This window comes from Bacteroides sp. AF25-5LB (assembly GCF_003602965.1).
Classification (GTDB): Bacteria; Bacteroidota; Bacteroidia; order Bacteroidales; family Bacteroidaceae; genus Bacteroides; species Bacteroides uniformis.
In genome coordinates this window covers 118,998-162,539 of the sequence record NZ_QTMC01000012.1, presented here as the reverse complement: position 1 = coordinate 162,539, position 43,542 = coordinate 118,998, and the positions used below count along the sequence as shown (strand labels likewise).

Genomic DNA, 43,542 nt, shown 5'->3' with positions numbered 1-43,542 from the left:
TTGTAGCTGTGATTTAGTTTAAGTCACTTTGCATAATAAATTTGTTGGCATAAGAAATGTTATGCAAACCTTTACATAAAAGTTCCAGCAGGAAGTGTTGTAAGTTATCAAGAATAGATTGCTCCAGATCGTTTTCTGTTACTAAGGCACGTTCATTCAATTCTAAGAACTCTAAGGTAACAGGGGTGTTGATAACATCTTTAGGCTGTAATAAGGTCGCTTGTTGCTGTACTAAAGCGGAGAGGGCTTCTTTATTTTTGGATAGTCCGCTACGCTCATAGTATAAAGACGCTATTTGTTGTTCCAATTCTTTGACAGACCAGCAGCTACGAATTGTTTCCATTTCATAGAAAGCACGTTTTACCGGGTTGTCTATTTTTGCGATATGTTTTAAGTGGGTATAAGGTATTTTATTGAATATCTTTGTTGCTGGATTTATCCATTTATTATACTATTTATCAGATTGTTGTAATTCGGCACTTGCCGAGTGCCGAATTTCATTTCCTGCCATGATGTAGTGTAATACTTGTTCTTTCAGATGTGGATAAACAAGGTATAACCGTCTAAATTCACGGAATCTACGTTCATTCAGACCTTTTGTTTTCAGCCGTTGTTCCTGCTTTTTCAACAGTTGTTCACCGTATGTGGCACGGTCTTCTCCGTTCTGTTCGAATTCCACGATATAGCAACCCATAAACCAGTTACGGGAAGTAAGGGCAAGGTTTACAGCGTGTGCGGCTTGTGCCTGCAACGTGTTCTGTATCGTGCTGATATGTTTTACTAATGCTTCAAAGTTCATAGTCGCAAAGATAATCTTTTGTGGTTAAAACTTTAGTTCAGGCAAGCTGTTTATTGCTTCCTCTTTCAATTTATCCACCACACGGGTGTATTTCTCTGTATGCTTCAATCCGCTGTGTCCTAAAAGATTGGCTAAGATCTTGATATTTGCCCCATTGTTCAGAATGTTCACGGCAAAAGAATGCCGGAAGCAATGCCAGCTTATATGCTTGTCTATTCCGGCTCTTTTTACCCAACGCTTAACCGATTTGCAGCAGCTTTCGTATGTAGGCAAATCGAATATCAAACAGTTCTTATCTGCCGGAGCTTCACCAATGATAGACAATAGAACGTCATTCAAAGAAATAACCACACCTACTGGCAGAATGTCCCTTGGCCTTGCTTTGCTCGAACTTCAATAATCAGTTAGCATAATCCACATTTTTAAAAGTAAGGTCTTTTACATCGCAGAAGCGCAGACCGCAATACAGGCAAAAGATAAACGCTCGTCTGGCTGTAGGGTTTTCGTTGTTATAATGAAAAGCCACCAACTTTTGTATTTCTTCGGGCGAAAGCACATCTTTCCGAAGCATCTGACTATCCACTTTGCAGGTAACATCTTTGCAAGGGTCTTCCAGCATTACATCATGCTCTATTGCATAGCGAATAACTTTCTTGAAACGCTGGTAAATGCTTTTAGCACCTTCACCAATGCTTCGGGATTGCAGATAAGCTACAAACTGTTCCATCATTTCTTTGGTGATGAGTTCCGGTTTAATGCTACACTCATTCATGGGGTATTTCTCTTTCAAGAAGTCTTTGAAACGGCTAAGTGCAATTTGCACCATGCGAATGTCTTTCTTTGTATAACTGTTTATGTATGCTTGATAATAATCCAAGAAATTAACCGTCCTGTCTTTCTTTAAGCGGTAGCCAAGCATACTCTCCTTAAACTCCTGCTCACGCTCTGCGCGTATTTTTGAAGCGAGTTCCAAAGTTTCCTTGTTCTGTTGTCATTCAGCTGGAGTATGTGGCTTGTCTATCAGATACAGGCTAAGGTTTTCTTTTCGCCTGTGATGCTTGACTGCGAACTTTGGCTTTCCTTGCATCTTGCCACTTTCGTAATATACCTGATTGCCGTTTTCATCTAATACGGGCTTTTCCTCTCTACCTAAATAATACTCCAACTAAAGGCTGATTCTGCCATCCGAAAGTTTATTTTGCTCCAATTTCGGATTTTCTTTCGTTTTCCTATGATTTCTATGGTTTGTACCTGGTCTGGGCATGAAAGGATGTAGACAAATCTATTATAAATCAAAATTTTACAAGGGTTTTGTCTTTTTCTACTGAAACATAGCTGAAACATTTTTGTTTTGGGTTTCAATCCCAGTAGATGGGACCAACGTAAAAAGAGGCGGATGAAAAAAATGAGGGAAAGGAACCGGGAGAGGGGTATCCGCAATATTGGAAGGCATTCTTGATAATCTTCTCATTACAACAAAAGTGAAGAATGTAAATGATGAGATGCGCTATACTTTTGGGAATAAAAAGGCAGAGGAACTCTTTGAATATTCGGCCAAAGAGGCTATAGACTAGACGGATTTTGAAACAATGCCAGAGGCTGTAGCTTTAATTAGGAAAGAGGATGAAGAGCAGCTGGTCAAGGCGGGGATTCCGCAAGAGGGTATACGACGTTTTTTTACCAAGAAGAGCAAGGAGTGGTTTTCCTTCCAGAACAATAATTTTGATGGTCGCAAGTGGATTGTTTATACTGCTTAGGACATTACTGATTTGAAAATCATGGAGTGCAAGCTGTGTCTGGCCGAAGAGGAGGCTGAGGAATCCAACCAGATAAAATCGACTTTCCTAGCCAATATAAGTCATGAGATGCGTACTCCGTTTAATGCAATAGTCGGTTTTTTGAGTATTCTGGCCACGGGAGTGTCCGAGGAAGAACGGGTGGAGTATCTCAATATTATAGAACGGAATAATGAACTGCTGTTGCAGCTCATCAATGACATTCTGGATTTGTCGAAGATAGAAGCCAGCACATTGGAATATGTCTATGCCAATGTGGATATCAATAAAATGGTGTTCGAGATAGAGCAGGCCACAAGTATTAGGCTGACCAATAAAGACGTGCGTATGGCCACGGTTACGCTATTGCCCGGTTTGCTGCTGTATACCAACCTGCGCAGAATTATGTAGGTATTTAATGACTTCATCAGCAATGCGTTGAAGTTTACTGCTGCCGGTAGCATTACTGTTGCTTACGGGATGCCCGAAAATGGGTATATCCTTTTTTATGTTACCGATACCGGGACGGGGATATCATCTTATAATGCGCAGGGGATTTTTAATCGCTTTGTAAACTGGCTTCCTTTAAGCAGGGTATCGGACTGGGAGTGGCCATTTCGCAAAACATTGCGAGGGAACTGAAAGAGGAGATAGGGGGACGCAGTTAGGCACGGGCTCCACTTTCTGGTTCACGTTGCCTTTTTATAAGATGGGCGCACACCGTTCTATCTTTCCTTGATGCGGTAAGCTCAATCCAATGAAGGGACATCGATTGTCTGGCTTTCCTCGTTCCAGTTGTCAATGGTGAATTCTCCGGATGATTCTTCGGAAAAGATGTCTCCCAGAGTAAGGGTCAGAGTCAGTTTGGAGTTTGCTTTCAAAGGTTCGTTCAATGTTTGTTTGAAACTTTTTACGTTTCCGTTTTTCAGTATGATGTTCATCTGGAATTCTGATTTCCCGAAAGAAGGGAAAAGCATGACGGTGGCATTGCTCATTTGCGTACCGTCGATGGAACGGACTAGAGGGAAGGCTACTGTGCGCGGGCTTCCCTGAGGAACGGCAGTGTAGAAATTTAGTTCTCCGGCAATATTAGTGATACGCACTACCATGCTGTCGATGCTCGAACTGAGGATGCCGTTATTCTTGTCCTTGATGATTACCTTCAGTCCGGTCACTACCCGTTTAAGGGATGCTTTCAGGTTTTCACTTCCGACGTTGGCAGGTTGGACGGTATGTACCAAGTCGAATACCGGATAATAGGTTGTGTCCGCTTCCATTTTGAATAAGGAAAAGTGTTGCTGGGACATGTCTTCGCCTAAGATGTAGGCCGGGTCCCTCATAAGAGGATGTGCATAAATCGGCTCCTCGTATTTAGGGGTTCCCCAGTAAATCATGTTATAGGGACCTGCGGGTAAGGATAATTCCCGATTGACGCCATCGTTATAGAAAGTTCCGTCTTTAACTTGGTAGTAACCGTAAAAAGGGGTCAGCTTTCGGTTTACATAGTTCCCATAATAAATAGAGGTGCCCGCCTTACAGGGCATGATGGTCAGTATGCCGGTCAGCGGGCTTTGTCCGCTTTCTGTGGACACGTCCATCAAGAGTCGTGGTGATACCAACTCACTGCTTTTTTCTATCTGGGGCGGATTGTCATTGGTGCAGCTTGCCACGATTGCGGCAAGTACTGCAAATACTACTAATTTTTTCATTATCTGTTAAGTTTTAGGTTGTACTTTCCTGAGAACGTTTTTAGAAAGAAATGGTTCTTTGTATTCCGGAGAAAGTATATTGGGGATGGAAAAGTGAGATGAAATCAATTCCAGCATTGAGGGGGATGGGAAGAATCTCCCCCCCCCTCTTTAAAAGGTTTAGAGAAGGGATGGAAAACAAATTATACCTTTTTTAGTAACATTTTAGAAGCCTTGATTAACGAAATCATATACTTTTCGTAACAATTTCTCGACACTCTTTCCTTGTTCCTCCATACTTTTGTATCCAGGTTCTTTGCATTGACAAAGAGCGTTATAAAATCTTTGATATTAACTATTAAACAATGTACAATGAGAAAAACATTCTTGGAAAAGTGCATAAATTTGCATTTGTGCCGCATTGCATGGGTACTGTTGCTATTGGTACCTGCAATCAGTAGCCTTCAGGCTAATCCTTCTCAAAACAAGGCCGTTACAGGAGTTGTGACATCGGCTACGGACAATGAACCGTTGATCGGTGTCAGTGTGCAGGTGAAAGAAACTGCTACAGGTGGTATTACCGATATTGACGGTAAATTCTCTGTGAATGCAGAACAAGGGCAGACGCTGATTTTTTCGTATATCGGTTATCAAACCCAGGAAATTCAGGTTGGTGCTTCATCCGTTATCAACGTGGTTCTGAAAGAAGATACGGAAATGCTAGATGAAGTAGTAGTAGTAGGTTACGGTGTCCAAAAGAAGAAACTGGTAACTGGTGCTACGGTTCAGGTAAAAGGTGATAACATCGCCAAACTAAATACAAACAACCCGTTGCAGGCTATGCAGGGACAAACTCCGGGTGTGAATATCACTTCAACTTCAGGACAACCAGGTGCTGATATGAAGGTGACCATTCGTGGTTTGGGAACTGTAGGTAATTCTTCTCCTCTTTATTTGATTGATGGTGTAGGTGGCGATATCTCCACGCTAAATCCTGCCGATATCGAGAGTATTGACATCCTGAAAGATGCTGCCTCTGCAGCTATTTATGGTGCGCAGGCGGCCAATGGTGTAGTGTTGATTACTACAAAATCGGGTAAGGAAGGTAAGGCTGTAGTTTCATTGGATGCTTATTATGGTATTCAGAATGTGGCACGTAAAGCAAATATGCTGAATGCGGAACAGTATATGGCCATCATGGATGAACAAGCATTGAATAGTGGCAATGCCGCTTATGATTGGAACAGCTTCAAGTCAATTCGCGATGCTAATGGTAACATATATGACACGGATTGGATTGATGCTATGCTCAAGGATGATGCCAAGACGCAAAGTTATACATTAGGTGTGACAGGGGGAACTGCCACTTCTACGTATGCACTTTCTTTAGGTTATATGCAGCAAGAAGGTATTGTTGGTGGTGCTGACGTATCCAATTACGAACGTTATAACTTCCGTATCAACTCCGACCACCAGGTCATCAAAAACCTTTTGAAGGTGGGTGAACAAGTGAGTTTCGTATATAAGAAAAATAATGGTACAAATGTAGGTGACTTGTATAACAATACGTTGCGCAGCGCATTTGCCACTTCCCCGCTGAGTCCTATATATAGTGATAATAATCTGTATGATAGTCCTTACAATGACACTAGTAGTAGCGATTGGCACAATTCTGATGGTAACCCTTATGGTTCCATGATGACCAACACTAATAATGAGAACAAGGCTGCCACTTTCGCCGGTAATGTATATGCGGAGTTGACTCCGATTAAGAATTTGAAGATACGTACTGTATTCGGTGCTACTTATGGTTCCAGTGAGTATCGCAGTTATACTCCCCTTTATCAGTTTGACATCTATACTAAGAATACGGAGAATACAAAAGTAAACCAGAACATGACTCATGGTTTGACGATGGTTTGGACAAATACTGCACAGTATGATTGGACCTTGGGTGAACATTCCTTCAATGCCTTGATTGGTATGGAATCCAGCCGCTATGAAGGCACTTATGTAGGGGCGAGAAATGGTATCCTGAAAGAAGGATTTGATGATTGGGACCACGCTTTTGTCAGCAACGGGTCAGCCACTACTCCCGAGCAGGGATTGGGTGCAGATGGTAAACCGAATGATGAAACACGTACCGTTTCCTACTTTGCCCGTTTGGGATGGAATTGGAAAGAGACTTATATGATTAATGCTACTGTGCGTGCCGATGGTTCTTCCAAATTTGCCAGTGGTCATCGCTTTGGCTACTTCCCTTCTGTATCGGCAGGTTGGACACTGACGAACGAGGCATTTATGGAAAGTACCCGCGAGTGGCTCGACTTCCTGAAACTCCGTGTCAGCTGGGGACAAGTAGGTAATCAGAATATTGATAACTACCAATATACAGCTCCTATCAAGAGCTCTACTACCAATTACTTGTTTGGTACGGGCCTTGGCTCTGCCAATCATGTCTGGGGTGCTTATCCTAGCCGTCTAGCCAACGAGAATGTGAAATGGGAAACTTCCGAGCAATATAATATCGGTATCGATGCCCGTTTCCTCAATGGATGCTTGGGTATGAATGCAGATTTTTATATAAAGACAACCAAAGATTGGCTGGTACAGGCTCCTATCCTTGCCACTGCCGGTACAGGTGCTCCTTACATCAACGGTGGTGATGTAAAGAATACCGGTATTGAACTGGCGCTGACTTGGAATGATGAAATAGGTAAGGATTTCCACTACAACATTGGTGTCAATGGTACTTACAATAAAAATAAGGTAGGAAATATTCCTACTGAAGATGGCATTATTCATGGTAATACAAACCAGCTGTATGACAACTCTCCTGAGTTCTATCGCGCTTCCAACGGCCATGCCATCGGTTACTTTTGGGGGTATAAAACTGCCGGTATCTTCCAGAACCAGCAAGAGATTGACGACTGGATTGCTGCCAAGAACGGTGTGTTGCAAAGTGATGTGAAGCCGGGTGATGTGAAGTTTGTAGATGTAGACCATAACGGAATTATCGATGACAACGACAAGGTGGACTTAGGTAATGGTATGCCGGACTTTACTTATGGTTTCAATTTGGGCTTCGACTATAAAGGTTTTGACTTCTCGCTGAATGCTAATGGTTCTGTAGGTAATAAGATTGTGCAGAGCTATCGTAACCACACTAATAAGAAATCAAATTATACAACTGCTATCCTCAACCGTTGGACCGGAGAAGGTACAAGTAACCGTATACCGCGTGTGACTGATACTAACGTCAACTGGCAATTCTCTGACCTTTATATTCAGGATGGTGACTTCCTGCGTATTAGTGCCATTACGCTGGGTTATGATTTCTCCCGTCTTTGGAAGGGCAAAGCTATTTCGCAGTGTCGTGCCTATATACAAGTACAGAATGCACTTACTTTCACCAAATATGATGGTATGGATCCTGAAATAGGTTTTGGTCCGGAAGACAGCAATAAAAAGAGTTGGGTATCGGGTATTGACTACGGTTATTATCCTCGTCCGCGTACTGTGCTTTTCGGCGTTAATCTTAAGTTTTAATAGAAAAGAGTTCTTATGACTCATAAACCCAAAAACAAGAAAGAAATGATGAAATTCAAATTAAATATACTGGCTTTGGCATTGTTCGGCTTTGGGCTGGCATCCTGCACAAACAGCTTCTTGGATGTGGAATCGAAGACGGAATCTTCCACCGGAAACTATTACAAGACAGAAAGTGACGCTTATCGCGCTTTGGTAGGCTGTTATGACGGATGGCAATGTACTACATCTAATAAGGGAGTAGGTTTTTATCTGGCTTCAGAGATGATGTCGGATGAGTGTTTTGGTGCTACCGGTGTTGCTGATGGACGTAATTATCAAGTAATCGATCGTTTTGATCAGGCACAGTCTACATCTGATTTGAACATATACGAAACAGATTGGAAAAATTATTATGCCGCTGTTTATCGTTGTAACGAGTTGATTTCCCGTGCAGATGACATTAACTGGACGAGTGAAGCAACAAGAGGCACTTATATAGGAGAGGCACGTGCTATCCGTGCACTTTGTTATTTTGATATGGTTCGTCTATGGGAAAATATCCCTTTGTTGGATATTCCTACTACTGATAATATTTCGCAAGCAAATCCGGATGACGTTTACCAGCTCATTATCAGTGATTTGAAATATGCTGCCGAGAATATTCCGGCCAATGCCTATCCGAAAGCACAAGCTGCATCTAACGACGGACATATTACGAAGTATGCTGCTGAGGCTCTTCTGGCACGTGTTTATCTGTTCTATTCCGGTTATTATGGTAAAGAACCTGCTGGGCTTACTAGAGCTGAAGCTTTAGCAGGAGTGGAAGATGTGATTGCTTCCGGGGAATTTGGTTTGATAGATGAGTTCAAGAATCTTTGGCCTGCTGCTTCCGTGACTTGGACAACTAATAATGATGGTAGCCATACCAAGACAAATACGTATGCAGGGCGTGGCAATGTAGAGACAGTACTGGCTCAAAAATTCAACTATACATCAGACTATAATGGTAATGCTGATGGTAATGCTTGGCAGGTGATGATTGCACTCCGTAATTTGATTGCGGTGCCTTATGGACAAGGCTGGGGAGGCTGTACAGTCAATCCGAAATTGGTGAATAGTTTTCAATCTGGTGACACTCGCAGTACGGCGTCCATTATTGACTGCGAGGCTGAGGGCCTTGTAGATCACGATAATTTCTCGTTGCTCTATAATGACCAACGTGAGTATACGGGTTATGCTATCAAAAAGTATTCGCCACTTGCTATTTGGCAACAAGCTGAAGATGGTACTTGGAGTGAAATAAATGAAGTAATGGGAAAGGACATAGGTGCAGGCGAGTATCAACTTAGTCCATATCAGGATTTCATTGTAGTTCGTTATTCGGATGTATTACTGATGGCTGCAGAGCTCGGTAGTCCTAATGCCCAGAGTTATTTGGATGCAGTGCGTGATCGCGCTTTTGGTGGTGATACCAGCAAGCGCGTGACAGCAACAAAGGAGAACATCCTGAAAGAACGCATGTACGAGTTTGCTTTTGAAGGGTTGCGTTACTGGGATCTGCTTCGTCAGGGTGTGGAAGTTGCTGCTTCCGAAATTGCCGAAACTCGTACTGTGCTCAGTGGTGGCGTGGAAGACGTAGTGACTATACAGAGTAGTAAGGTTGTATCAACAAGAGGTTTGTGCCAAATACCTTATAACCAGATAAACCTTTCAAACGGTGTGCTGAAACAGAATGCCGGTTGGTAAATGGATGTATAACAAATAAAAAAATCTAAGGTATGAAATTAAACTATTATATCTATTCGCTTATAGCAAGTGTGATGCTAATATTCAGCGCTTGTTCCCCCGATGAATATGATCTGGGTGACAAAGGAGTGACATCTGATGATCTTGTGGAGGGTATTGCCTATACGATTACTCATGACTCGAAGAATCCGAACATTGTTTATTTGGAAAGTAAGTTAGGTGTCAATTACACTGCTTTGTGGGAGCATCCCCAAGGACGCAGCCAAGAACAGAAAGTGACACTAAAGATGCCTTTTGAAGGTACTTATACTGTGAAATTTGGTGTAGAGACACGGGGTGGTGTTATTTACGGTGAACCTACAACTTTTGATATCAGTACTTTTTGTGCGGACTTTGTAAACGATGAATTGTGGTCATTCCTTACCGGAGGTGTAGACAGTGAGAAAGTTTGGATATTTGACGATGGTTCCTATGGCTATGCGGCAGGTGAGATGACTTATGCTGACCCTTCAAAAACTACTGAATGGAATAATTGGGAAGCTAACTGGGATCCGGGCAAGGGACATACTGGTGATGATGCTATTTGGGCAAGTACAATGACCTTTGACTTGAAAGGTGGAGCTAATGTAAATGTACATTCCGAGTCGGTTTCAGGTACTACGGACAGTAAAGGAACCTTTATGCTGAACACAGAGAACCATACCATCACTTTCACAGATTGTGATTTACTACACACTCCTGGCTGGACTGATAGAAGTACAAACTGGAGAAAAGACCTGAAGATACTGGAACTGGATGAAAACCATCTGCGTGTGGCTGTCATGCGTGATAATAGTGAGGGTGCTTGGTGGTTGATATGGAACTTTGTCTCTAAAGAGTTTGCTGACAACTATGTACCCGAGGATCAGCCTGATCCGGAGCCCACATTGCCCGACGGATGGAAAGATGCTGTATCTCAAACAGTAAGTACCACTATTCAGTGGAATATGTCTGCTGATGTTCCTTTTGACTGGGCAAATCTGGATGGTAGTTTGATGAATAACTTTACAGCAGGCAATTATCCTGACTGGGCAACTCCAGTAGCAGACCTTGATAAACTCTCTCTGACTATGGATTCAAAGGCTATGACCTATGAATTCTCCATGCCCGACGGAACAACCGTAAGTGGTACATATACACTGGATGAAAAAGGTATTTATTCTTTTGAAAGCGGTGTGCCTTCTTATCATATCGGTGGTGGAGACATCATGTTCTTTGCCAATTCTGATAACCAGCTCCGTATTCTTCGCCTGGAGACTATGGCAGGAAATGTGACAAGTATGTGGTTGGGAGTACGTAATGGTGATAAGGAGGAATATGTTGCCTATCATTTTATTCCCAATGCAGCAGGAGGCTCTTCTACTCCCGAACCCAAAGCGGTGGTAGTAGATAACAGTAAGCTGGTGTTCGGACATCTCGAAGGAGAGAAGAATAACTTCCGTATTGAAATCTACAATGATTTTGGTAGTACTAAAAATGATAGTCCGGTAGACCTTTCTGCTCTGACGTTTGATTATTCTATGAAGCTGACTTTCAGTATCAGCGGATTGAGTGGAGATGCACTGACAAAAGAGTATAATGCAGGGTTGATGTACACTGCTCCTGGATGGTGGCCTTCTTACAGTGGTGAGTCCGATGTTAAAATTAAAGGAGACGGTACTTATACTATTACTTATAAGCCGGAAGCAGCCATTAATGGTGCAATCGTATTTGTGATTGATATCTTTGATATCTTCAGTGATATTACCGAACCGGATGCTGTAAAGGTAACAATAGATAACTTGGAGATTTTGTAATCTCCTATGGTGGACGATGCTTTCGTGGCGTCTGTTGTAATAGGTATAAAAGGAAAGGCTACCCGTGAAGGGTAGCCTTTCCTTTTAAATGGAGGATTATTGATCAGTTCAATTTCTGAAGAACGGGTATATGCTTATTTCTCGTAGTCGAAATATTCAAAATCTGCGTACGCCTCTGATCCAGTCGAGCCGGAAGCTGCATATAGGCCCAGCGTGATTTCCGTAAAGCCACCTGGGGTTTCGGTACTGATATAGCAGGCATTCATGCGTCCCATCTCCTTGAAATTCTTTCCGTCCGTAGCATATTCAAAGGAATATATGTCTTTGTCGCCTTTTACACGGAGTTGCACTTTACCTTGAGGCAAAATCACCTCCTTTTCTATATGGGTCATTGCTCCGAGACGGTAGCGTAATACTACAGCTTGTTTCCCGTCTTCCTGCTGTTTGACGAAAAGGTCATAGTGTGCAGGTTTAAACATATAGACCGTCAATCCGGTTTCATCTCCTGCAGAGGCTTTCTGTAGCCGCATGGAAGTAGTAGCGGTAAAATCGATATGTTCTTGTCGGCGGCCGACGAAGATGGGGCTTTCCTTGCTGTTATCCAAATTGACGGGAGTCGCTTTCAGCCGTAACTTGCCGGATGAGAAAGTGTAGTGTTCCGGATGTGCACCCATTCGGCTCCTAATTTACCATCTTTGAATTCTGTGCGGGTAGGTTTTTCTGCAAACGTTTGTTGCGGCAGGGTGGGAACATACATTTGCAGGGCAATGGTCCCGTCTCCATTCACTACAGGCCAGGCGTTGGTGGCCCAGCGCACGGGAGCGAGGAAGGTTTCGCGTCCTAATAGATGGTGGGAACCCGTTTGCGGGCGGAATGCCAAGTAGACCATCCACCAGCTTCCGTCGGGAGCCTGAACAAGGTCAGCATGCCCGGTGCCTTGAATGGGGCTGTTCTAGGCGTTTTTGTTAATGTGTGTCAGAATCGGGTTGGTGGGGGGCTTTCGTATGGGCCGTCTATCGTGCGGCTGCGGGCAATCGTCACCTTATGTCCATATTCCGTACCGCCTTCAGAAATCAGCAGATAGTACCAGCCGTCTTTCTTATAGATATGCGGACCCTCCGGATGGCGTCCTCCCGTACCGTTCCAGATGTGCTTGGATTTACTGAGCTGTTCGCCGGTCATCGGGTTGATTTCGCATAGAAAGATACCTATGTCGGGGTTGCTGACCAGATAACATTTACCGTCTTCGAAATAGAGGGAGGGGTCAATGCCACCTTGTTTCAGCCAGATAGGATCAGACCATTCACCAAGCGGGGCGGTGGTATGGACGATGAAGTTGCCTTTGTCCGATACATTGGTGGTAATCATGTAGAATGTTCCGTTGTTGTAGCGGATGGTTGGCGCATAGATACCTCCCTACTGTTGACCAAGTAGAAGTCATCGCCTACGCGGCAAACGCTTGAGTCGGGATGGTAGCCCGGAATAACCGGATTTTGATATCCCTGCTTGTCTTGTGAATTCCAGGATGGACAAACAGGCTACGCCTAATGTCAGCTATTGATTACTTTCTGACCCTATTCGGTAACAAATCATACTGTTTGGCATAACATGCTGTTTGGCTATTTCTCACTTTTTCCGCTACTTTTGCTATTACTTTTAACCATTATTTAATACCTAAAAACAACATGAAGAATATTATTAAAAGATTCCAGATTAGCTTGGTGCTATTGGCACTTTTCCTCTCTTCTTTTGTGAGTGCGTGCTCCAGTGATGACGAAACAGTGACTCCGGAAATTACTATTCCTGAAAAAATTCTGATGAATGGAATGACTTTCTCCAAGGTCGGAGGAACAAGTACATTGAACATCAAATCGAATGTTGCGCTGGAAGTAACCAGCAGTGCGCCGGATTGGTGTAAAGTCACTGCCGAGAACTCCACATCGAGCACTATCCTTAAATATGCGGTTACAACTGAAGCCAATACGGAACCAAGTGACCGGGAAGCAAATGTGATGGTGAAGTCCGGAGGTAGTGAGGTTGGCCATTTTATTGTGAAACAGACGGCTGCGGATGGACTGGTAGTTGAGTCGACTACTTTCCCGGAAAAGGTACCGGCTGAAGGAGGCAATTATATTGTGACACTGATAACAAACGGTGATGTACAAGTGGCGGTCGATAGTGATTGGATAAAAGAGGTCAGTACACGTGCTGCAATGTCAGAAGCTGTTAAGAGTTTTATCGTTTCAGTTAATTATGGAACTGCTCGTTCGGGACTTATCACTTTGACTTTAGGAACTTTGACAGAGACGGTTGTTGTCAGTCAAATGGCCGGTCAACTGCCTGATGAGGGTATGGAAAGTGATGCAATGACATTGGCGGCAAAGATGTATGCAGGCTGGAATCTCGGAAATACGCTGGAAGCTATTGGAGGTGAAACTGCATGGGGAAACCCGAAGGTTACGGCGGAACTTATCAAGAGTGTGAAAGAGCTTGGTTTCAATGCGGTACGCATACCTTGTTCCTGGGATCAGTATATAGAAGACGGAGGGACATACAAGGTAAAAGATGAATGGCTGAACCGTGTTTATGAAGTGGTAGGCTATTGTGTATCCAATGATATGTATGCCATTGTAAATATCCACTGGGATGGCGGTTGGCTTGAAAACAATTGTACTGCCGACAAGCAGGAAGCTAATAACAAGAAGCAAAAAGCTTTATGGACTCAGATAGCGAATAAATTAAATGTCTATGATGAGCATTTGCTTTTTGCCGGATGTAACGAACCCAATGTGGAAAATACTGCCCAAATGGCTGTATTGAAATCTTATGAGCAGACTTTTATTGATGCTGTGCGTGCTACGGGAGGTAACAATGCTGTGCGCAATCTTATTGTACAAGGACCGTCTACAGATATCGGCAAGACCGACAATCTCTTTGGCGACATGCCTACTGATGTGGTGAAGGACCGTCTAATGGTCGAGGTACATTACTATACCCCTTGGACATTCTGTGGTTTGGAGAAGGATGAAGATTGGGGGAGGATGGCCTACTTTTGGGGAGACTATAAAGTCGAAGGTTCCAACCGTAATGCTACTTCTGGTGATATGACTGAGATGAGTGAATTATTTGCTAAAATGAAATCTCAGTTTGTGGACAAAGGAATTCCCGTTATCCTTGGCGAGTATGGTGCAATGGTGCGTACCGGACTTGGAGAAAATCAAGAGGCTCATAATAAATCTCGCGAACAATTTAATGAGGTAGTAACTCGTGAAGCGAAAAATCATGGTATGGTTCCGTTTTTTTGGGATGGTGGTACGTTTGCTATGATTAAGCGTGCTGATGGAACGATAGGTGATAAATATACCTATGATGGCATTATGAGAGGTGCTAAAGAGGGTAAGTATCCATTTTGATAGAATATAGAACAGTTTTCTAAGTTTCATATAGATAGTTTTTATTAGGTTACAAAATTGTTAATATAGTTTTTTTTTGATTGGTTATGGAGAAGTCTGTCCGTGAGGAATGTACTTCTCCTTCTTTTTTCTGCCCATGAAACAAATGAGGGGGATAAAATGATAAAAAAAGACGGGCTTTTCTTGTTTTTTTTTCGGCTTTTTGCTTCATTTGCAATAAAATATGTGTTCCTTATCTCCGATAGAATGAAAAGATTGCTATTACTTGTCTTATGGGTTTGGGTAGCTTGCTTCACTGCCGCTTCGCACAACTACATGTTTAAACATTTGGAAGTAAAAGACGGGCTTTCCAATAACCAGGTTAATGCCATTTATAAAGATTCACATGGATTCATGTGGTTTGGCACAGCTTCCGGGCTGAACCGTTATGACGGCTATGATACCAGGATATACCGCAGCCTGAAGGATGACGGCAATTCGCTGCCGGATAGCTATATTGAGGACATTCAGGAAGATGCTACTGGAAATTTGTGGGTACGTACAGGAGCGGGATATGCCATTTATAACTCTGTATCCGATATTTTCGACCGCAATGTGGAGGGCTGGATGTGGCATATTGGGATAAGTGGGAATCCTTCCACTGTGTATATTGATAGCGAAAAGATTTTCTGGATTTATGTGGCGGGTAAAGGTATTTACTGTTATAAGCCGGGACAAGAGAATGCGGTGATGGTGGCTGGTACTGATACCTTGTTGACAGAGATGAACATAACAGACATGACGGAATGTAGTGAGGGAATCTTGTTGGCTTTCGGCAATGGAGTTCTGGCTTGTCTGGATAGGGAGAAGTTGAATGTAAAATGGACTTTCGACGGTATTGCCAGTCAATGGGGGAAAAATCAATCAGAAACTTTCACTTTGTTCGTTGACAGTCATGAACGTGTCTGGATGTATAGCGTTGAAGGAATGTGGGTTTACCATCTGCCGAAGAAAAGCTGGGAGGTGCGTTCTGTCAGGAGCGATCGCTCTAACATGGTACGGGCCATTTCGCAGGATAAGTATGGAAACATTTGGATTGGTAGAGACCAGGATGGAATTGAAGTGATAGGTCTGGATGGAGAGAGCGTGCGATTGATGAATGACCCTAATAATGAGCGTACGATTTCCAACAATACGGTGACTGTTCTCTATGAAGATAATGTTGGTACCATGTGGGTGGGCACTTATAAGAAAGGTGTTTCATTTTACAATGAAAGTAGCTTCAAGTTTGGCATTGTCGATTTGGGTGACATTAATTGTGTGGAGGACGGACAAGGGGATATTGTGTGGTTGGGGACCAATGACCGTGGACTGGTGCGCTGGAATATGGTGACGGATGAACGGAAAACCTTTTCGCATACGGCAGATCCCCGTTCCATTTCAAGCGATGTGATTGTCTGTCTTCTTCAGGGTCGTGACGGCCGGTTGTGGGCAGGAACTTTTTGGGGCGGACTGAATTGTTATGACGGTAATCGCTTTATCCATTACCGTGCCAACAAGGATGACAAGAACTCACTGGCTTATGACAATGTATGGGCACTGGCCGAAGACGCTGACCGGAATATCTGGGTGGGGACTTTGGGGCAGGGATTGCAATGCCTGGACCCTAAAACGGGAATTTTTACAACCTATTCTACTGGGAATTCCAATCTGGTGTCGGATTATATCTCATCCCTTTGTGTAGGGCGCAACAATACATTATATATTGGAACTGCAGCAGGCATAGCTGTCATGGATTTGTCCACCAGGAAAATTGCGAACTTTACCGGTACAAAGTCCGGTAAGACCACTCTCTCAAATTTGGTCATCAATCAGGTGTATGAAGACAGTAGAGGACTGCTTTGGCTGGCTACACGCGAGGGACTTAATGTATACGATCCGCAACGGGATGAAATACATGAAGTCCCCATAAAATCCGATTTCTCGAAACTACTGATATTAGGTATCACGGAAGATGATAATAAAGGAATGTGGGTCAGTACGGGAGGGGAGCTGATAAATGTGGTTCTGCTGTCGGACAATAAGACGGGACAGATTTCTTTTCGTTGTTATACTTATAACGATAAGGACGGGTTGCAGACTTGTGATTTTAATCAGCGTTCTCTTAAACGCCTGCATACGGGTGAAATCGTAGTAGGAGGACTGTATGGACTGAACCGTTTCAGACCTGATAACATAAAGTACAACCGTACACTACCTAAAGTAATGTTTACCGGATTTCAACTGTTCAATGAGGATGTAAAGGTGAACGAAGAGTATGCAGGCCATGTGATATTGAAGGAGGCGCTGAATGAAACGAAGGAAGTGGTGCTGACTTATAAGCAGAACGTATTTACGGTGTTTTTCGCTTCGGACAATTATGTGTTACCGGAAAAGACGAGGTATCTTTATAAGTTGGAGGGATTCAATGAGGACTGGTTGACGAGCATGTCCGATATGCACCGTGTGACCTATACGAATCTGGCTCCCGGTACGTATGAGCTGAAAGTAAAGGCTACGAATAGCGACGGATATGCAGGTACTGAAGAGGCTTGCTTGAAGATAGTGATTCTTCCGCCTTTTTGGATGACTCCATGGGCATACACTTGTTATGTGCTGTTATTGCTCGGTAGTTTGTTTCTGGCTTTCTATACGGTGCAGCGTAGGGAGCGTAACAAATTCAAGATACGCCAGATGGAGCGGGATGCCAAAAAGAACGAGGAAGTTAACCAGATGAAATTCCGTTTCTTCACGAATGTCAGCCATGAATTGCGCACTCCGTTGACGCTGATTATCTCGCCGTTGGAGAGTATGATGAAGGAGACGGCAGATGAAAAATGGCAAGACAAACTGGGTATGATTCACCGCAATGCATTGCGTCTGCTGAATTTGGTGAACCAGCTGCTTGATTTCCGTAAGAATGAGATGGCGGGTTTGCACCTTACTCTTTCCGAAGGAGACATTGTGGCGTATGTACGTAATATCTGTAGCTCTTTTCTGATGCTTTCGGAAAAAAAACATGTGCACCTTACTTTCTTTTCGGCGGTGGAATGGCTGAATATGTCCTTTGACGAAGACAAGGTGGGCAAGATTGTGATGAACCTTCTGTCCAATGCCTTTAAGTTTACTCCTAATGGCGGGAGGGTGGATGTTTCGTTGGAAGTGCTGAAGGGCTCTCCGGAAACTCTGGAAATCAAAGTATCCGATACGGGGATAGGAGTCAAGGATGAAGACAAGGAAAGGATATTCGAACGGTTCTATCAAGCGGAGCACGAAGGGGAGGATAATCATTCCACCGGAAGCGGTATCGGGCTAAGCTTGGTGCGTGATTTTGTGACGCTCCATGGTGGTGCTGTGCGTGTGTTCGACAATGTGGGTTCGGGCAGCGTATTTGTAGTGGATATTCCTATCAAGCATTCGGTGGTGAATGTTGCTACGCCTTTGTCGGAAGAAGCGGCCGAAGAAGATGCGGTTGCGCTGGAAGTGATTGGGGGGACAAATCGGGAAAAGGAAGAATCGGCCGGAGAAAAGAAGAAGCCCTTGGTGCTTATTGTGGATGATAACGAAGATTTTGTTGCCTTCATGAAAGACAGCTTGAGTCTTTATTTCTCCATTCAAGTAGCTGCCAACGGACAAGAAGCATGGAATGTCATCCCGGAGCTGAAGCCCGACCTTATTGTCAGTGACTTGATGATGCCCGTAATGGATGGCAACGAACTTTGCCGCAGGGTAAAGACGGACAAGCATACGGAGAATATACCTTTTGTGTTGCTGACTGCCAAACAGTCGGTAGAGAATAAAGTAGAGGGCTTGACTATCGGTGCGGATGATTATGTGACGAAGCCGTTTAATATGGAAGTGCTGATATTGCGTATGCGAAAGCTGATAGACCTTAGCGGTAAGAATAGGCTGCGTACAAAGATTGACCCCGAACCAAGTGAAATAGCCATTACTTCGTTGGATGAAAAGCTGGTGGAAAATGCTATCAAATATGTGGAAGCGAATATTGCACGTAGTGATTTGTCCGTAGAGGAGCTGAGCCATGAGTTGGGTATGAGCCGGGTACATCTTTACAAGAAACTCTTGCAGATAACCGGTAAGACACCCATTGAATTTATCCGTGTCATCCGTCTGAAAAGAGCGGCGCAGATGCTGCGCGAGAGTCAGCAAAATGTATCGGAGATAGCGTATCAGTTGGGCTTTAACAACCCCAAGTATTTCAGCAAATATTTCAAGGATGAATTCGGTGTTTTGCCCTCTGTTTATCAGGAAAGAGAGGGTAAATAACAAAAGATACCCCTTACGGAAACATATTGTCTTTTAGGGTAATCAAAAGCGCCCTTGTGTTTCAACATCGGGGGGACCCGTTTTTGAAGGAAACTTTCTATTTTTACATCGGAGAAAATTCACTTTAAAAACAGTAATATGAAATTGAAAAACACTTCAGTTTATTTGCTTGCCGGATGGATGCTCGCCGCATGTTCCGGAGGCGGATTCCAAAAGACCGAGAACGGTGTTGTTGTGGAAGTCAAGCAGCAGCAACCGACGGATGTGCGTAAAGTAAGATTAGAAGTAATGGGCGAGAAGCTCATTCATGTATCGGCTACTCCTGAGAAGGAATTTTCAAAGGAGCAGAGTCTCATTGTGATCCCTCAACAGAATAAGACCGACTTTAAGGTCGAAGAGCAGGGCGATGAAGTGACTGTCAAGACATCGGAATTATGTGCCATTGTGTCCAAGACAACGGGTGAGGTACGCTTCACGGATGCTGACGGCAAGCAGATTCTGGCTGAAGACTCTGACGGGCGGACCTTTACTCCGGTGGAAGTGGAAGGTACGAAAGGATATACAGTACGTCAAGTATTCCAGTCGGCAGGCAATGATGAGGCTTTCTATGGCTTGGGCCAGCACCAGGCGGATGAGTTCAACTATAAAGGTAAGAATGAGGAACTGTTCCAGTATAATACAAAGGTGTCTGTACCCTTCATTGTGTCTAATAAGAACTACGGTGTGCTTTGGGACAGCTATTCGCTCTGCCGTTTCGGTGACCCGCGCGATTACTCACAGCTGGGTGATGTCTTCAAACTTTATGATAAAGAGGGCAAGGAAGGTGCTTTGACCGGTACATATATTCCGGGCAAGAAAGACGTGGAAACCCTTGTACGTCGTGAGGATTCTCTTTATTTTGAACATCTGGACCGTGCCGCACATCTGAGTAAGGTGATTAATTTGCCTGAGGAGTTCCCGTTCGGAGGGTCCGACGTAGTTTATGAGGGAGAAATAGAACCGGCAGAAAGCGGCTTGTTCCGCTTCATCCTTTACTATGCAGGCTACATGAAAGTATATATTGATAATGAGTTGGTGGTTCCCGAACGTTGGCGTACGGCTTGGAATCCTAATAGCTATAAGTTTGCTGTCAATCTGGAAGCGGGCAAGCGCGTTCCGTTGAAGATAGAATGGAAGCCTGACGCCGGAATTTCTTACTGCGGTCTGCGGGCATTGAGTCCGGTGGCTGATGAAGAACAGAACAAACTCTCCTGGTGGGGTGAAATGCAGAATGAAATAGACTACTATTTCGTTTATGGTGATGATATGGACGATGTGATTAGCGGCTACCGTACATTGACAGGTAAATCCCAGATTATGCCGAAATGGGCGATGGGTTACTGGCAGAGCCGTGAGAAGTACAATACGCGTGAGGAGGTTCTCTCCACCTTGAAGGAATTCCGTGAACGTCAGATTCCTATCGACAATATCGTAATCGACTGGCTGCACTGGAAGCAGGATTCTTGGGGAAGCCATGAGTTCGACCCCGAACGTTTCCCCGATCCGAAAGGAATGGTCGACTCCATCCACGCCATGAATGGACGTTTGATGATTTCCGTATGGCCCAAGTTCTATGCTACGACCGAACACTTCAAGGAATTTGACGAAAAAGGCTGGATATACCAGCAGGCTATTAAAGACAGTATTAAAGACTGGGTAGGTCCCGGCTATCTGGGCTCTTTCTATGACGCATACGATGCCGATGCACGCAAGCTCTTCTGGAAGCAGATGCAAGACCATTACTATCCTCTCGGCATAGATGCCTGGTGGATGGATGCCAGCGAACCGAACATACGCGACTGTACGGATTTGCAATACCGCAAGGACCTTTGCGGTCCGACAGCACTCGGCCCCTCTGCCAAGTTCTTCAATGCATACGCGCTGATGAATGCCGAAGCTATCTATGACGGACAGCGCGGCGTGGAACCGGATAAACGCGTCTTCTTGTTAACACGTTCCGGCTTTGCAGGATTGCAACGCTATTCTACTGCCACCTGGAGTGGTGACATCGCTACCCGTTGGGAAGATATGAAAGCACAAATCTCTGCCGGCCTGAACTTTGCTGTCAGCGGTATCCCTTATTGGACTATGGACATCGGCGGATTCTGTGTAGAGAACCGTTATGTGGCTGGTCAGATGGAATTCAACAAGACTGGACGTGAAAATGCTGATTATAAGGAATGGAGAGAGTTGAATACCCGTTGGTATCAGTTCGGCGCTTTCTGCCCGTTGTTCCGTGCACACGGCCAGTATCCGTACCGTGAGGTTTGGAATATCGCTCCGGCAGGACATCCGTGCTACAACTCCATCGTTTATTATACGAAGTTGCGTTACAACATGATGCCGTATATCTATTCTTTGGCAGGTATGACTTATTTCAATGATTATACCATCATGCGTCCGCTCGTAATGGACTTCACAGCTGATGCAAACGTCAACAATATAGGTGACCAGTTCATGTTCGGTTCTGCCCTGATGGTGGCTCCGGTTTACGAATACGGTGCACGCAACCGCGAGGTTTATTTCCCGGCAAGCTGCGGTTGGTATGACTTCTACTCCGGCAAGTATGTGGACGGTGGCCAGAAGCTGACAGTGTATGCTCCTTATGAACGTATTCCGCTCTACGTTTGCGAAGGTGCCATTGTACCTTATGGTCCGGATATGCAATACAGTGATGAAAAACCGGCTTCGGAAATCACACTCTATGTCTATACGGGTAAGGACGGTGCATTTACACTCTATGAAGATGAAGGTGTGAACTATAATTACGAGAAGGGACAATATGCCACTATACCTTTTGCTTATAACGATGCTGAAGGTACACTGGTTATCGGTGACCGTACGGGTGACTTCCCTGGTATGCTGAAGGAACGTACTTTCAATGTAGTGAAGGTAAGCAAAGATCAGCCGCAACCGTTCGATTTAAAGGCGAAAGGCACAACAGTGAAGTATGCCGGAAAAGCGCAAACTATAAAATTATAATCAGAATGATAGACGACGGTGCCAGGGAGAGAAATCTTCCGGGTGCCGGTCTCGTTGTTCCCCGGTGCCAGAAACTTCCCTGCTTCTGAATAGCTGTAAGAGAGGAATAGGCACTCGATAATCTTTTAGATATTTATTACCATGAATAAAATCATATTGTCTTTGGCCATCGGGCTGTCCCTGCTGGTTGGTTGCAATGCTCCTAAAGAGGTAGCTGGCGATGACCGTAGCTTGGATTTTACTGCCGACTGGGCCTTTCGCTTGGGAGACGATACAGCGGCATCCCGTTCAGATTATAATGACGCAGACTGGCGGAAACTGAACTTGCCCCACGATTGGGCTGTTGAAGGAGAGTTCAGTCGGGACAATCCGTCAGGAACAGGGGGAGGTGCTCTGCCTGGTGGTATAGGTTGGTATCGTAAGACTTTTATTGCCGATAAGGTCGATGAGGGCAAGCGCTATCGCATAGATTTCGATGGTGTCTATATGAACTCCACCGTTTATATTAATGGGCATGAACTGGGAACACGCCCCTATGGATACATCTCGTTTAGTTATGATTTGACTCCTTATATTAAATGGGGGGAGAAGAATGTGATTGCTGTAAGAGTGGACAATGCCGAACAACCCAATTCACGTTGGTATTCCGGTTGCGGTATCTACCGTAATGTGTGGTTGACGAAACTGAATCCGGTGCATGTGGCACAGTGGGGTACCTACGTGACGGCAGAAGAAGTGTCGAAGAACAGTGCCCGGTTGAAGATACGTACCAGTTTACAGTACGATGTAGAGACGCAGACGGAAGATTCCGTGCAGCAGGCCGACGGTACATATGTTGTGTTCGATTCGGAAATTATTCCTCTGATTGATGTCGTCCTGCAAACCCGGTTAGTGGATGCCGACGGTCATGTGGTAGGTGAGGCTGTGTCGGAAGCTCAGCTGATGCCTGTCGCTCCGGCAGAAATGGAGCAGGAAATAGAATTGAAGAATCCTAATCTCTGGAGTATTGATGCACCTTATATGTATGAGGTAGAAAGCATCCTCAAGAATAAAGAGACCGGCGAGGTACTCGACCGTTATTATACTCCTACCGGCATCCGTACTTTCCGCTTCGATGCACAAAAAGGATTTATCCTGAATGGTGAACAAGTGAAGATAAACGGTGTCTGCATGCATCATGACCTGGGTTGCCTGGGAGCTGCGGTGAATACGCGCGCCATCGAACGCCAGTTGGAGATTCTGAAAGAAATGGGTTGCAACGGAATCCGTTGTTCCCATAACCCTCCTGCACCGGAGCTGCTCGACTTTTGCGACCGTATGGGCTTCATCGTGATGGACGAGACTTTCGACATGTGGCGCAAGAAAAAGACCCGCCACGACTATTCACGCTATTTCAACGAATGGCACGAACGTGATTTGACTGACCTTATCCTGCGTGACCGCAATCATCCTTCCATCTTCATGTGGAGTATCGGCAACGAAGTGCTGGAGCAGTGGACGGATGCCAAAGCCGACACCTTGAGCCTGGAAGAGGCCAACCTGGTCTTGAACTTCGGTCATAGTGCGGATATGCTGGCAAAGGACGGAGAAATGTCCGTCAACTCATTGCTGACAAAGAAACTGGCAGATATGGTGAGGGAGCTCGATGCCACACGTCCCGTGACGGCAGGTTGCAACGAGCCGAACCCGAACAATCATTTGTTCCGTTCCGGTGCGCTCGATATTATCGGCTTCAACTACCATGACGACTGGTTTGCAGGTGTTCCCGAGAACTTCCCCGGCAAGCCGTTCATCGTGACGGAAAGTGTTTCCGGCCTGATGACACGCGGTTACTACCGGATGCCGAGTGATTCGATGTTCATCTGGCCCGAACGTTGGGACAAGCCTTTCTATGATGCCTCGTTCTCTTGCTCCTCCTACGACAACTGTCATGTTCCTTGGGGCAACCGTCACGAAGGTACTATGCGTCATGTGAAGAACAACGACTTTATCAGCGGACAATACGTCTGGACGGGCTTCGATTATATCGGTGAGCCTACTCCTTACGGTTGGCCGGCACGCAGCTCTTACTTTGGCATTATCGACTTGGCCGGCTTCCCGAAGGATGTCTACTACATGTATCAGTCCGAGTGGCGTCCGGATAAGGCGGTGTTGCATCTTTTCCCGCATTGGAATTGGACGGAGGGACAAGACATCGATTTGTGGGCATATTATAATAATGCCGACGAAGTGGAGCTTTTCGTGAATGGAAAGTCGCAGGGTGTGCGCAGCAAGGGAAAAGATGATTTCCACGTCATGTGGCGCGTGAAGTATGAGCCGGGTACGGTAAAGGCTGTTTCCCGTAAGGAAGGGAAGACTGTGGCCGAACAGGAAATCCGGACAGCGGGCAAACCAGCACAGATTCGTCTCAGCCCCGACCGCAGTACCATTCAGGCAGATGGTAAAGATTTGAGTTTCATTGCGGTTGAGATTTTGGACAAAGATGGAAATTTGTGTCCGAATGCCGAAAACGATGTGACCTTTGCCGTAGAAGGTGCCGGTTTCATTGCCGGAGTGGACAACGGAAGCCCCATCTCTATGGAGAAGTTCAAGAATAACCACCGCAAGGCTTTCTACGGAAAGTGCCTGGTTGTAGTACAAAATAACGGTGAGCCGGGTGGTGTCAAGGTGACGGCTACGGCTGATGGACTGAAAAAAGCGACGACAACGATTAAAGTAAAGTGATAAGAGTTTATGTACGGAACTGTTTATAGACTTCTTTTGTTGTGTGCTGTTCTTTGCGTTTCTTGTAAGGAAGAGACTGAAAATCATTTGAAGTTATGGTATGATACCCCTGCAGTGAAGTGGGTAGAGGCGCTTCCTATTGGCAATGGCCGATTAGGAGCTATGGTCTTTGGTGGTCCTTCTCAAGAACATTTGCAATTGAATGAAGAAACTGTATGGGCTGGACAACCGAATAGCAATGCTAATCCGGAGGCATTTGCCGTACTCCCCTTAATTCGGAAACTGATTTTTGAGGGGCGTTATAAAGAGGCGCAAGATTTGGTTGGCGTGAAGGTCATTACTAAAACAAACCATGGTATGGCTTATCAGCCGGTAGGAGATTTGTTCTTGGATTTTCCCGGTCACGATAAGTATACTTCTTACTATAGGGAGTTGGATATAACGAAAGCCATAACTACGACCCGCTATACAGTTGATGGGGTAGAATTCGTTCGCGAAACGTTTTCCTCTTTCCCAGACCAGGTTATAGTTGTCAGATTGACGGCCTCAGAGAAAGGAAAGATCAACTTCCGCACCAGACTGGCTTCTCCCCAAAGGACAACCATGTCCATTGAAGATGGTGATTTGGTACTGAGGGGTACAAGTGGTGATATGGAAGGTTTGGAAGGAAAGGTTGATTTTACTGCTCGTGTCAAGATTGTTCTGGATAAGGGACATGCTGGAGTTGAGGCTGACACGCTATTGGCTGTAAAAGAGGCTAATGCAGCTACTCTTTATATATCTATGGGAACTAACTTTGTGAATTATCATGATTTGAGTGCAGATCCGGATAATCGTGCAAATGAATATCTGAATGCAGCTTTGGGAAAAGATTATGATAAACTGAAGTTGGCGCATATAGCAGCCTATCAACATTATTTTAACCGGGTGGAATTGAATCTTGGAAAGACTGATTCTGTTTATAAGCCGACAACCGCTCGTATTCTGGAGTTCTCGAAGGCTGATGATCCGCAGTTGGTGGAACTGTATTTCCAGTTCGGTAGATATTTGTTGATATCCAGTTCCCAGCCTGGTGGGCAGCCTGCTAATCTGCAGGGAATTTGGAATGATATGATGCTGCCGCCTTGGGATAGTAAATACACTACCAATATCAATGTCGAGATGAATTACTGGCCGGCAGAAGTCGCCAACCTTACGGAATTGCATGAGCCGTTCATCAGTATGGTGAAGGAAATTGCAGAGACTGGAAGTAAAACGGCCGAAGTTATGTATGGTGCCCGTGGTTGGGTACTTCACCATAATACGGATATTTGGCGTACTACGGGACCGGTAGATTATTCCGGACCAGGAATCTGGCCTACGGGTGGTGCATGGATTTGCCGCCATCTTTGGGAACATTACCTTTATTCCGGCAATAAGGAGTTCTTGCGTGAAGTGTATCCGGTCATGAAAGGCGCAGCGTCCTTTTTCTTGGATTTTCTGGTGGAAGAGCCAACGCATCATTGGCTGGTTATCTCACCTTCCAATTCTCCGGAGAATTCATTCGCCACGGAAGGATATGAACTGACCAATTGTGCCGGTACCACAATGGATAATCAAATGGTGTACGAGCTATTCACCAACTTGATGGAGGCAACAGATATATTAGGCATTGATAAAGCATTTGCCGACACGTTGATTCAGGTGCGCTCTCAATTGCCTCCTATGCAGATAGGCCGGTATAACCAGTTGCAGGAATGGATGTTTGACTGGGATAGAATGGATGATCATCACCGACATGTATCTCATTTGTACGGACTATTTCCGAGTAATCTGATTTCACCGTATCGTACGCCCGAGTTGTTTGAAGCGGCCCGTAATTCGTTGAATTATCGTGGTGACCCTGCTACGGGATGGTCTATGGGATGGAAGGTTTGTCTTTGGGCACGACTTCTGGATGGTAACAGAGCCTATAAATTGATTACAGACCAATTGCAATTGACAGACAGTAAAGAGACCGAGTACAAACAGAGCGGAGGAACCTATCCTAATTTGTTTGATGCACATCCTCCTTTCCAGATAGATGGGAACTTTGGTTGTACGGCCGGTATTGCAGAAATGCTGTTGCAGAGTCATGATGGGTGTGTGTACATACTTCCCGCACTTCCAGAGAAATGGAACAAGGGGAAAGTTAAAGGACTTGTTGCCCGAGGTGGTTTTATTGTAGACATTGAGTGGGAAAATAGTAGAGTAAAATATCTGAAGGTAAGGTCTGAGTTAGGGGATAATTTAAGAATCCGTACTGTTACGTCATTGAAGAGAAAAGATGGTAAGCCTTTATTGGAAGCTGAAGGTGCTAATGTGAACCCATTTTATAAAGTGCCAGCGATTCCGGAACCACTTGTTTCATCCGGAGCTGATTTAAAATTGGGCTCTATTCCTCAGACGTGGTTATATGATATTCCTACAGAAGCTGGTAAGGAATATGTCTTTTTACCGGAATAGACTAATTATTAATGAATCAAAATAAGAACAATATGAAAAAGAAATTCCTTACAACCTTATTATTGGCATGTTCTATCAGCACTGTGTCTGCACAGATACCGGTCTATATGGACGATGCACAACCTATTGAAGCACGTGTAAAGGATGCCCTCAGTCGGATGACGCTGGAAGAGAAGGTAGCCCTTTGCCATGCGCAGAGTAAATTCAGCAGTGCGGGTGTTCCGCGACTCGGCATTCCCGAGCTTTGGATGAGCGACGGCCCTCACGGTGTCCGTGCCGAAATCAACTGGAATGACTGGGGATATGCCAACTGGACCAATGACAGCATTACCGCTTTCCCGGCCTTGACTTGTCTGGCCGCTACCTGGAATCCGGACATGTCTGCCAAGTATGGCAAGGCCATCGGTGAGGAAGCGCGCTATCGTGAAAAGGATGTGTTGCTGGGCCCCGGCGTCAACATCTACCGCACTCCGATGAACGGGCGTAATTTTGAATATATGGGCGAGGACCCTTATCTGGCCAGTGTGATGTGCGTACCTTACATCCAGGAGTTGCAGAAGAACGGAGTGGCAGCTTGTGTCAAGCACTATGCGCTGAACAACCAGGAACTGTGGCGCGGACATATTGATGTGAATCTTAGCGACCGTGCTTTGCATGAAATCTATCTGCCTGCATTCAAGGCTGCGGTAGAAGAAGGAGGTGCCTGGAGCATTATGGGCGCTTACAATAAGATTCGCGGCCAGCACGCCTGCCATAACGATTTCACACTGAACAAGATTCTGAAAGATGACTGGAAGTTCGATGGCTGTGTCATTACCGACTGGGGCGGTGCCCACGACACCTATGAAGCTGCCGTCAACGGTCTGGATATTGAAATGGGTTCTTACACCAACGGTCTGACGTCCGAGAGTGTATTTACCTATAACGATTATTACCTTGCCAACCCTTACCTCCAGATGTTGAAAGATGGCAAAGTGCCGATGTCTACAATAGACGACAAGGCTTCCCGTATTCTTCGTCTGATATTCCGTACGGCGATGAACCGTCAGAAACCCTATGGTTCGGTAGCTACGGAAGAGCATTATGCCGCTGCCCGCGAGATAGGCAATGAGGGCATTGTGCTCTTGAAGAATGTTCCGGTGGTAAAGAAAGGTGCTCCGTTGCTGCCGATTGATGCAGCCAAGTATCAGAATATCCTGGTGGTGGGCGATAATGCCGTACGCTTGCTGAATCAGGGAGGAGGCTCTTCCGAACTGAAAGTGAAGGATATGGTATCTCCGCTGGATGGCTTGCGTGCCGCTTATGGCGATAAGGTAGCCTATGCGAAAGGCTATGCCGCCGGTCGTCCGATGTACGGCCGTGCAGATGAAATTCCGCAGAATGTGGTAGACTCACTCCGTGCAGAAGCTGTGGAAATGGCGAAAAAGGCAGACTTGGTGGTATTGGTAGGCGGATTGAACAAGAACCACTTCCAGGATTGTGAAGGCGGCGACCGTCTGGAATACGGCTTGCCTTTCGGGCAGGATGAACTGATTGAAGCTTTGCTGGGTGTAAACAAGAATCTCGTTTTGGTACTTCTCAGCGGCAATGCGGTGGAAATGCCGTGGGTATCCCGGGTCCCTGCCATTGTGCAAGGTTGGTATTTAGGCTCCATGGGTGGCAAGTCTCTGGCTGACATCTTGAGTGGTGCGGTAAATCCAAGCGGAAAGTTGCCCTTCTCTTTCCCTGCCAAGTTGACGGATTGCGGTGCACATGCTTTCGATGAACTCAGTTATCCGGGCGACAGCATTAAGCAGGAGTACAAGGAAGATATTCTGGTGGGCTATCGTTGGCATGACACCAAGAAGATTCCGGCACTCTTCCCCTTCGGTCATGGCTTGAGCTATACTACTTTTACATATGGCAAACCGGTGGCTTCTGCCAAGACCATGGCTGCCGACGGTACGCTGACGGTGACAGTTGCCGTGAAGAATACGGGTAGCATTGCCGGAAAAGAGATTGTACAGCTTTATGTAGGCGATGATAAATGCAGTGTGCTTCGTCCTGTAAAGGAGCTGAAACATTTTGCAAAAGTCGCTCTGGCACCGGGCGAGGAGAAGAGTGTGACTTTCACCCTTACTCCGGATGATTTGAAGGTCTACGATGAGGCTTCCGCAGCTTGGAAGTACGAATCGGGTAAGTTCAAGGCATACGTTTGCGCTTCGTCTGCCGACGTCCGTGGTGTAGTTTCGTTCGAAATGCAATAAACTTATAATCAGTGCGTAACCACTGCAAAATCAGTGCAACTATTTTGCAGTGGTACTGCATACCTTTTGCAGCGCTACTGCAATTGCTTTGCAGCGTCACTGCAAAAGGTATGCAGCAATGCTGCAAAGTGTATGCAGTAATGCTGCAAAAGGTATGCGGTAAGTTTGCAGCCTGAAATCAGAATCAAAAAACAATATGAAGACACTTGCCACTCTATTTCTGCTTGCAGCCTCGTTGCTGCTTCGTGCAGCTGATGCGCCTGCCGACAGTTGTAATCATCAGCTATACTATACATCGCCCGCCGCTATCTGGGAGGAGACTCTTCCTTTGGGTAACGGACGCTTGGGCATGATGCCCGACGGAGGCATTCTCCGTGAGCACATTGTGCTGAATGAAATTTCATTATGGAGCGGAATGGAGGCGGATTATAGCAATCCGGATGCCTCGAAGAGTCTGCCTGCCATTCGGCAACTGTTGTTTGAGGGAAAGAACCGAGAGGCACAGGAACTGATGTACAGCAGTTTTGTTCCGAAGAAGCAGGAGACTGACGGGAGATATGGAACCTATCAGGTATTGGGTGATTTGGATATAGATTTTACCTACAATTCTTCATTATCCATTCTCAATTCTCCATTAAACAACTATCGCCGTTGGCTCAACTTACGCGATGCGGTGGCATACACGGCTTTCAGGCTGGAAGATGTCGATTACCGCCGTGAGTATTTTGTTTCCCGTGACCGTGATGTCATGCTGATTCATCTGGTTGCCGGACATGAAGGGACTCTGAACTTCTCTGCCCGTTTGAGCCGTGCAGAACATAGCCTGGTGACTGTCCAAGGGAACACCCTTTTGATGGACGGCATGTTGGAAAGCGGTAAACCCGGTTTGGACGGTATGAAATACCGTGTGGCGATGCAACTCGTGCAGAACGGTGGTGAATCATCTGTCAGCCCGGGAAATGGTATCTGCTTGAAGAACGGGCAGGAAGCCTGGTTGATACTTTCTGCCACTACCTCCTATGCCGCTGCCGGTACAGACTTCCCGGGCGAACGCTATGCGGAAGTCTGCGACAGCTTGCTCCGTCCTTTCACCACCCCCGCTAATTCTCCATGTTCCATTCTCCATTCTTCATTATCCAACCATGTCACTGCCCACCGTTTCCTCTACGACCGTGTTTCCTTGACGCTTCCTGCCACGCCGGATGATACGCTCCCGACGAACGAGCGCATCCTCCGCTTCACACAGCAGGAGTCGCCGGCATTGGCTGCTTTGTACTATAACTACGGACGCTATCTGCTCATCAGCAGTACACGCCCCGGCAGTCTGCCGCCCAATCTGCAAGGACTCTGGGCAAATGGAGTATCGACTCCTTGGAACGGGGACTATCATACGAACATCAATATCCAGATGAACCACTGGCCTTTGGAACAAGCCGGTCTTTCCGAACTCTATCAACCGTTGACAACGTTGATGGAGCGCCTTGTCCCTTCGGGAGAAGCAAGTGCGCATACTTTCTATGGCGATGAGGCAGATGGCTGGGTACTCCACATGATGACCAACGTATGGAATTATACCGCTCCCGGTGAACACCCCTCCTGGGGAGCTACCAATACCGGTGGCGCTTGGTTGTGTGCCCATTTGTGGGAACACTATCTGTATACGCAGGACAAGAATTATCTGCGTCGTATCTATCCCGTCTTGAAAGGTGCCGCCCGGTTCTTTAGTTCCACCACCGTGCAGGAGCCTTCGCATGGCTGGCTGGTAACTGCTCCCACTTCTTCTCCGGAAAACAGCTTCTATGTGCCGGGTGACAGCGTGACTCCCGTCAGCATTTGTATGGGTCCCACTATGGATGTGCAACTGCTTACCGAGCTTTATACCAATGTCATTACCGCCGCCCGCCTGCTGGATTGTGATGCGGACTATGTGGCGAAGCTTGAGGCAGACCTGAAGAAGTTTCCGCCCATGCAAATCAGTAAGGAAGGATACTTGCAGGAATGGCTGGAAGACTATAAGGAAGTGGATGTGCAACACCGCCACGTTTCCCATCTCTACGGCTTGCATCCGGGAAACCTGATTTCGCCGGAGTCCACCCCTGAGCTTGCCGAAGCCTGCCGGATGACCTTGAACCGTCGTGGAGATGAGGGTACCGGTTGGAGCCGTGCTTGGAAGATAAACTTCTGGGCTCGTTTGGGCGACGGAAACCGTGCTTGGAAACTCTTCAAGAGTTTGCTGCATCCTGCTGTCGATACTGCGACGGGAGGTCATGGTAGCGGCACTTTCCCTAATTTGTTCTGTTCGCATCCTCCTTTTCAGATTGATGGCAACTACGGTGGCGCGGCGGGAGTCGGCGAAATGCTGCTGCAAAGTCATGAAGGCTTTATCCATCTGCTTCCTGCCCTGCCGGATAGCTGGACTACCGGCAACTTCCGTGGAATGCGCGTACGTGGCGGTGCTTCCATAGACCTGGACTGGAAGGATGGACGGGCAACGAGGGCTGTTGTTACCGCTCTTGTTCCGGGTAAATTCATCCTAAAGATGCCCACAGGCGCCGTCCGTGCCCAAGTGAAGATAGGAGGACGTACGCATACTTACAAAGAACCGGTATTTCCGTTGGATTTGAACAAGGGAGAGGCGGTGACCATACATTTCTTATAGGAACGTTCCCCTCCGACAAAATTATCAAGTTATTTGTCTTTCGCGTCCGAATACTGTACATTTGCAGTGCATGTAGAACAAATATCTTAGATAATTATGAAAAATAGAGTACGTTTTTTCTTCTTGTTTCTCGGCTTGCTGGGAGCGTTGGCAGTTCATGCACAAATCAATGAGTTGCCACGTTCCACACCCGAGGCAGAAGGAGTCCCTTCCAAGGCTGTCACTGCCTTGTTTGATTCACTGATGGCATTGCCGAAAACAGACATCCACAGCGTGGTGGTGGTGCGTCACGGCAAGGTCATCGGAGAAATCTATCCGGCTCCGTTCGCACCGGAATATCGCCATACCATGTATTCCTGCTCCAAGACCTTTGTCGGGGCTGCCGTAGGGCTGGCCATTGCAGACAACCGCTTGCGCTTGACAGACCGTGTCGGTGCTTTCTTCCCGGAGCTTCTTCCGGATTCGGTTTCCGCTAATCTGGCAGACATGACTGTCCGCGACCTGCTTACCATGACATCGGGTGTCACTCCCGACTGGAATATGCGCAATCTCACTCCCGACTGGATACGTACCTTCCTTGCCAAACCGGTGAAAACTCCGGGCAAGAAGTTTGAATATGATTCGATTAGTACCTATATGCTTTCTGCCATTGTGCAGAAGGTGACGGGCATGACCTTGCTGGATTATCTGAAGCAGAAGCTTTTCATCCCAATGCATATCACGGACGTTGCGTGGGAACTAAGCCCCGAAGGCATCAATACCGGTGGCTGGGGGCTGCATATCCAGAGCGAGTCATTGGCAAAATTCGGATTGCTGCTGCTGAACCGGGGTGTTTGGGAAGGCAGGCAGTTGCTTCCGGCTTCCTGGGTGGAGCAGATGATGACCAGACAGATAGGAGATTATGGCTATCAGATGTGGCTTTGCGAATATCCGGGTGCTGTACGTGCTGACGGGGCTTTGGGACAATACATTCTGATTGTTCCGGATAAGGATATGGTAGTGGTCATTACCGAATGTACATTGATAGACGGTCGTCGGCAGCGTCGTTTGGTCTGGAACCGCTTGTTGCCGGAGACAGGTGACCAGGCATTAGTGCCCGGTAAGGACTACAAGCGCCTGCAGAAGAAACAGCGTTCTTATCAACTGCCGTTAGTGCAAGGAAAGGCTGCTTCCTCCCTTTCACAGAAATACGCAGGCAAGCGCATCCTGCTCGGAGAGAACAAATACGGATGGCAATCCATCGAGCTGCAATTTAAGCAGCAAGAAGTGGTGATGACTGTGGTGGAGAAAGACGGAAAGACATACAGTCTTCCGTTTGGCTATAAGCAATGGTCGAAAGCGGCAATTGATGGCTATCCTCCGTATTCGGTTGCTGCAAAGGGGCGTTTTAAGGGTATAGAAGGCCCTTTCCAGGTAGCAGGCAGTTATGCGTGGGCGTCACCTGATGCTTTGCAACTGAAAGTACATTATGTCAGCTGGATAAGCGCCCTTGGGCTTACGCTCCGCTTTGAGGATAACAAGGTACTCCTGACTGTTACGGAGAATTATTCTTCGGGTGAAGGGGTGACTTTCGAAGGTACATTAGCACATTAAAATAATGAATCATATTTTGCTTACTCTAAAACGGCCTTTTATCTGGCTGTACCGTTTTCGGCACCGTTGCGGCTACGGTGTACATTCTCCTTTTGCCTTTAACCTAATTACGCATGTAATTTACGAAAGTACGGCTTATTATAAATATGAAGAGCTGGCCAAGGCACAGAAGCAACTGGAGCTGGAGAAAGATAGACGTTGGAAGTACGAATCGAAGAAAGTAAAACGTCTTCTGTTCCGTCTGGTAAACTATACCCAGCCGGAGACCATTGTAGATGCCGGTACGCTTGCCGCTTCTGCCCTCTATCTGAAAGCGGGGAAGGAGGGGGCGGATTATACCTCGGCTTCCGACCTTTCCGAGCTCTTTCTGGAGAGTGGCGTTCCCGTTGATTTTCTTTATTTGCACGATTATCGTCGTCCCGGTTTTGTAGAGGAGGTCTTCCGCATCTGTTCCGCCCGTACCAGGGGAAAGTCTGTTTTTGTGATTGAGGGTATCCGTTACACTCCGCAGATGTCTGCCCTCTGGAAACGTATGAAGCAGGACGGGCGGGCGGGTATTACGTTCGACCTTTATGACCTTGGTATCCTATTCTTCGATAAAACAAAGATAAAACAAGACTATATTGTCAACTTTTGATTATCTTTAGGCGTTTCAATAGTGATTAGCGGTTAGTAATTAGTGCTTAGCTCCACTTACTGGCTGCTAAACATTAATCCCTAACCCCTAAACATTAATTCCTTATGAAGATATACACTAAAACCGGAGATAAAGGAACCACCTCTCTTGTAGGTGGAACCCGTGTACCCAAAACCCATATCCGCCTTGAGGCGTATGGTACGGTGGATGAACTGAATTCCAATCTGGGTCTTCTCATCACGTACCTGCCTGACGGGAAGGATAAGGATTTTCTGCAGCAAGTACAAGACAGACTTTTTGCCGTAGGCTCTCATCTGGCCACAGACCGGGAGAAAATGGAGCTGAAAGAAGCCAGTATCATCGGCCCGGAGCAAGTGGAAATGGTGGAGCGGGAGATAGACCGTTTGGATACTCTTTTGCCCCCTCTTTCGGCTTTTATTCTTCCCGGTGGAAGTCGCGGTGCGGCAGTTTGTCACGTTTGTCGTACGGTTTGCCGCCGTGCAGAGCGTCGGATTCTTGCTTTGGCCGAGCAGGTGGAAATCGCTTCGGAATTACTGGCTTACGTGAACCGCTTGTCTGATTATTTGTTCGTCCTTTCCCGTAAAATGAATCAAGACGACAAAAAAGGTGAAATATTTTGGAATAATAGTTGCAAGTGAAATAAATTGTTATACTTTTGCCGAAAAATAGAAATAGGACTTAATATTCACAATTTTAATACTAGAGACTATGTATTGGACATTGGAATTAGCATCTAAACTGGAAGATGCTCCTTGGCCGGCAACTAAGGATGAATTGATAGATTATGCCATGCGTTCGGGTGCTCCGCTTGAAGTGATTGAGAATCTGCAGGAAATGGAAGATGAAGGCGAGATTTATGAAAGCATAGAAGATATTTGGCCCGATTATCCCAGCAAAGAGGACTTTTTCTTCAACGAGGAGGAATATTGATACGCTTTAAAAGAAAAAACTTACCGGTATGTCTGGTAATATTTTGAAACATAGGGAGAAGTAATTCCAAGACCGATAACTATGGTTGAAGAATTACTTCTTTTCTTTTAATCCCCCCTACAATAATAATGGATGTACAAGAAGCAACAACATGTCGGTTGCCGGATTTGAAGGAAAGGCATCTGCCTGAAAACTGCCGCGAAGCCGTGAACACGATTTTAAAGGAGACTTACGGCTACGAACAGTTTCGTAATCTTGAGATTTACGATGATTTGTTCAAGGGAAAGGAAAAGCTTTGCATTTCGCAGGGACAGCTGATAGAGAACGTTATACTGGAGGCTGAAGAGGCTTGGAAAGGTGAAACGAAGATAGACAATATATTGTTGACTGCCCCTACCGGTTCCGGAAAATCCATGTTGTTCCAGCTTCCTGCTATCTATCTGGGGAAAGAATATAATCTGCTTACCATCGTGGTCTCCCCTTTGAAGGCGTTGATTGTAGACCAGGTGGAAAGTCTGCAAGAACTGGGGTATATGCGTGTGGCATATGCCTCGTCCGATTTATCGCCGGAACAGAAGATGGAGGTTTATCGGCAGGTGCGTGAGGGGGAGATTGATTTGTTCTATCTCTCGCCGGAATTGCTTCTCTCTTACGACATCAAGCATTTTGTAGGCGAACGCCGCATCGGTCTGGTAGTGGTCGATGAGGCACATACGGTAACGACATGGGGCAAGGAGTTCCGTGTGGACTATTGGTTCTTGGGACGTTACTTGAATACTCTGAAACAGACTCTCGGTTATAGTTTCCCGCTGTTTGCATTGACTGCTACGGCTGTCTGGAACCCGAAAGGGGGTAATGACATGATATTCGAGACTATCCGTTCTTTGCAGATGGAGCCTTGTGTGCTTTATGTAGGTACGGTGAAGCGCCGGAATATTGGTTTTGACATCCGTCAGATGGAGATGGAGGACGGGGAGACATACGACAAGGCAAAGCAGCGCGTAGTTGCTGCGCGGGTCGAAAACTTCCTGGACGGTCACAAGATACTGCTCTATTATCCTTTTGCGGGTGGCATCGACATGCGCTTGAAGACGTGGGTGAAGCCGGCAGACTGGCGTCTGGTCGCCTCCTATTATGGCAAGAAGGACAAGGAACAGAAAGCTGCCATTGTGCAGGAGTTCAAGGAAGGAACCAAGAAACTGATTGTGGCTACGAAAGCCTTTGGTATGGGAGTAGATATCAGTGATATAGACCGTGTATATCATGTGGCGCCATCCAGTACGTTTGTCGACTATATTCAGGAGATAGGGCGTGCCGCGCGTGATACGGAGATACAGGGTATTGCCGCTACCGACTACCATGAGCGTGACTTCTATTATATGAAGCGTCTGCATCAGACGGGGAACATTGCCCAGGAACAGCTGGTGCTTATTCTGAGAAAGCTCATGGAAGTGTACCGCATGAAAGGGGAAAAAACGGAAATCATGGTGTCTTTGTCTGATTTCGAGTTTGTGGTGAAACTGCCGCGTACAAAGAACAAGTTGGAGTATGAAGCAGAGTTGGGACAGCTCATCAAGACCGCCTTGCTTTGGCTGGAAGACGATTTGATGCAGCGTTATGGAAGGCATCTGCTTGAAATCAGCCCCAAGAATCTGTTGACTGAAGGATATGTCCAGGACAAGACGGGTGATGTCTTTGCCCGTGAATTCCAGAGCTATCTGACAAAGGTAGAAGGGGAGGACGGGGTTTACGTCGCACGTCTGGAAGCGCTTTGGGAAGAGCGTTTCCCGGAGCTTGGCTACAAGGAGTTCAAACAGAAACTGAATAATGGAACGTTGTGGGAGGGAGCCCGTGCCGTGTCTGTAGGCAAGCATGAGGTGCTGTTGAAGGAAGATGCCTCCGTCATCCGTGAACGGATGGATGCCTTGTTCAAGAGCTTGACAACGATGCTGAAAACGGCATTGATAAAGTCGAAAGGACGTTTTGATGAAGAAGAACTGCGGGCTGTCTTTGCCGAGCATGGCATGGACGTGCGCTCTGCCAAACGCTTTATCGGTTCCCTGCTGGAGAGTCGCACGGAGGAAGGCCGCAGTGTAAGCTATATCAGCAGCGTGAAAAAGAAGGATTCCAATGAACTCTCTTTTACGGTGACCAAAGGTTTTGATTTGCTTTTGTCGCGCTATCAAAAACTGTTTAGCCAACGTATAGTGGGCAGTAAGGGAGACCGCCTGCTGTTTTATTGCACTCCTTTCTCGGACTTGAATATGCTGCTTAATCTGCTTTCTATGCTCGACTGCCTTTCGTTCAGTGTGGAGGGTGGCGGTACGCCTTGCGTATTTGTCCGTTTCAATGACCCCGAAACTCTGCAGGAACTTGCGCTTGGCGATGATTACCGCAATCTGATTCTGGACACCAACGAGCAGGTATTCCAGGAACAGATAGATTTATTCTCCTTCTTCTTTGGAACGGATAAACTGACGGATGAACAGCGTTGGGACTTTATCGAGGATTATTTTACGGGAATGGGAGTGGACGACTTGAAGGTGAAGTTTGCGTAAGCTATCGTTCTGTTTTCTGGAATGCCAGCCGTTCGTCCCCATTGGCTAGAAAAATGATGCCGCAATACTGGAAACCATGTTTCTTCAGTATGTATTGCAGGATGCGGTTGTCCCGGTGGGTATCTGCACGTAGGTTGGGGATTTGTTCGTAGCACCATTGCAGGCAGGCATTGGCCACTCCTTTGCTGTGCTCTGTGCTTGCCAGCCGGTGGATGACTCCGTAAGGCTGTGTGTTTTCCAGCCATTCTCCTTCGTGGATATGTGCATATGTAGGGTCGTTTCCACGGATAAAGGCGAAAGTCCCGATGATTTCTCCGGTATCGTCGGTGCATACGTAACTGTTGCCTTGTTCGATGTCTGCCATGACGAGTTCGCGGGAGGGATAGTTACCCGTCCATTGGTGCATGTTGCCATCTTTCCGCATGATGCGCTTGGCCTGCTCAAAGATGTCCATAAGGACTTCCAGTTCTGTGGGTAGTGTCTTTCTGATTTCTATCATAGTTTTTATTTTGTCAGCGTGACATTTTCCTTGATTTATGTTGCAAAGGTAATGTGTTTTGTGATTCATTGTTCTCGTAAATGAACAAATACTGACATATGTTGTTTCTTTAGGAAGAATTTGCATATATTTGTCCCGTAATATTAAACACAATTGATTATGAAAAAGATTTCTAGTGCTTTCATGATAGCTGTATGCTGTATGCTTATGGCTATGCCTGTCCAGGCCCAACTATTGAAGTGGGGTGTTAAGGGTGGTGTGAATATGACGAAAATAGATTGGGATGGCGGATATAAGGGAAACAAGGATAATTCTACCGGTTTCTTTATTGGTCCGATGGCTGAGTTTACCATTCCCATTGTAGGTTTGGGTATCGACGGGGCTTTGCTGTTCTCTCAGCGCGGCAAGGACGAGGTGAAGCAGACAGGACTGGAAGTACCCGTAAATCTGAAATATACCATTGGCTTGGGTAGTTTGTTGGGTATTTATGTAGCAGCCGGTCCCGATTTCTTTTTCGATTTTAAGAAGAAAGACTACGTAGACCGTAAGAAGGCTCAAGTGGCACTTAATTTGGGTGCCGGTGTGAAGCTGCTGAAGCATCTCCAGGTTGGAGTGACCTATCAGCTCCCGATGGGCGACTCATTTACGTGGAAGAATGCGGGTGATGCCATCGGTGCCAAGAATAAGACTTGGCAGGTGTCTGCGGCGTATCTTTTCTAAATGTAGTAAAACGATTTGTGGAATATAATATAAGAAAGGCTCTCCTACAAAAGGAGGGCCTTTCTTGCGTTTTTGATTACTTTTCTATAATTACATCTACTGGGGCAGGTGCATCATCGTGGAGTGGGGTAGCGGCTTCGCGACTAGGCTGTCTGCCGTCTTTGATGGGAATTGAAAAGTTTATCAGATGGCTTTATCACCCATTCCTGAATCTTTCATGCATAATTTCCAATTCCCTAGATAGCGTACTGGTTTAAAGTACCAATTGGTCTTTCTAGTTTCGGTAAAGTAAACGGTGCATCTTACTTCATTATCTTCAGCTTCTTTAAATTGTATATTATCAATTTTATATCTATAGATAGGAAAGAGTTCAAATAATGTTTTAATATGTTGCATGTCTTCATTATCTAAAGGTTCTGGTGCTTGATTAGGAATTTTAGCATCCATTTTGTATAGCATGGCTACAGCTTCGGCATACTCTTTATTTTGGGCTAAAGTCATGAATCGGTTTACAAGCTCAGTCACAGTTGTTGTATCTCGCTGTGAGAGTACCATGATAGAGGATGTTTTGGGGGCAATACTTCCTACTCTTTTCTTTTCTTGTTTACAAGCTGTCATCAAAACAAGTACATACAACAGTATACTTAAAGACTTTATCGTTTTCATTCTTTTATCTACTTTTGTTAGGTGATTTTGGAGGCATATTATTATGATTGGTATCAATAGGCTGGAGCTATATTAAAATATATAGCGAAAAAATGAAAGAGAAATAGCTTCTTCACTTCACTCCAAGTGAACTGACCACATAATTTCAATATGTAGACGTCTTTATAGATTAAAAAGAGTGCCCTCTTTTGAAGGCACTCTTTCTATTGGAGATTTCTATTTAATCTAATGATTAGACAGTTCCGTGAACATCAATAACAATATTAACTTCAATAACACCCCATTTATAAGTTACTTTTACAGGAACTTGAATTTGGTAGCTACCAACTTCATTACCATTGTTCTTATAGTTCAGGATACCCATATGTGTACCATCAATAGGCTCTGTAGACGGAGTATATGTTATTTTAATCTTATTACTCTTAGAGCTCAATAACGTTTCACCCAATGTTCCACCATTCAAATTAGTTGTGATATTAGCTTCATCTACTTCAATCTTCTCAACTCCATAGTAAATATAGTAGTTATATCCTTCCGGACTGAACTCATTTTGTTCCTTGTTATTACGCCAGTCCGTAAATGCTAATACCTTGCTGAAGTCAAGCTTGTCACCGTCATTAATAGCATCTTTCAAGCCTTCATTATCCTTAGAAGTTACATTAATAGGGCGTATAAATTTCACATCAAATTCATAATTGCTCAATTTCAAGTCCTTTTTGCATTCGTTTGTTGCAACAACTTTAACACGACCGCAAAGAGTTTCACCATCTTTCATTTCAGTGCGACCAGCATAGTTCAAGATATCTTTTGCGTAATCAGTTTCTTGATATGTCACAGCAGTATTGCTAATTACTGCTATCTTTTGAGAAGCTCCGGTTGGTTGATTGTTCTCCAACTTAGTTGCAGATAAAGTTAATCCATCCGTAGAAACAGATAATCTGTACTTGTTATGTTTAGAAACGCCATAAACATCCTTTATGCGCGGAGTAACGAACTGGAATGTTTTAGTTAATTTATTATCTTGGAAATCTGCATAAACTGCATCTACTCCACTGATAGTAACCTTATTGCCTTCAAATACATTCAAAAGGTCATTTACATAAGTACACTTATCTGCGCCTTCACCCTTATTGGGTACTTTTACGTTCTGATGGATTTCATCATAACCGCTCTTAGCTTCTGTACTACCACTTGCAAACCAAGCATAGTCAAGTTTTGTAGTATTGGCAATAGTACCAGCTGGAGTAACATTGCGTGGACTCGGTGTCCAGTTGAATGTTACATACACATAGTGTGCAGTTTTATTGCTATTCTCCTTAACAAAACGAACGACAGCATTTATACTTGCTTTTTCTGTGAAAAGTTCATAAGCGTCATTAGCTCCTATTGTCCACTGCAATACTTCTGTCATATGGCCTTCCGTATCAGCAGTTGTTTTAGAAACTACCCCAATCTTCTTCGCAACTTCTACTGCATCTGCACTTGCCCCAGTGAATTGCTTTGCATCGCTATCCGTAGCGTCAAGTTTGTAAGTATTTTCAAACTCTTCCTTAGAAATATCAAGTTTAGCTAAAATTTGTTCTTCCACTTGATCCCAAGTTAATTTCTTAATCAAATTATCTTCAGAGCAATTAACGGTATATCCTTCAGTAAAGTTGAACGGATCAATAACAGTAATTTCATTCTCTTCCGGAGTTGTTGTAATTTCAGCTTTAATATAACCAACGGCTACATTTTGGTTCTGTACAGTATCTTTCAAGATGACACGAATCAACGGCATACGACCTATGGTTGCTTTGCTTTGTTCAGCACCAAATGCCTGTTGCTTACCACCTTTGGTTATTTGAGGTCTCAATATAGCACCCTTCCAATTTGCATGGGCACTTTCTGAAGTCTCATTTTGTCCGGCAAAATAACCTACCAATTCATAAATATACTTGAAACCATCTTTCTCAACAAGACCTTCATTTGCATTTTTATCCCAAGCGATATCTTTATTGGTAGTTGTTGTATAGTGTGTTTGAATATATTCAGCAACATCTACACCTTCGCTGTTCCATGCAACTTGAATTTGAGGTTCATTCTGAATAGCTTCAGCAGCAGTCGTATACAAGTGACCTTCTCCGTCAGCATGATTAGGTTGTACTTTTGCGTTTGCCAATACTAAATCTTTGATTTCTTGCGCTTTTACAGCAGCGTAATCAGAAGTAATTATAGTATCTACTTTGGCATCTTTATAATGAGCTTGCAAAGCCAATACTGTTACGAGTCCATCTTTGTCAATGTCTTTAATGCTACCGTCAGTCAATTTTGCTTTTACTCTCAAAACACCTGGTTGGTTTGGAGCTAAGCTTTTACCAATAACTTCAGCTTTCACTACTGCACCTGCAGCTTTAGTGTATTTCTTATCATCGGAGATAAATGTCAGTTCTGCGATATTATTTATATCTACAGTAGACGGATTCATGTGATAATCTGCAGTCAATCCTGGAGTCAAATAAGACAGCGTAGCTGCAATTGTTGCCGCATCTTTAGAAAAATCCGCATCAGCATTAACAACTTTCAATGTCAAAGCATTATATGCAAATGTAGACGCAGAGATAGCTTCAATACCTTGATAGTAGAAATCAGGCTTAAACACTAAACTAGTCAATTGACGGCCGATCAGATTTAATGCCTCATTTTGTAATTTAGCCACCTTTTCTGCAAGAGCCTTCAATTCTTCTTGACTTGCTTTACCTGCAATAGCATTGGTCAGTTCAGATTTAAGGTTGGCAATTTGTTCCTCAACATCTTTTAAAGCTGCTAACTTAGCTATTTTAGCTTCTAAATCAGTTTTTAGAGCTTCCAAGTCAGCATCTGTAACAGTACCAGCTCCTGTAGCTTTATCTAAAGCTTCTTGAGCTTTTTTCGCTGCATCTTCTGCACTTGACTTAGCAGCAGCAATTTCACTTTCCAATGCGCTTACTTTGCTATTCAAGTCTTCAGCTGTAGCTTTTTTGTCCAATTGCTCCTGCAAATTATCGATGTCATCATCATAGTCCTTGCAAGACGTGAACGTACTTGTAGTAGCCGTCATCAAGGCCCCAAACAAGATTACACTTAAAAACTTTTTGTTCATAATGAAAACTTTAAATTTATAAATTTAAAAAATGAAAAATAATAAAATCTACGATTACAGTATTTTTCCTCACATTTTTATATATGATTTTTTCCGTTACTTCGCAGGTAATGAAATCTTGTTAATTTCATTAATAATCAGGGAATAAGGAGAAAATAGACCGGTTTTGTTTGGAATAGTAAAAATCTGTTCGTTGGGATATTGGAAAGAGGATTGGAAGTCCAGAAAAGTGACAATGGGAAAGTAATGAAATGAGGCCTTCAAAAAATGGAAGTGTGTATTTTTAGCTCAAAAGATTGAATAACAGCATATTGATAGAACCGATGTGAGCTCCGTAAAGACAACACCATTCCGTTCCTCAAAACTCTGTTTGAAGATTCCGGAAAATGTGCGACAAATCTATTCTATCCTATCAAAAGAAGTAACGTCTTTTACACCGTACACACTCCACTTCTTACAAAAGAAATTACCCTTTGATTGGCCTCGTCAATTTTTCTGTTGCTGAAAGGCTTCAGATAGGTTTCCGTCACCGTGATGGAGGAGTGCCCCATGGCTTCCGATATGATTCCGG

The 43,542-nt window shown here is 45.1% G+C and carries 23 protein-coding genes and 4 pseudogenes; 19 read left to right on the top strand and 8 right to left on the bottom strand.

Annotated elements, in window-relative coordinates:
* Nucleotides 1-82: 82 nt before the first annotated feature.
* Both DWY57_RS14200 and DWY57_RS21370 read right to left on the bottom strand, forming a co-directional pair.
* Nucleotides 83-799: pseudogene (locus tag DWY57_RS14200) on the bottom strand (DUF1016 N-terminal domain-containing protein); the annotation flags it as partial.
* A 24-nt stretch (nt 800-823) separates the two neighbouring features.
* Nucleotides 824-2,063: pseudogene (locus tag DWY57_RS21370) on the bottom strand (site-specific integrase).
* A gap of 325 nt (nt 2,064-2,388) precedes the next feature.
* Here DWY57_RS21370 and DWY57_RS20935 point away from each other — a divergent pair.
* The 3 genes from DWY57_RS20935 to DWY57_RS21630 are packed head-to-tail and all read left to right on the top strand — an operon-like array spanning nt 2,389 to nt 3,216.
* A complete protein-coding gene (locus DWY57_RS20935; RefSeq protein ID WP_165491376.1) occupies nt 2,389-2,556 on the top strand; it encodes a hypothetical protein in 168 nt (55 codons plus the stop codon).
* 21 nt (nt 2,557-2,577) lie between these two features.
* A complete protein-coding gene (locus DWY57_RS21365; protein WP_227186442.1) occupies nt 2,578-2,985 on the top strand; it encodes a histidine kinase dimerization/phospho-acceptor domain-containing protein in 408 nt (135 codons plus the stop codon).
* A 27-nt stretch (nt 2,986-3,012) separates the two neighbouring features.
* Nucleotides 3,013-3,216 carry a hypothetical protein gene (locus DWY57_RS21630; RefSeq protein ID WP_323802001.1) on the top strand — a complete coding sequence of 68 codons (204 nt, stop codon included), beginning with the start codon at nt 3,013-3,015 and terminating at the stop codon, nt 3,214-3,216.
* Nucleotides 3,217-3,323: 107 nt separating this feature from the next.
* Here the strand turns inward: DWY57_RS21630 and DWY57_RS14180 are convergent, their stop codons facing one another.
* Entirely contained in the window at nt 3,324-4,283 is a 960-nt protein-coding gene (locus tag DWY57_RS14180) for a FimB/Mfa2 family fimbrial subunit (RefSeq protein ID WP_117599765.1), read from the bottom strand.
* A 351-nt stretch (nt 4,284-4,634) separates the two neighbouring features.
* On the opposite strand from DWY57_RS14180, the gene DWY57_RS14175 reads away from it, so the two are divergent.
* Genes DWY57_RS14175 through DWY57_RS14165 form a run of 3 tightly spaced genes read left to right on the top strand, consistent with a single transcriptional unit; the run spans nt 4,635 to nt 11,374 of the window.
* Nucleotides 4,635-7,811: a TonB-dependent receptor gene (locus tag DWY57_RS14175; protein WP_117964255.1), complete on the top strand. Its 3,177-nt coding sequence runs from the start codon at nt 4,635-4,637 to the stop codon at nt 7,809-7,811.
* Nucleotides 7,812-7,856: 45 nt separating this feature from the next.
* The gene (locus DWY57_RS14170; protein WP_117599963.1) at nt 7,857-9,539 is read left to right on the top strand and encodes a RagB/SusD family nutrient uptake outer membrane protein; all 1,683 of its coding nucleotides are present in this window, start codon (nt 7,857-7,859) and stop codon (nt 9,537-9,539) included.
* A 32-nt stretch (nt 9,540-9,571) separates the two neighbouring features.
* Nucleotides 9,572-11,374 carry a hypothetical protein gene (locus DWY57_RS14165; RefSeq protein ID WP_117599763.1) on the top strand — a complete coding sequence of 601 codons (1,803 nt, stop codon included), beginning with the start codon at nt 9,572-9,574 and terminating at the stop codon, nt 11,372-11,374.
* Between the two features lie 134 nt (nt 11,375-11,508).
* On the opposite strand, the pseudogene DWY57_RS21560 reads toward DWY57_RS14165, so the two are convergent.
* Nucleotides 11,509-12,858, bottom strand: a pseudogene (locus tag DWY57_RS21560) (glycoside hydrolase family 43 protein).
* 201 nt (nt 12,859-13,059) lie between these two features.
* Between DWY57_RS21560 and DWY57_RS14155 the strand changes: the two are divergent.
* The 12 genes from DWY57_RS14155 to DWY57_RS14100 all read left to right on the top strand — a co-directional run bounded on the left by DWY57_RS14155 (nt 13,060) and on the right by DWY57_RS14100 (nt 37,965).
* Nucleotides 13,060-14,787 (top strand): cellulase family glycosylhydrolase, encoded by a 1,728-nt coding sequence (locus DWY57_RS14155; RefSeq protein WP_117964253.1) that lies wholly within the window; start codon nt 13,060-13,062, stop codon nt 14,785-14,787.
* A gap of 246 nt (nt 14,788-15,033) precedes the next feature.
* Nucleotides 15,034-19,092: a hybrid sensor histidine kinase/response regulator transcription factor gene (locus DWY57_RS14150; RefSeq protein ID WP_117599962.1), complete on the top strand. Its 4,059-nt coding sequence runs from the start codon at nt 15,034-15,036 to the stop codon at nt 19,090-19,092.
* A 138-nt stretch (nt 19,093-19,230) separates the two neighbouring features.
* Nucleotides 19,231-22,113, top strand: a complete 2,883-nt coding sequence (locus DWY57_RS14145; protein WP_119961955.1) for a TIM-barrel domain-containing protein — start codon at nt 19,231-19,233, stop codon at nt 22,111-22,113.
* A gap of 141 nt (nt 22,114-22,254) precedes the next feature.
* Nucleotides 22,255-24,837: a sugar-binding domain-containing protein gene (locus DWY57_RS14140; protein WP_119961954.1), complete on the top strand. Its 2,583-nt coding sequence runs from the start codon at nt 22,255-22,257 to the stop codon at nt 24,835-24,837.
* 87 nt (nt 24,838-24,924) lie between these two features.
* The gene (locus tag DWY57_RS14135; RefSeq protein ID WP_242496949.1) at nt 24,925-27,321 is read left to right on the top strand and encodes a glycoside hydrolase family 95 protein; all 2,397 of its coding nucleotides are present in this window, start codon (nt 24,925-24,927) and stop codon (nt 27,319-27,321) included.
* Nucleotides 27,322-27,353: 32 nt separating this feature from the next.
* Nucleotides 27,354-29,567, top strand: coding sequence for a glycoside hydrolase family 3 C-terminal domain-containing protein (locus DWY57_RS14130; protein ID WP_119961957.1), 2,214 nt, complete (start codon nt 27,354-27,356; stop codon nt 29,565-29,567).
* Between the two features lie 196 nt (nt 29,568-29,763).
* Entirely contained in the window at nt 29,764-32,226 is a 2,463-nt protein-coding gene (locus DWY57_RS14125; protein WP_119961953.1) for a glycoside hydrolase family 95 protein, read from the top strand.
* A gap of 96 nt (nt 32,227-32,322) precedes the next feature.
* Nucleotides 32,323-33,819, top strand: a complete 1,497-nt coding sequence (gene bas-suc, locus DWY57_RS14120) for a 3-succinylated cholic acid synthase (protein ID WP_119961952.1) — start codon at nt 32,323-32,325, stop codon at nt 33,817-33,819.
* Between the two features lie 4 nt (nt 33,820-33,823).
* A complete protein-coding gene (locus DWY57_RS14115) occupies nt 33,824-34,456 on the top strand; it encodes a hypothetical protein (protein ID WP_117964247.1) in 633 nt (210 codons plus the stop codon).
* 104 nt (nt 34,457-34,560) lie between these two features.
* A complete protein-coding gene (locus tag DWY57_RS14110; protein WP_117964246.1) occupies nt 34,561-35,115 on the top strand; it encodes a cob(I)yrinic acid a,c-diamide adenosyltransferase in 555 nt (184 codons plus the stop codon).
* Nucleotides 35,116-35,185: 70 nt separating this feature from the next.
* On the top strand, nt 35,186-35,407 hold the full coding sequence (locus DWY57_RS14105) for a DUF2795 domain-containing protein (protein WP_002558131.1): 222 nt from the start codon (nt 35,186-35,188) through the stop codon (nt 35,405-35,407).
* A gap of 128 nt (nt 35,408-35,535) precedes the next feature.
* A complete protein-coding gene (locus DWY57_RS14100; RefSeq protein WP_119961951.1) occupies nt 35,536-37,965 on the top strand; it encodes a DEAD/DEAH box helicase in 2,430 nt (809 codons plus the stop codon).
* 1 nt (nt 37,966) lies between these two features.
* On the opposite strand, the gene DWY57_RS14095 is transcribed toward DWY57_RS14100, so the two are convergent.
* Nucleotides 37,967-38,464, bottom strand: a complete 498-nt coding sequence (locus DWY57_RS14095) for a GNAT family N-acetyltransferase (protein WP_117964244.1) — start codon at nt 38,462-38,464, stop codon at nt 37,967-37,969.
* A 159-nt stretch (nt 38,465-38,623) separates the two neighbouring features.
* On the opposite strand from DWY57_RS14095, the gene DWY57_RS14090 reads away from it, so the two are divergent.
* Nucleotides 38,624-39,184 carry a porin family protein gene (locus DWY57_RS14090; RefSeq protein ID WP_119961950.1) on the top strand — a complete coding sequence of 187 codons (561 nt, stop codon included), beginning with the start codon at nt 38,624-38,626 and terminating at the stop codon, nt 39,182-39,184.
* 183 nt (nt 39,185-39,367) lie between these two features.
* Here DWY57_RS14090 and DWY57_RS14085 read toward each other — a convergent pair whose 3' ends face one another.
* From DWY57_RS14085 to DWY57_RS14070, 3 genes and pseudogenes are all read right to left on the bottom strand, one after another.
* Nucleotides 39,368-39,850, bottom strand: coding sequence for a hypothetical protein (locus DWY57_RS14085; RefSeq protein WP_117964242.1), 483 nt, complete (start codon nt 39,848-39,850; stop codon nt 39,368-39,370).
* 232 nt (nt 39,851-40,082) lie between these two features.
* Nucleotides 40,083-42,971 carry a hypothetical protein gene (locus DWY57_RS14080; RefSeq protein WP_119961949.1) on the bottom strand — a complete coding sequence of 963 codons (2,889 nt, stop codon included), beginning with the start codon at nt 42,969-42,971 and terminating at the stop codon, nt 40,083-40,085.
* Between the two features lie 431 nt (nt 42,972-43,402).
* A pseudogene (locus DWY57_RS14070) lies at nt 43,403-43,542 on the bottom strand (site-specific integrase); the annotation flags it as partial.

What these genes read in the sequence shown, in the direction of transcription:
- DWY57_RS20935 (WP_165491376.1), top strand. Translation starts at nt 2,389, where the DNA reads ATGCCAGAGGCTGTAGCTTTAATTAGGAAAGAGGATGAAGAGCAGCTG.
- DWY57_RS21365 (WP_227186442.1), top strand. Translation starts at nt 2,578, where the DNA reads ATGGAGTGCAAGCTGTGTCTGGCCGAAGAGGAGGCTGAGGAATCCAAC.
- DWY57_RS14180 (WP_117599765.1), bottom strand. Translation starts at nt 4,283, where the DNA reads ATGAAAAAATTAGTAGTATTTGCAGTACTTGCCGCAATCGTGGCAAGC.
- DWY57_RS14175 (WP_117964255.1), top strand. Translation starts at nt 4,635, where the DNA reads ATGAGAAAAACATTCTTGGAAAAGTGCATAAATTTGCATTTGTGCCGC.
- DWY57_RS14170 (WP_117599963.1), top strand. Translation starts at nt 7,857, where the DNA reads ATGATGAAATTCAAATTAAATATACTGGCTTTGGCATTGTTCGGCTTT.
- DWY57_RS14165 (WP_117599763.1), top strand. Translation starts at nt 9,572, where the DNA reads ATGAAATTAAACTATTATATCTATTCGCTTATAGCAAGTGTGATGCTA.
- DWY57_RS14155 (WP_117964253.1), top strand. Translation starts at nt 13,060, where the DNA reads ATGAAGAATATTATTAAAAGATTCCAGATTAGCTTGGTGCTATTGGCA.
- DWY57_RS14150 (WP_117599962.1), top strand. Translation starts at nt 15,034, where the DNA reads ATGAAAAGATTGCTATTACTTGTCTTATGGGTTTGGGTAGCTTGCTTC.
- DWY57_RS14145 (WP_119961955.1), top strand. Translation starts at nt 19,231, where the DNA reads ATGAAATTGAAAAACACTTCAGTTTATTTGCTTGCCGGATGGATGCTC.
- DWY57_RS14140 (WP_119961954.1), top strand. Translation starts at nt 22,255, where the DNA reads ATGAATAAAATCATATTGTCTTTGGCCATCGGGCTGTCCCTGCTGGTT.
- DWY57_RS14130 (WP_119961957.1), top strand. Translation starts at nt 27,354, where the DNA reads ATGAAAAAGAAATTCCTTACAACCTTATTATTGGCATGTTCTATCAGC.
- DWY57_RS14125 (WP_119961953.1), top strand. Translation starts at nt 29,764, where the DNA reads ATGAAGACACTTGCCACTCTATTTCTGCTTGCAGCCTCGTTGCTGCTT.
- bas-suc (WP_119961952.1), top strand. Translation starts at nt 32,323, where the DNA reads ATGAAAAATAGAGTACGTTTTTTCTTCTTGTTTCTCGGCTTGCTGGGA.
- DWY57_RS14115 (WP_117964247.1), top strand. Translation starts at nt 33,824, where the DNA reads ATGAATCATATTTTGCTTACTCTAAAACGGCCTTTTATCTGGCTGTAC.
- DWY57_RS14110 (WP_117964246.1), top strand. Translation starts at nt 34,561, where the DNA reads ATGAAGATATACACTAAAACCGGAGATAAAGGAACCACCTCTCTTGTA.
- DWY57_RS14105 (WP_002558131.1), top strand. Translation starts at nt 35,186, where the DNA reads ATGTATTGGACATTGGAATTAGCATCTAAACTGGAAGATGCTCCTTGG.
- DWY57_RS14100 (WP_119961951.1), top strand. Translation starts at nt 35,536, where the DNA reads ATGGATGTACAAGAAGCAACAACATGTCGGTTGCCGGATTTGAAGGAA.
- DWY57_RS14095 (WP_117964244.1), bottom strand. Translation starts at nt 38,464, where the DNA reads ATGATAGAAATCAGAAAGACACTACCCACAGAACTGGAAGTCCTTATG.
- DWY57_RS14090 (WP_119961950.1), top strand. Translation starts at nt 38,624, where the DNA reads ATGAAAAAGATTTCTAGTGCTTTCATGATAGCTGTATGCTGTATGCTT.
- DWY57_RS14085 (WP_117964242.1), bottom strand. Translation starts at nt 39,850, where the DNA reads ATGAAAACGATAAAGTCTTTAAGTATACTGTTGTATGTACTTGTTTTG.
- DWY57_RS14080 (WP_119961949.1), bottom strand. Translation starts at nt 42,971, where the DNA reads ATGAACAAAAAGTTTTTAAGTGTAATCTTGTTTGGGGCCTTGATGACG.